At 67.7% G+C, this 57671-nt stretch carries 56 protein-coding genes, 1 other RNA gene and 1 pseudogene (1 of these 58 running past the window's edge); 25 read left to right on the top strand and 33 right to left on the bottom strand.

Annotation, left to right across the window (positions count from 1 at the left end; all coding sequences use genetic code 11):
• Positions 1–999 carry the 5' portion of a phosphoglucomutase (alpha-D-glucose-1,6-bisphosphate-dependent) gene (gene pgm / locus E4P42_RS04790; protein WP_135123562.1) on the bottom strand. 636 nt of this gene lie to the left of the window's left edge, so the window shows 999 of its 1635 coding nt (coding positions 1–999); it begins with the start codon at positions 997–999; its stop codon lies beyond the left edge, outside the window.
• 72 nt (positions 1000–1071) lie between these two features.
• On the opposite strand from pgm, the gene crcB (E4P42_RS04785) reads away from it, so the two are divergent.
• Genes crcB (E4P42_RS04785) through mbtN form a run of 6 tightly spaced genes read left to right on the top strand, consistent with a single transcriptional unit; the run spans position 1072 to position 5910 of the window.
• Entirely contained in the window at positions 1072–1470 is a 399-nt protein-coding gene (gene crcB / locus E4P42_RS04785) for a fluoride efflux transporter CrcB (RefSeq protein WP_135123561.1), read from the top strand.
• Positions 1467–1832, top strand: coding sequence for a fluoride efflux transporter CrcB (gene crcB, locus E4P42_RS04780; RefSeq protein ID WP_135123558.1), 366 nt, complete (start codon positions 1467–1469; stop codon positions 1830–1832). The genes crcB (E4P42_RS04785) and crcB (E4P42_RS04780) overlap by 4 nt, the downstream gene beginning before the upstream one ends.
• Entirely contained in the window at positions 1829–2854 is a 1026-nt protein-coding gene (locus tag E4P42_RS04775) for a DUF190 domain-containing protein (protein ID WP_135123556.1), read from the top strand. Before crcB (E4P42_RS04780) ends, E4P42_RS04775 begins: the two co-directional genes overlap by 4 nt.
• Before the next feature lie 52 nt (positions 2855–2906).
• Positions 2907–3176 carry an acyl carrier protein gene (locus tag E4P42_RS04770; protein WP_135123554.1) on the top strand — a complete coding sequence of 90 codons (270 nt, stop codon included), beginning with the start codon at positions 2907–2909 and terminating at the stop codon, positions 3174–3176.
• 5 nt (positions 3177–3181) lie between these two features.
• On the top strand, positions 3182–4744 hold the full coding sequence (gene mbtM, locus E4P42_RS04765) for a long-chain-fatty acid--ACP ligase MbtM (RefSeq protein ID WP_209305701.1): 1563 nt from the start codon (positions 3182–3184) through the stop codon (positions 4742–4744).
• Positions 4741–5910, top strand: a complete 1170-nt coding sequence (mbtN, locus tag E4P42_RS04760) for a mycobactin biosynthesis acyl-ACP dehydrogenase MbtN (protein WP_135123550.1) — start codon at positions 4741–4743, stop codon at positions 5908–5910. Before mbtM ends, mbtN begins: the two co-directional genes overlap by 4 nt.
• Here the strand turns inward: mbtN and E4P42_RS04755 are convergent.
• Positions 5907–6542, bottom strand: a complete 636-nt coding sequence (locus E4P42_RS04755) for a GNAT family N-acetyltransferase (protein ID WP_167759364.1) — start codon at positions 6540–6542, stop codon at positions 5907–5909. The genes mbtN and E4P42_RS04755 overlap by 4 nt on opposite strands.
• A gap of 107 nt (positions 6543–6649) precedes the next feature.
• On the opposite strand from E4P42_RS04755, the gene E4P42_RS04750 reads away from it, so the two are divergent.
• Positions 6650–8011, top strand: a complete 1362-nt coding sequence (locus E4P42_RS04750) for a CHAD domain-containing protein (protein WP_135123546.1) — start codon at positions 6650–6652, stop codon at positions 8009–8011.
• Here E4P42_RS04750 and E4P42_RS04745 read toward each other — a convergent pair.
• Positions 8001–8873 (bottom strand): LLM class F420-dependent oxidoreductase, encoded by an 873-nt coding sequence (locus E4P42_RS04745; protein WP_135123544.1) that lies wholly within the window; start codon positions 8871–8873, stop codon positions 8001–8003. The genes E4P42_RS04750 and E4P42_RS04745 overlap by 11 nt on opposite strands.
• Positions 8874–8885: 12 nt before the next feature.
• A complete protein-coding gene (locus E4P42_RS04740; RefSeq protein ID WP_135123542.1) occupies positions 8886–9311 on the bottom strand; it encodes a hypothetical protein in 426 nt (141 codons plus the stop codon).
• Between the two features lie 42 nt (positions 9312–9353).
• Here E4P42_RS04740 and E4P42_RS26915 point away from each other — a divergent pair, with 42 nt between their 5' ends.
• Positions 9354–9551, top strand: a complete 198-nt coding sequence (locus E4P42_RS26915; RefSeq protein WP_167759363.1) for a hypothetical protein — start codon at positions 9354–9356, stop codon at positions 9549–9551.
• Between the two features lie 3 nt (positions 9552–9554).
• On the opposite strand, the gene E4P42_RS04730 is transcribed toward E4P42_RS26915, so the two are convergent.
• From E4P42_RS04730 to E4P42_RS04710, 5 genes are read right to left on the bottom strand one after another with little or no spacing between them, the layout of a single operon-like run.
• Positions 9555–10253, bottom strand: coding sequence for a proteasome protein (locus E4P42_RS04730; RefSeq protein WP_135123538.1), 699 nt, complete (start codon positions 10251–10253; stop codon positions 9555–9557).
• Entirely contained in the window at positions 10250–11671 is a 1422-nt protein-coding gene (locus E4P42_RS04725; protein ID WP_209305694.1) for a cytochrome P450, read from the bottom strand. Before E4P42_RS04725 ends, E4P42_RS04730 begins: the two co-directional genes overlap by 4 nt.
• 39 nt (positions 11672–11710) lie before the next feature.
• Positions 11711–12847 carry an N-acetylglucosamine-6-phosphate deacetylase gene (nagA, locus tag E4P42_RS04720; RefSeq protein WP_135123536.1) on the bottom strand — a complete coding sequence of 379 codons (1137 nt, stop codon included), beginning with the start codon at positions 12845–12847 and terminating at the stop codon, positions 11711–11713.
• Positions 12848–13633, bottom strand: coding sequence for a glucosamine-6-phosphate deaminase (nagB, locus tag E4P42_RS04715; RefSeq protein WP_135123534.1), 786 nt, complete (start codon positions 13631–13633; stop codon positions 12848–12850).
• On the bottom strand, positions 13633–14103 hold the full coding sequence (locus E4P42_RS04710) for a glucose PTS transporter subunit IIA (RefSeq protein WP_135123532.1): 471 nt from the start codon (positions 14101–14103) through the stop codon (positions 13633–13635). Before E4P42_RS04710 ends, nagB begins: the two co-directional genes overlap by 1 nt.
• A gap of 124 nt (positions 14104–14227) precedes the next feature.
• Between E4P42_RS04710 and E4P42_RS04705 the strand changes: the two genes are divergently transcribed.
• On the top strand, positions 14228–15814 hold the full coding sequence (locus E4P42_RS04705) for a PTS transporter subunit EIIC (protein WP_135123530.1): 1587 nt from the start codon (positions 14228–14230) through the stop codon (positions 15812–15814).
• On the opposite strand, the gene E4P42_RS04700 is transcribed toward E4P42_RS04705, so the two are convergent.
• Positions 15811–16194, bottom strand: a complete 384-nt coding sequence (locus E4P42_RS04700; RefSeq protein WP_135123528.1) for a DUF4267 domain-containing protein — start codon at positions 16192–16194, stop codon at positions 15811–15813. The genes E4P42_RS04705 and E4P42_RS04700 overlap by 4 nt on opposite strands.
• Positions 16195–16434: 240 nt before the next feature.
• Between E4P42_RS04700 and E4P42_RS04695 the strand changes: the two genes are divergently transcribed.
• From E4P42_RS04695 to E4P42_RS04680, 4 genes are all read left to right on the top strand, one after another.
• Positions 16435–17076, top strand: a complete 642-nt coding sequence (locus E4P42_RS04695) for a VWA domain-containing protein (protein ID WP_135123526.1) — start codon at positions 16435–16437, stop codon at positions 17074–17076.
• Positions 17077–17201: 125 nt separating this feature from the next.
• On the top strand, positions 17202–17897 hold the full coding sequence (locus E4P42_RS04690) for a TetR/AcrR family transcriptional regulator (protein WP_135123524.1): 696 nt from the start codon (positions 17202–17204) through the stop codon (positions 17895–17897).
• Positions 17890–18828, top strand: a complete 939-nt coding sequence (locus E4P42_RS04685; protein WP_135123522.1) for a R2-like ligand-binding oxidase — start codon at positions 17890–17892, stop codon at positions 18826–18828. Before E4P42_RS04690 ends, E4P42_RS04685 begins: the two co-directional genes overlap by 8 nt.
• Positions 18829–18832: 4 nt before the next feature.
• Positions 18833–19711, top strand: a complete 879-nt coding sequence (locus tag E4P42_RS04680) for an NmrA family NAD(P)-binding protein (RefSeq protein ID WP_135123520.1) — start codon at positions 18833–18835, stop codon at positions 19709–19711.
• 81 nt (positions 19712–19792) lie between these two features.
• Here the strand turns inward: E4P42_RS04680 and E4P42_RS27355 are convergent, their stop codons facing one another.
• From E4P42_RS27355 to E4P42_RS04660, 4 genes are all read right to left on the bottom strand, one after another.
• On the bottom strand, positions 19793–20089 hold the full coding sequence (locus E4P42_RS27355; RefSeq protein WP_135123518.1) for a hypothetical protein: 297 nt from the start codon (positions 20087–20089) through the stop codon (positions 19793–19795).
• A gap of 45 nt (positions 20090–20134) precedes the next feature.
• On the bottom strand, positions 20135–20476 hold the full coding sequence (locus E4P42_RS27565; RefSeq protein WP_256371143.1) for a heme-binding protein: 342 nt from the start codon (positions 20474–20476) through the stop codon (positions 20135–20137).
• Between the two features lie 149 nt (positions 20477–20625).
• Positions 20626–22029, bottom strand: coding sequence for a selenium-binding protein SBP56-related protein (locus E4P42_RS04665; RefSeq protein WP_135123514.1), 1404 nt, complete (start codon positions 22027–22029; stop codon positions 20626–20628).
• A gap of 196 nt (positions 22030–22225) precedes the next feature.
• Positions 22226–22726: a LuxR C-terminal-related transcriptional regulator gene (locus E4P42_RS04660; RefSeq protein WP_245233888.1), complete on the bottom strand. Its 501-nt coding sequence runs from the start codon at positions 22724–22726 to the stop codon at positions 22226–22228.
• 279 nt (positions 22727–23005) lie between these two features.
• Here E4P42_RS04660 and E4P42_RS04655 point away from each other — a divergent pair, with 279 nt between their 5' ends.
• From E4P42_RS04655 to E4P42_RS04630, 7 genes are all read left to right on the top strand, one after another.
• Positions 23006–23917, top strand: coding sequence for a hypothetical protein (locus E4P42_RS04655; protein WP_135123512.1), 912 nt, complete (start codon positions 23006–23008; stop codon positions 23915–23917).
• A gap of 138 nt (positions 23918–24055) precedes the next feature.
• A complete protein-coding gene (locus E4P42_RS04650; protein WP_209305693.1) occupies positions 24056–25288 on the top strand; it encodes a hypothetical protein in 1233 nt (410 codons plus the stop codon).
• Positions 25289–25429: 141 nt separating this feature from the next.
• Positions 25430–26269 (top strand): hypothetical protein, encoded by an 840-nt coding sequence (locus E4P42_RS04645; protein WP_135123508.1) that lies wholly within the window; start codon positions 25430–25432, stop codon positions 26267–26269.
• Positions 26266–27864, top strand: coding sequence for a hypothetical protein (locus E4P42_RS04640; RefSeq protein ID WP_135123506.1), 1599 nt, complete (start codon positions 26266–26268; stop codon positions 27862–27864). Before E4P42_RS04645 ends, E4P42_RS04640 begins: the two co-directional genes overlap by 4 nt.
• Positions 27865–27903: 39 nt before the next feature.
• Entirely contained in the window at positions 27904–29034 is a 1131-nt protein-coding gene (locus tag E4P42_RS26910; protein WP_167759362.1) for a hypothetical protein, read from the top strand.
• Positions 29031–29879 (top strand): trypsin-like serine protease, encoded by an 849-nt coding sequence (locus E4P42_RS27670; RefSeq protein WP_167759361.1) that lies wholly within the window; start codon positions 29031–29033, stop codon positions 29877–29879. Before E4P42_RS26910 ends, E4P42_RS27670 begins: the two co-directional genes overlap by 4 nt.
• Positions 29855–31291 (top strand): M20/M25/M40 family metallo-hydrolase, encoded by a 1437-nt coding sequence (locus tag E4P42_RS04630; RefSeq protein ID WP_135123502.1) that lies wholly within the window; start codon positions 29855–29857, stop codon positions 31289–31291. Before E4P42_RS27670 ends, E4P42_RS04630 begins: the two co-directional genes overlap by 25 nt.
• On the opposite strand, the gene E4P42_RS04625 is transcribed toward E4P42_RS04630, so the two are convergent.
• Complete coding sequence (locus tag E4P42_RS04625; protein WP_167759360.1) at positions 31254–31643, bottom strand: Tox-REase-5 domain-containing protein; 390 nt, start codon at positions 31641–31643, stop codon at positions 31254–31256. The two genes, E4P42_RS04630 and E4P42_RS04625, sit on opposite strands and share 38 nt — an antisense overlap.
• 500 nt (positions 31644–32143) lie before the next feature.
• Between E4P42_RS04625 and E4P42_RS04620 the strand changes: the two genes are divergently transcribed.
• Positions 32144–32956, top strand: a complete 813-nt coding sequence (locus E4P42_RS04620; RefSeq protein ID WP_135123498.1) for a DUF1906 domain-containing protein — start codon at positions 32144–32146, stop codon at positions 32954–32956.
• Between the two features lie 9 nt (positions 32957–32965).
• Here the strand turns inward: E4P42_RS04620 and E4P42_RS04615 are convergent, their stop codons facing one another.
• The 3 genes and pseudogenes from E4P42_RS04615 to E4P42_RS27345 form a co-directional block, all read right to left on the bottom strand.
• Positions 32966–34528 (bottom strand): serine hydrolase, encoded by a 1563-nt coding sequence (locus E4P42_RS04615; protein ID WP_135123914.1) that lies wholly within the window; start codon positions 34526–34528, stop codon positions 32966–32968.
• A gap of 130 nt (positions 34529–34658) precedes the next feature.
• Positions 34659–35753 carry a resuscitation-promoting factor gene (locus tag E4P42_RS04610; protein WP_245233898.1) on the bottom strand — a complete coding sequence of 365 codons (1095 nt, stop codon included), beginning with the start codon at positions 35751–35753 and terminating at the stop codon, positions 34659–34661.
• A 165-nt stretch (positions 35754–35918) separates the two neighbouring features.
• Positions 35919–36257, bottom strand: a pseudogene (locus E4P42_RS27345) (transposase); the annotation flags it as partial.
• A 176-nt stretch (positions 36258–36433) separates the two neighbouring features.
• Here E4P42_RS27345 and E4P42_RS04605 point away from each other — a divergent pair.
• Together E4P42_RS04605 and E4P42_RS04600 are read left to right on the top strand one after the other, a co-directional pair.
• The gene (locus E4P42_RS04605; protein ID WP_135123493.1) at positions 36434–37477 is read left to right on the top strand and encodes a zinc-dependent alcohol dehydrogenase family protein; all 1044 of its coding nucleotides are present in this window, start codon (positions 36434–36436) and stop codon (positions 37475–37477) included.
• Positions 37478–37482: 5 nt separating this feature from the next.
• A complete protein-coding gene (locus E4P42_RS04600; RefSeq protein ID WP_135123912.1) occupies positions 37483–38235 on the top strand; it encodes an acyl-[acyl-carrier-protein] thioesterase in 753 nt (250 codons plus the stop codon).
• Positions 38236–38598: 363 nt separating this feature from the next.
• Here E4P42_RS04600 and E4P42_RS04595 read toward each other — a convergent pair whose 3' ends face one another.
• From E4P42_RS04595 to E4P42_RS04580, 4 genes are all read right to left on the bottom strand, one after another.
• Entirely contained in the window at positions 38599–40290 is a 1692-nt protein-coding gene (locus E4P42_RS04595) for a DUF262 domain-containing protein (RefSeq protein ID WP_135123491.1), read from the bottom strand.
• Positions 40290–41354: a DNA cytosine methyltransferase gene (locus E4P42_RS04590; RefSeq protein ID WP_135123489.1), complete on the bottom strand. Its 1065-nt coding sequence runs from the start codon at positions 41352–41354 to the stop codon at positions 40290–40292. The genes E4P42_RS04595 and E4P42_RS04590 overlap by 1 nt, the downstream gene beginning before the upstream one ends.
• 46 nt (positions 41355–41400) lie before the next feature.
• Positions 41401–42174 carry a type II restriction endonuclease gene (locus E4P42_RS04585; protein WP_135123487.1) on the bottom strand — a complete coding sequence of 258 codons (774 nt, stop codon included), beginning with the start codon at positions 42172–42174 and terminating at the stop codon, positions 41401–41403.
• 138 nt (positions 42175–42312) lie between these two features.
• Positions 42313–42879 carry a recombinase family protein gene (locus E4P42_RS04580; protein ID WP_135123485.1) on the bottom strand — a complete coding sequence of 189 codons (567 nt, stop codon included), beginning with the start codon at positions 42877–42879 and terminating at the stop codon, positions 42313–42315.
• 198 nt (positions 42880–43077) lie between these two features.
• Here E4P42_RS04580 and E4P42_RS04575 point away from each other — a divergent pair, with 198 nt between their 5' ends.
• Positions 43078–43509 (top strand): hypothetical protein, encoded by a 432-nt coding sequence (locus tag E4P42_RS04575; protein ID WP_135123483.1) that lies wholly within the window; start codon positions 43078–43080, stop codon positions 43507–43509.
• A gap of 824 nt (positions 43510–44333) precedes the next feature.
• On the opposite strand, the gene E4P42_RS27340 is transcribed toward E4P42_RS04575, so the two are convergent.
• From E4P42_RS27340 to prfB, 11 genes are all read right to left on the bottom strand, one after another.
• Complete coding sequence (locus E4P42_RS27340; RefSeq protein WP_245233887.1) at positions 44334–46661, bottom strand: bifunctional DNA primase/polymerase; 2328 nt, start codon at positions 46659–46661, stop codon at positions 44334–44336.
• A 145-nt stretch (positions 46662–46806) separates the two neighbouring features.
• A complete protein-coding gene (locus E4P42_RS04565; protein WP_209305692.1) occupies positions 46807–47067 on the bottom strand; it encodes a helix-turn-helix domain-containing protein in 261 nt (86 codons plus the stop codon).
• A gap of 173 nt (positions 47068–47240) precedes the next feature.
• Entirely contained in the window at positions 47241–48368 is a 1128-nt protein-coding gene (locus tag E4P42_RS04560; protein WP_135123481.1) for a site-specific integrase, read from the bottom strand.
• An 86-nt stretch (positions 48369–48454) separates the two neighbouring features.
• Positions 48455–48822, bottom strand: a transfer-messenger RNA (tmRNA) gene (ssrA, locus tag E4P42_RS04555).
• An 84-nt stretch (positions 48823–48906) separates the two neighbouring features.
• Positions 48907–51210: a bifunctional diguanylate cyclase/phosphodiesterase gene (locus E4P42_RS04550; RefSeq protein WP_135123479.1), complete on the bottom strand. Its 2304-nt coding sequence runs from the start codon at positions 51208–51210 to the stop codon at positions 48907–48909.
• A 63-nt stretch (positions 51211–51273) separates the two neighbouring features.
• Entirely contained in the window at positions 51274–51765 is a 492-nt protein-coding gene (smpB, locus tag E4P42_RS04545) for an SsrA-binding protein SmpB (RefSeq protein WP_135123477.1), read from the bottom strand.
• A 3-nt stretch (positions 51766–51768) separates the two neighbouring features.
• The gene (ftsX, locus tag E4P42_RS04540; protein ID WP_135123475.1) at positions 51769–52662 is read right to left on the bottom strand and encodes a permease-like cell division protein FtsX; all 894 of its coding nucleotides are present in this window, start codon (positions 52660–52662) and stop codon (positions 51769–51771) included.
• Positions 52663–53352, bottom strand: a complete 690-nt coding sequence (gene ftsE, locus E4P42_RS04535; RefSeq protein WP_135123906.1) for a cell division ATP-binding protein FtsE — start codon at positions 53350–53352, stop codon at positions 52663–52665. It abuts the gene before it with no gap.
• Between the two features lie 40 nt (positions 53353–53392).
• On the bottom strand, positions 53393–53884 hold the full coding sequence (locus tag E4P42_RS04530) for a hypothetical protein (protein WP_135123473.1): 492 nt from the start codon (positions 53882–53884) through the stop codon (positions 53393–53395).
• Entirely contained in the window at positions 53881–54840 is a 960-nt protein-coding gene (locus E4P42_RS04525; protein ID WP_135123471.1) for a mechanosensitive ion channel family protein, read from the bottom strand. Before E4P42_RS04525 ends, E4P42_RS04530 begins: the two co-directional genes overlap by 4 nt.
• Positions 54830–55945 carry a peptide chain release factor 2 gene (gene prfB, locus E4P42_RS04520; protein WP_135123469.1) on the bottom strand — a complete coding sequence of 372 codons (1116 nt, stop codon included), beginning with the start codon at positions 55943–55945 and terminating at the stop codon, positions 54830–54832. The genes E4P42_RS04525 and prfB overlap by 11 nt, the downstream gene beginning before the upstream one ends.
• Before the next feature lie 144 nt (positions 55946–56089).
• Here prfB and E4P42_RS04515 point away from each other — a divergent pair, with 144 nt between their 5' ends.
• Positions 56090–57466, top strand: a complete 1377-nt coding sequence (locus tag E4P42_RS04515) for an FAD-dependent oxidoreductase (RefSeq protein WP_135123467.1) — start codon at positions 56090–56092, stop codon at positions 57464–57466.
• The last annotated feature ends 205 nt before the right edge of the window (positions 57467–57671 follow it).

Genomic DNA, 57671 nt, shown 5'->3' with positions numbered 1-57671 from the left:
GTAGAGGTAGTCGATCGCGACGGCGAGGTAGTGGTTGGGGTTGAGCAGGCCACCGTCAGGGGTGACGATGCCGTGGCGGTCGGAGTCGGCATCGTTGCCGGTGGCGATCTGATACTCGTCCCGGTTCGCGATCAGCGAGGCCATCGCGTTGGGCGAGCTGCAGTCCATCCGGATCTTGCCGTCGGTGTCGAGCGTCATGAACCGCCAGGTGGCGTCGACCAGCGGATTCACCACGGTCAGGTTCAACCCGTGGCGTTCGGCGATGGCACCCCAGTAGTCGACACTCGCCCCGCCGAGCGGGTCGGCGCCGATGCGCACGCCTTCGGCGCGGATGGCGTGCAGGTCCACCACGTTCGGCAGATCGCCGACGTAGGCGTTGAGGTAGTCGTGACGCTGCGCGGTCCCGACCGCCTTGGCCAGCGGGACGCGCTTCACGTCGCGCAGGCCGCCGCGCAGGATTTCGTTGGCTCGCTTGGCGATGACGCCGGTGGCGTCGGTGTCGGCGGGGCCGCCGTTGGGCGGGTTGTACTTGAACCCACCGTCGCGGGGCGGGTTGTGCGACGGGGTGACGACGATTCCGTCGGCGAGACCGCTGTCCTTGCCGCGGTTGAAGCGCAGGATCGCGTGGCTGACCGCCGGCGTCGGGGTGTAGCGATCAGTCGAATCGATCATCGCGACAACGTCATTGGCGGCCAGCACCTCCAGCGCCGATGCCCACGCCGGCTCCGACAGCGCGTGGGTGTCCCGGCCGATGAACAGCGGGCCGGTGGTGCCCTGCGCGGCGCGGTACTCGACGATCGCCTGGGTGGTGGCCAGGATGTGCGCCTCGTTGAACGCCGCGTCCAGGCTCGAGCCGCGGTGCCCGGAGGTGCCGAACACCACCTGTTGCGCCACGTCGTCGGGGTCGGGCGCGACGGTGTAGTAAGCCGTCACCACTTTCGCCACGTCGATCAGGTCTTCGGGTTGCGCCGGCTGCCCGGCGCGGGGATTGGCCGCCATGGTCATCGATTCTGCTCCCTTGCGACGTGGCGTTGTCCGACGGTTCGGTGTATTCCCGCCATACTCTCGGTCATGCCTCGATTCGACGGTCGCGAACTGGCCGCGGTCTTCATCGGCGGCGCACTGGGCACACTGGCCCGCGCGGGTTTCGAGGAACTGGCCGCACCGGATCCCGGTCGCTGGCCGTGGCCGACGTTCACGGTCAACATCGTCGGCGCGTTCCTGCTCGGGTACTTCACCACCCGGCTGCTCGAACGGCTGCCGGTGTCGGCGTACCGCCGCCCGCTACTGGGCACCGGCCTGTGCGGCGGGCTCACCACGTTCTCGACGATGCAGGTCGAGACCGTCCGGATGCTCGAACACGGCCACGTGGCGCTCGCCGTTGGCTATACCGCCGCCAGCCTCGCGGCCGGGTTGTGCGCGGTGCTGCTCGCCACGGCGCTGGTGCGCCGGGTCCGGTTGCGGCGGTGACCGCGGCGCTGTGGGTGGGCGTGCTGCTCGCCGGTGGCGCGGGCGCGGTCTGCCGGTTCCTGGTCGACCGGGCGGTCACCGCCCGGCTGTCGCGGCCGTTCCCACTGGGCACCCTGGTGGTCAACGTCAGTGGGGCGCTACTGCTCGGCGTCCTCGGCGGCCTGGCGCTCAGCCCGGCCGTCGCGCTGCTGGCCGGCACCGCGTTCGTCGGGTCCTACACCACGTTCTCGACGTGGATGCTCGAGACGCAGCGCCTCGCCGAGGAACGTCGCATCGCACCGGCGGTCGCGAACCTCGTCGTCAGTGTGGTGGCCGGGTTGGCGGCGGCGTGGCTCGGCCTGTTCCTGGGCGGGCGACTGTGAACCACGATCTGCTCAAACTGACCGCCTACTTCGGTGAGCGTCAACGCAGCGGGGCGCAGTTCACCGCCGATGCGCTGCTCGGCCTGCTCGCCGACTCGGCGGTGGCCACCAGCATCGTGGTGCGCGGGATCGCCGGCTTCGGGCCGAAACACGAGCTGCGCACCGACGTCACGCTGAGCGCGTCGGAGGACCCACCGATCGCGGTGGCCGCCGTCGACCGGCCCGAGGTGCTGGCCCCGCTGGCGTCCGCGGTGGCCGATCTGGTGTCCCGCGGTCTGGTGACCCTGGAACGGGCCCGTTCGGCGGACCCGCTGAGGCCGGCGGGGCGGTCGGTCAAGGTCACCGCCTACGTCGACCGTGGTGCGCGGGTCACGGGCGCACCGGCCCATGTCGCGGTCTGCGCGCTGCTGCGCCGGCACGGCTTCTTCGGGGCCAGTGCGCTGCTGGGCGTCGACGGCACGGCCCACGGGCGGCGGGTGCGGGCGGCGTTCTTCAGCCGCAACGTCGCCGTACCGGCAATGGTCATCGGGGTGGGTCCCGACGCCGGCGCCGCCGCGGCGCTCGACGAACTCGCGGGCCTGCCGGCCGTCCGGATGCTCACCGTGGAGGCGGTGCACCTGTGCAAACTCGACGGCGCGCTGGTGTCGGTCCCACCCGCCACGGCGACACCGTGGCAGAAGCTGATGGTGCACACGTCGGCGTCCGCGCTGCACGACGGCATGCCGGTCCACCGGGCGCTCGTCGCGCAGCTGCGGGGCGTGCACTCCTCGGCGGGCGTCACGGCGCTGCGCGCGGTGTGGGGTTTTCAGGGCGAGTCGGAAGCGTTAGGGGACAGTGTGTTTCGCCTCGGCCGGCAGGTCCCGGTGACGACGATCGTCGTGGACAGCCCGGAACGGATCCGCGCCGGCTTTGCGGTGATCGATGCGCTCACCACTCGGCACGGCCTGGTCACCAGCGAACCGGTCCCGGCGGCGTTGTGGATGGACAGCGGGGTGCGGACGGGAGTTCTGCGAACCCCATGACCCCCGGTGGTAAGCCTAGCCTAACCTGAATATCGGGTGTACCGTCCGGCGCGTGCAATCGACTACTCCGGAGTCGGTCAGCGCGACGCTGACCGAGATCCTGCGTGACGACATGAACGTCGACATCCGCCGGGTGACCCGCGAGTCCCGCCTGATCGACGACGTCGGGCTGGACTCCGTCGCCTTCGCCGTCGGCATGGTGGCCATCGAAGACCGCCTCGGCGTCGCGCTCACCGAGGCAGACCTGCTCAGCTGCGACACGGTCGGCGACCTGGAAGCCGCCATCCTGGCCAAGGTCCCGTCCACGCGAACCACGCCGTGAATCCGCTGGCGTCAGCGCTCGCCGATGCGATGACGTCCAGCAGCCGTGACCTCGTTGTCCTCGATCCGGACGCCGGCGGCTGGACCCGTCATGCGTGGGTGCAGGTGCATGAACGCGCCGAGCGGATCGCGGTCCGCATCGGCGAGGACGGCGCAGGCGCCGTCGGACTGGTCGGCGACCCGACCGTCGCGCTGATCGCGGGCATCCCGGGCACCCTGTACGCGGGTGCGGCGCTGTCGATCCTGCCCGGACCGGTGCGGGGCGCGGACCTGGCGCAGTGGGCCCGGGCCACCGCCGACCGGTTCGCCGCCATCGGGGTGGGCACGGTGTTCACCCATGGCGCCCACCTACAGGCGCTGCGCGCGACGGGTGCACGCCTGCACATCCACGACGTCACGCAGGTCGCCGGCGGCCCGCAACCGGCGTTCGCCGCGCCCGCCGCGGTCGGGGACGTCGCGGTGCTGCAGGGCACCGCCGGGTCGACCGGCACACCGCGCACCGCCCAACTCTCCCCCGAGGCGGTCCTCAACAACCTGCGGGGCCTGCTCACCCGGGTGGACATCGGCGGCGACGACGTCGGGTGCTCCTGGCTGCCGCTCTACCACGACATGGGGCTGACCTTTCTCCTCACCGGCGCACTGGCCGGCGCCGAGGTGTGGCAGGCCCCGACCACGGCGTTCGCGACCTCCCCGTTCAGTTGGCTGCAATGGCTGACCGACAGCCGCGCAACCCTCACCGCGGCGCCCAACATGGCCTACGGGCTGCTCGGCAAGTACGCGAGCCGGCTCGGCGACGTGGACCTGGGCACGCTGCGGTTCGCGCTCAACGGCGGTGAGCCGGTCGACTGCGACGGCACCGCCCGCTTCGCCGCCGAGATGGGCAGGTTCGGATTCGACGCCGCGGCGCTCTCCCCCTCCTATGGGCTGGCCGAATCCTGCTGTGCGGTCACGGTTCCCCTCCTCGGGTCGGGACTCCAGGTCGACGAGGTGCACACCGGCGGGCACGGGGTGCGCAGGCACGCCGTGGTCGGCGAGGCGATCCCGGGTATGCAGGTGCGCATCTGCGCGACCGACGGACACCCCGGGGACATGGGCGGCCGCGAGGTCGGTGAGATCGAGATCCGCGGGTCGTCGATGATGACCGGCTATCTCGGCGAGGATCCACTGGTCGCCGAGAGCTGGTTTCCCACCGGTGATCTCGGCTACTTCGCCGACGGCGGACTGGTGGTGTGCGGTCGCGCCAAAGAGGTGATCACCGTCGCCGGGCGCAATATCTTCCCCGCCGAGGTGGAACGGGTCGCGGGTCAGGTGACCGGTGTGCGTGCGGGGGCCGTCGTCGCAGTGGGATCCGACGGCAGCGCCGTGCGCCCGGGCCTCGTGATCGCCGCGGAGTTCCGCGGCACCGACGAATCGGGCGCCCGCAGTGAGCTGGTGCAGAGGGTGGCCTCCGAATGCGGTGTGGTGCCGTCGGACGTCATATTCCTCCAACCCGGCGCGCTGCCCCGGACATCGTCCGGGAAGCTGCGCCGGCTGGACGTCAAACGGAGATTGGCGGAGGTGAACCGGTGACCCTGGCGACGGAGACCACCGACGACTACCTGAACCTGCTCGACCGGGTCTTCGACGAGCAGGTGACCGCCTGGACGGCTGAAGCCGAAGCGACCGAACGGTTTCCGCGTCACCTCATCGAACATCTCGGCAGGACGGGGGTGTTCGCGGAGAAATGGGGGGACAGTCAGCAGCCCGACGTGGCCAGGCTGATCGCGCTCGCCCTGGCGCTCGGCCGGCTGGGCTCGGCCGGGATCGGGGTCGGGGTCAGCCTGCACGACTCGGCGATCGCGCTGCTGCGTCGCTTCGCCAAGAACGACTACCTGCGCACCATCTGCGAACAGGCCATCCGCGGTGAGGCCGTGCTGTGCATCGGCGCCTCGGAGGAGTCGGGCGGATCGGACCTGCAGATCGTCGGTACCGAGATGCGGTCCGAGCGCGACGGATACACCGTGCGCGGGATCAAGAAGTTCGTGTCCCTGTCGCCGATCGCCGACCACATCATGGTGGTGGCGCGCAGCGTGGACCACGACCCGACCAGCCGGCACGGGAACGTCGCGGTGATCGCGGTGCCCACCAGCCAGGTGTGGGTCCAGCCGCCCTACCGCAAGGTGGGCGCCGGGCCGCTGGACACCGCGGCCGTGCACATCGACACCTGGGTCCCCGCTGACGCGCTGGTCGCTCGGCCCGGTACCGGCCTGGCGGCGATCTCGTGGGGGTTGGCCCACGAGCGGCTCTCGATCGCCGGCCAGGTCGCCGGCGCCTGTCAACGCGTCATCGGAATCACGTTGGCACGCATGATGAAACGCCGGCAGTTCGGCCACACCCTCTACGAGCATCAGGCGCTGCGGATGCGGATGGCCGACCTGCAGGCGCGGGTCGACATGCTGCGCTACGCGCTGGCGGGCATCGCCGCCGGGGGGCGCCTCGACCTGCGGGCGGCCGCGGCGATCAAGGTGAGCGCGGCGCGGCTCGGCGAAGAGGTGCTCTCGGAGTGCATGCACATCTTCGGCGGCTCGGGATATCTCACCGACGAGACACCGCTGGGGCACTGGTGGCGCGACATGAAGCTGGCGCGGGTGGGCGGCGGCACGGACGAGGTGCTGTGGGAGCTCGTCGCGGCGGCCATGCGGCCCGACTACGACGGCTACGCCGAGCTGATCAACTCACCCACCGGCGACGATTAGTCAGCCGGAGCGGGGGCGTCCTGCGGGGTGCGCGGCAGGGCGTAGAGCGCCATCCGTCGGTTGGCCATGTCGTGCTCGCCGAGGAATGTGCAGCCGGCGAACTCGCACACCCGGCGCGCGCCGCGGTTGCGATGATCCGGGTCGAACATGATGCGACGGCAGCGCTCCTCCTGTGCGAACACACTCGCCACCACCCGGGGAAGCAGCATCGGCGCGAAGCCGCGGTTGACGAAGTTCAAGTCCGCGATCGCCGCGTGGATGCCGATGTCGTAGGGGTCGGCGTCGTACCGCGGCGCGATCGAGTCCTTGGCCGCCCGGTACAGCTCGATGTAGGCCGCGTCGGTGCCCTCGTAGCTGCCGATGATCGGCAGGGAGTACTGCCCGTCGAGTTGGGCCTGCAGATAGCGCCGCCACCGCTGCGGCGGCCACGGGTACTCCCAGGCCTCGACGAGGTGCGGCCGGTTCATCCATTCGGAGACCATCTCAGCGTCGGTATCCGCGTCGGCGACCCGGAGCGCGAACGGCTCGGTCAGCAGTGGCAGGGGCGGCGCAGGCACCGCGCGCACCTCGTCGGAGATCGCTGTCAGCTCGCGCGCGAGTACCGGCTCGAGCGCCTCGTCGATGTCGGTCATCAGACGGGCCAGCCTACCCGAAGAGCCAGGTCATCTTAGGGTTACCTATATCCGCGCGGCACCGGAGCGGATGTTTCGCCGCCCCGGCGACCGGAAAGTCCTCCCCCATGCCTGAGCCGCACAACCACTGGGAGGTCGAACCCGGCTTTGCGCTCGAGAAACTGTGCACATCCACCGGAGCCGTGGAAGCGGACGACGTGCGGGACACCTACTACGACACCGCCGACGGCGACCTGCGTTGCTTCGGCGCCGCGTTGCGCCGACGGGAGCGCGACGGGTCGGTCAGCTGGCGCCTGGAGGCGCCTGGCACCGAACCCGTCGACGTCACCGTCCAACACGCCGACGGCCCCCCTGAGCAACTGGTCGCGATGCTCACCGGGATCCGCCACGGCAAGGCGGTGGCCGACGTGGCGACCGTGCACCGGACGCGGCGGACATACCGTCCGGCGGACGGGCTGACGCTCATCGACGAGCAGTACCGCGGCTCGGCCGGGCCGCAACTGCTGGCGTGGCGCCGGGTCAGCCTGGCGGGGAACGCCACCGACGCGAAGACGGCCCGGCAGCTGACCCGCCGACTCGAGAAGGCCGGCGCCCGGCAGGCGCCCGATGTCTCGCCGCTGCAACGCATCCTGCCGGCCAGGGGGGCTCCGGACGGCCGCCGCGACCCCATCACCGCGTACGTGGGCGACCAGATCGACGTGATCTTCGCCGGAGACGTCGGGCTGCGGCGCGGCGCCGACCCCATCCACGACACCCGGGTCGCGATCCGGCGGCTGCGCAGCACCCTGCGGGTGTTCGGCACGCTGTTCGACCCGTCGGCGGTCGGCAACCTGGACGACGAACTGAAGTGGTTCGCCGGCCTGCTCGGGGAGGTCCGCGACCGGCAGGTGCAACGCAGACGCTTCGCCGAGGTCCTCGACAGTTGGCCGCCCGAACTGGTTCTCGGCCCGGTCGCCGCGCGGATCGACGGCGACCTGCTCGGCGAGCAGACCATCGCCCGCCGCGCCGTCACCGAGGCGATGGACTCCCCGCGCTACCTCGAGCTGCTCGCGGTCCTGGCGCGCTGGCGGACCGACCCGCCGGTGCGGCGCACGGATGCCGCGACGCTGTCCAAGCGGGCCCGCCGTGCCGAACGCAAGGCCGACGAGCGGCTGGTGGCCGCCATCGAAACCCAGGACGGCGCCCAGCTGCACCGGGCCCGCAAGGCCGCCAAACGCGCGCGCTACGCCGCCGAACTACGAGCCCCCGCCGACCGGCGCGCGCAGCGAACCGCGAAGCGGTACAAGAAAGTACAACGCATTCTCGGTGACCATCAGGACAGCACGGTGGCCGCGGACATCCTGCGGCGGTTGGCACTCTCGGCGGGCACCACTCCCGGAGAGAACGGCTTCACCTTCGGGCTGCTCTACGCCCGCGAACAACAGATCGCCCACGACGCCCGCCGAAAGGCGCGGGCGCTCACCGGCTGACCGCGCGCCAGCGCTCGGCGAGTCCGGCGACCCAATCGGTGGCCGCGGCGGCGTCGCCGGGCGGGCTCTCCACCAGGACGAGTTCGTCGACGCCGGCGTCGGCCAGCCGGTCCGGGTCGCCGGGGCGCGGGTCGCGCAGCGCGACGGCGATCCGCAGGTCGCCGCGGTCGCGGCCGGCGTTGTCACACAGGTGGTTCAGGGTGTGCAGGCGCTGCGCGACGTCCTCGACGCCGTCGAGGTTGAAGCCGTACCAGCCGTCACCCCACGCGGCCACCCGGGCCAGCGCCGCGTCGCTGTTGCCGCCGACCACGATCGGCACCGCGGGACGTTCGAAGGGCTTGGGGTTGACGCGGACGGCGTCGAACGCCACGAACTCACCGCGAAACGACGCCACCTCGTCACGCCAGAGGGTGCGCATGGCGGCGACGTACTCGGCGGTGCGGGCGCCGCGGCGCGCGAACGGCACGCCGAGCGCGTCGAACTCCTCGCGGGACCAGCCGGTCCCGACGCCCAGGGTGAGCCGGCCGCTGCTGAGCGTGTCCAGCGACGCCGCCTGCTTGGCGGTCAGCACCGGATTGTGTTCGGGCAGCAGGAGAACGCCGGTCGCCAGACCGATCGTGGTGGTGACCGACGCGGCGAAGCTGAGCGCAACGACGGGGTCGAGCCAGTCGGCGACCGCGGGGACGGCGATGCGCCCGTCGTCGGAGTACGGGTAGCGCGACGCGCCGTCGTCGACCATCACCACGTGCTCTCCGCACCACAGGGTGGCGAAGCCGCAGTCCTCGGCGGCGACGGCCACCGCATCAATGACGTCGCGCCGTGCGCCGGTGCCGATTCCGAGCGCGTGTAATCCCAGGTGCATGCGCGCATGGTCTCACGCAGTCAGCAGGGCCGCCCCTCCGCCGACCAGCGCGATCACTTTGACCGCTTCGAACCCGACGTAGACCCAGTGTGCATGCGAGCGCGGCCCGTCGCCGCCGGCGAGCACCGCGTCCGAGCGCCGACTGAGCCGGGGCCGCACCAGCGCGACCTGGACGAGCAACATCGCGACCGCCACACCGGCGCCGATGACGGCACCCGTCGACCGCGACCCGACCACCAGGGCCACCACCACGACCGCCGCGAGCACGGCCTCACAACCGTTGAGCGCGCGGAACACCAACCGGCCGATCCCGAGGCCGATCTGCAGGCTCACGCCCGGCGCCCGGAACTTCAGCGGCGCCTCGAGGAACGAGATGGCCAGCACCATGCCCAACCACACGAAGATCGCGGCGACCGCCGCGGCCGAGGCTGCGTTCACATCCGGCAGACTATGCCAACGCGGACGTGCCAGGCTGGAGTCATGACCGACCGGGACCGGGTGGCCGAACTCCAGCGTTGGCAGGACAGCGGTGCGGTGTGGAGCGTGGTGACCCGCTCCGCGGACCGGGTGACGATCGCGCTGCTGCGCTGCGACGGCGGCGAGGAGGTCGACCGGTTCACCTCCGGCGATTCCGCACTGCTGCGGTTCGTCGGCGACCGCCGCGACAGCACGGAATGACGCTCAGCCGAACAGACCGTCGAGCGCCTTGCGCTCGAGTTCCTGCCACCGCCGCACATGGTCGCGAACCTCGTCGATCTCGGCGGGTTCGAGGTGGTGCGCGCCGTCGGGCGTGATCCGGCACAGGTCCATCGGGCCGCCGACCGTCGGCGAGGTCTCGTCGAGTGCGTCGAGCACCCGCAGCGCGGCCACGACGCCGTAGTCGACCGGGCGCTGGTCCATCCGGAAGTTCGCGAGCAGGGCCCGGGCCTGTTGCGCCAGCGGCGCGCCGCTGCCGACGGCGTGGAAACCGATGTCCTCGTAGTGGCCGATCAGCCCGTGCGGGTCGATGTCGACGATGAACGGCGCGCCGTTGGAGTAGCCAGCCGCCAGCACGTACGTCGCCGGGGTGGATCCGCTGCTCTGCTCGCCGGGGACGTCCTCGATGAAGTTCTCGTAGTGGTGCTTCAACACCGGGACCACGCGTTGCTGCATCGCACGTCCGACGTCGCGGGCCTCGACGATGGTCTCGGGTTGAGCGTCGAAGAGCTGCTCGAGGTCGAACAGCACCGCCCGCGAGCCGCTGCCGCCCCAGGCCGCGTGCCCGCCGAGGCCGTGCAGCTTCTGCGCCGGATACGTCAGACCCCGTGCGGGTTCGGTGATCTGCGAGTCGGCGGCGAGCACGATCCCGTCGGCGCAGCGCAGCGCGATGACGACCGTCACGGCGCCGCCACGCGATCACGCGGGGACACCTGCGCCCACACCGGCCCCGCGGCGACCGTGGTGTAGGGCGTCACGAGTGGGAAATCGTCACCCATCGAACAGATTTCGCTCGACCGGATCAGGGTGGCGAGCGCCAGCGTGGCCTCGAGCATCGCGAAATGCTGCCCGATGCAGGACCGCGGCCCGCCGGCGAACGGCACGAACTGCCAGCGGTCGCGGTCCTTGGCGTTCTCCGGGCTGAACCGGTCCGGGTCGAACTCCAGGGGCCGCTCCCACAGCGCCGGATCCCGGTGCACCGCATAGATTCCGATGCCGACGAGGCTGCCCTTTTCGACCCGGTAGCCGTCGATCGCCAGGTCGCGCAGCGCCAAGCGGCCGACGCCCGCGGCGGGCGGGCACAACCGCAGCGATTCGTTGAGCACCTGAACGGTGTAGCCCAGCCGCGACACGTCGTCGGGGGTCAGCAGGCGATCCCCGATCTCCGCCACCTCGGCCGCCACCCGCTCCTGCATCTCGGGATGGTGGCCCAATGCCCACAGCGCGTAGGTGAGCAGCGTGGCCGTGGTGTCGTGGCCGGCCAACATGAACACCAGAAGTTCGTTGCAGATGTCGTCGTCGCTCAGTGCCTCACCGGTCTCGGGGTCCCGCGCGGCGATCAGCGCCTGCACCAGCGGGGCGTCGCGGGTCGGGTCGGCGCGGCACGCCTGCAGGATCTCGGCCGTGACCGCCTTCATCGTCGCCACCGCGGCGGTGGCGCGGCGGCGCTGCGGGGTCTGCAGCCAGCGCGGCGCGCGGATCGGTTTGAGCGCGCGGTCGGCCGCATAGCCGGCCGCGACGGGCAGCGGGTCGGCGATCACGTCGGCGCGCGCATCGAGGTCCAGGCCCAGGATGGACCGCCCCAGCGAGCGCATTGTGAGCCGGCGGCACTCCACGTCCAGGTCGACGGTCGCAGCAGGGCCGGAATTCTCGTCGGCCCAGCCTTCGGCCACCATCTCCGCCGCCCGCGACATGTGCCCGCCGAACGTGCGCACGCTGGGTTTGGTGAACACCGGTTGCAGCGCGCGGCGGCGCGGGATCCACGGCACGTTGGGCAGCACGAACAGGCTCTTCCCGCCGAGGTCGCGTACCTCGTCGTGGACGCGGCACCGTTCGGCGACGGTGTGGTTTCGGGCGAGGACGTCGCGAATCCCCGCCGGGGACATCACCACGACGATCTGCGGGATCAGCCAGCGCGGTCCGAGCTTGAGCCGGATCACCGGGCCGGCGGCCTGCCGCAACACCTCCTGACCCGTGTGGAAGCCACGGACCAGGCCGAGCAGCTGCCGGTACGGCAGCGGGTTCTTCGGGGGCAGGGGCAGCGATCGGACGTCGACCGTCTCGTCCGCCACTGTCGTGTCGAGTGTGTCGCGGGAAGTCATCGCCTCCATCATCGCGGTCCGCGCCGCGGTGCGCACGCACTACCCGGGCGTCGCCTCCCAGCCACCCCGGCGCAGAACCCCGCTGACCCGCAGGTTCCCGTCGAGCACCACGAGGTCTGCCCGCGCGCCCACGACGGCTCCGTGCGGCGGCAGTCCGAGCGCCCGCGCCGGATTGACCGACGCCTGCCGCACCGCGAGCAGCAACGCCTCGTCCCCCGGCAGACCGCAGTGGGCGACCGCGAATCGGACCACGTGGTCCATCGTCGCCGTGCTGCCGGCAATGGTGTCGGTCCCGGCCACCCGGGCGACGCCGCCGACGACGTCGACGTCGATCGGGCCGAGCCGGTACACCCCATCGGCCACCCCCGCCGCCGACATCGCGTCGGTGATCAGCGACACCCGGTCGGCACCGACGCTGCGGGTCACGTGCCGGTAGATCGCCGGGTCGACGTGCACGCCGTCGGTGATCAACTCGACGGTCACCCGCGGATCTTCGAGCAGCGCGATGACGGGCCCGGGTTCGCGGCGGTCGATCGGCCGCATCGCGTTGAACAAATGGGTGCCCACCGTGGCGCCGGCGGCGATCGCCGCCCGGGTCTGCTCGTAGGTCGCCTCGGTGTGCCCGACCGCGACCACGACACCGGCTTCGGTCAACTGGCGGAGCGCCGCCGGCGCACCGTCACGTTCGGGCGCCAGCGTCACCATGCGGATGGCGCCGTCGGCGGCGTGCAGCAGCCGGCCGATCTCGGCCGGGTCGGGATCCCGCATCAGCGTGGGTTGGTGGGCACCGCAGCGGGTGGTCGCCAGCCACGGCCCTTCGAGGTGGATACCGTCGATCCGCCCGGCGCGCACGTCGCCCGCCAGCGCGGTGACCTGTGCGAGCAGATCGTCCGGTGCCGCGGTGACCAGTGACGCGATCATCGAGGTGCTGCCGTGGCGGCGGTGCAGGGCGACGGCGCCGGCGGCCTCACCGGGAATGGTGAAGCTGGCCCCTCCCCCGCCGTGCACGTGGGTGTCGACGAACCCGGCCGCCAGCGTGACCGCACCCAACGCATGGTCCGCGCGCCGGGGTGGCGCGCCGGGGCCCACGGCGGTGACGGTGGGCCCGGACGTCTCGATCCACCCGGGCCGCAAGACGTTGCGGTCGGTGACGACGGCATCGGCGGTCAGCAGCACTCAGATGCCCTGCCACTGCGGTTTGGCGCGGTAGGTCTCGCGGTAGTAGTCGATCAGCTGCAGCCGGCCGGCCGCGGCCTCGTCGAGCAGCACCGTCACGTGCGGATGGTGCTGCAGGATGGTCGCCGGCCACAGCGCGCTGACCGACCCCTCGACCAGGTGGTGCACCGCTTCGGCCTTGCCCCGGCCGGTGGCCACCAGGATCACGTGCCGCGCCTCCATGATGGTGCCGAGCCCCTGTGTGAGGCAGTGGGTGGGCACCGCGTCGATGTCGCCACCGAAGAACCGGGCGTTGTCGATACGGGTCTGGCGGGTGAGCGTCTTGATCCGGGTGCGCGACGCCAACGAGGAGCCGGGCTCGTTGAACGCGATGTGCCCGTCGGTGCCGATGCCGAGGATCTGCACGTCGACGCCGCCGGCGTCGCGAATGGCGGCCTCGTAGGCCGCGCAGGCGGCGGGGATGTCGGCGGCGACGCCATCGGGACTCTGCACGGCCCCCTCGGCGAAGTCGACCCGGGACACGAACACCTTGTCGATGACGTTGCGGTAGCGCTCGGGGTGCTCGGTCGCCAGCCCCACGTACTCGTCGAGCGTGAATCCACGGGCCCGCGCGAACGACAGGGTTCCGGCGGCGTGGCGGGCGGCGAGTTCGTCGTAGATCGTCAGCGGGGAGGAGCCGGTCGCCAGGCCGATGACGGCGTCGGAGGTGCGGTGCAGCAGCGATTCGATCGCGTCGGCCGCGACGGCGCCGATCTGGGCGGTGTCGCCCAGGATGATGACCTCCATTACTTGGTGGCGGTGAACAGCGTTGCGCCGGTGTCGATCTGGGCGCCGGCATCGACGGCCTCGGCGGGGGTGACGTTGCCGGGCTCGCGCTCGTCCATCACCACCACGGGCACGATGGGGTTGAGCCCCTTGGCCTCGACCGCGGCCACGTCGTAGGTGATGATCAACTGGCCGGCGGTGACGTCGTCACCCTGGTTGGCGTGGGCGGTGAAGCCCTCGCCGCCCAGCTGCACGGTGTCGATGCCCAGGTGCACCAGCACGCCCACGTTGTCCGCGGTGAGGACGACGAATGCGTGCGGCAGCAGTTTGAGCAGTTTCCCGCTGACCGGAGCGACGGCGTCGACCACCGTGCGGGCCGGGTCCACGGCGGCGCCGTAGCCCACCATCCCCTGCGAGAACACAGGATCGGGCACGTTGTGCAGGGCCACTGCACGCCCCCCGACCGGGGCGAGGACGGGCGTCATGCTCACTGATCACTCCTTTGTCTCCGGTCACCAACAATACGAGCGTGACGGCCTTCCGTTCACCGGTTCTGGTCTAAGCTTCCGCACAGCTTCGGCGGCGGCAAGGGTGCCGCGGGGAAGGCGGCTGGCGATGAGCGATACGGCGAATTCCGAACGCACAAGCGCGAAATCGGGTCTGCGGATCCCGGGGTTCGCGCAGCTGCAGCGGCTCGGCAAGAGCCTCATGCTGCCGATCGCGGTGCTGCCCGCGGCGGGCATCCTGCTCCGGCTGGGCCAGCCCGACCTGCTCGGCCGCATCGAGGCGCCCGTCATCGGGGCGTTCTTCAAGGCGATGAGCGCCGCCGGGGACGCGCTGTTCGCGAATCTGCCCCTGCTGTTCGCCGTCGGTGTGGCGATCGGGTTCGCGAAGAAGGCCGACGGGTCGACCGCGCTGGCCGCCGTCGTCGGCTACCTGGTGGTGGACGCGGTGTTCACCACGATGTCGCCGATCGTGCTGGCCGGCGAGCTCGACAAGGCCGGGGAACAGGCACAGATCAACTACAGCGTGTTCGCCGGCATCGTGGTGGGCCTGCTGACCGGGTGGCTCTACGACCGGTACCACACCATCCAGTTGCCGTCGTATCTCGGCTTCTTCGGCGGGCGGCGATTCGTGCCCATCGTGGTGTCGCTGGCCAGCCTGTTCCTCGCCTTCGCGATGAGCTACTTCTACCCGATCTTCGACATCGCGCTGACCGGCCTGGGCGAGTTCATCGGCGGCGCGGGTGCGCTGGGCGCCTTCGTCTACGGCTTCGCCAACCGCATGCTGATCCCGCTTGGCCTGCACCACATCCCGAACTCCTACATCTGGTTCATCTACGGCGACTACCAGACCCCCGGCGGCGAGGTCGTCACCGGTGAGCTCACCCGGTTCGCGGCGGGCGATCCGACCGGCGGCCACCTGACGTCGGGCTTCTACCCGATCCTCATGTTCGGCCTGCCCGCCGCCGCCCTGGCGATGATCCACGTCGCGAACAAGAGGCAGCGCAAGCTGGCCGTGGGCATCCTCTCGGCGGCGGCGCTCACGGCGTTCCTCACCGGTGTCACCGAACCGCTGGAGTTCGCATTCATGTTCGTCGCGTTCCCGCTCTACGTCATCCACGCGGTGCTGACGGGCCTGTCGCTGGCGATCGCCTACGCGCTCGACATCCACCTCGGGTTCTCGTTCTCCGCGGGGTTGATCGACCTACTGCTGTACGGCACCGCGCCGGCGGCCAAGAACATCCCGCTGCTGATCGCGATGGGCCTGGTGTTCTTCGTCGTGTACTACCTGCTGTTCCGGTTCGCGATCACGCGCTGGAACATGCGTACGCCGGGCCGCGAGCCGGAGGCGGAGTTCGAGGCCGAGCAGCGCGCCAATCTCGGCGAGGGTGCGGAGTCGGCGACCGCCGTGACGGCCGGACCTGGCACCGCCCCCACAACCGCAACGGCCACCGCGCCCGCTCCCGCACAGAGCCGCACCGAGCAGATCATCGAGGCGTTCGGCGGACGGGAGAACCTCGTCAACGTCGACGCGTGCATCACCCGACTGCGCATGGAGGTCGCCGACAAGGGCAAGGTCGATCAGGCCAGGCTCAAGAGCCTGGGCGCCGCCGGGGTGCTGGAGGTCGGCAACAACGTTCAGGCGGTGTTCGGCACCGACTCCGAGGCGCTCAAGAACGACATCCGCGACGCCCTCTAGTCGCGCTCGGCGGCGCGCCTCCTGGTCGCGCCCCACAAGCCCACCGCGATGCCTACGACTGCCCCGCCGAGGCCGATGACGCGCTGCCCGCGCGTCATGTCGTGATGGGCGTCCAGGCCTCCGAGCAGGTCCGCCGCGTCGGCGCCACCCGAGGCCAGGAACCACCCTCGGGTGTCACGGCCGCGCAGCGCCGCCACGGTGAGCAGGCCGCCGATCAGCGCGTCCCGGTAACCCATGCTCCGCAGCAGGAGCCGGGCGGCGCCGACGGGCTCGTCGCGGCCGCCCCACAGCCGGTCGGCGCGGACGGGGTCGACGAGAAACCAGACGCCTGAGGCGAGTCGGATGCTGCCTGCGGCGAGCCCGGCGTGATCGATCGGCATGGTCGATCACCCTAGGTTCCGGCGGTCGATCTGGCCCGAGAACAGCGAAAACGCCTCTCAGCAGCTATAATTGGGGTTGCGTTCGCGTCTCGACAGCGGCGCACCTCATCGTCGCGGGGCCGCACAGCACCGCGATGCCGGTGGCGGTATCGAGCAACGGCGGCCCCATGATGGCCGACCCTGGCCCCCTCGCCCACGAAGCCGGACCCCTCAGCAACGTCGTCCACCGCGGGAGGTCCCATGACGAATCCGGATGTCACTCTGCTTGCTGCCCTGCTCGACCGCTCGGGGTCGATGCAGACGTCGAAACAGGCCACCGAGGACGGGTGGCGCGAACTGATCAACGAGCAGCGGGGGCTGCCGGGTGAGTGCTATCTGACCCTGGCCCAGTTCGACACCGTCTACGAACGCCTGTATGAGTGCGTCCCGATCGCCGACGTGCCCGAGTTCGTCGTCGAGCCGCGCGGACGGACCGCGCTGCTCGACGCCGCCGGCAAGTTCATCACCGAAGTGGGCGCGCACCTGGCGGGGCTGCCCGAGGAGCGGCGGCCCGGCCAGGTGATCTGCCTGATCATGACCGACGGGATGGAGAACGCCAGCCACGAGTGGACGTGGTCGGCGGTGCGCACACTGATCACCCAACAGCGCGACCAGTGGCAGTGGCAGTTCGTCTTCATCGGCGCGAACATGGACGCCGTCCACGTCGGCGGGCGGATGGGGATCGCCGAGGCCACCTCGATCACCTACGACGACGCCGACTACGACGCCACCCGGGCGGTCACCGACATAGCCCGCGACATGGTCGGGCGGATGCGGCGCCGCGAGCCCGCGGCGTTCTCCGAGGCGGATCGCCGGGCGGCGATGGGGGAAGCGACCACCTGACCCGACATCGACGACGGCAGGCCAGGACTCCGGTCCTGGCCTGTCTCGTTTCAGCTCGACACTTGACTGTGAGGTGGCTCACAGTAATATGACCAGTGGTCATAACCGCCCCGGAGGAGGCATCCATGCCGACGGTGACGTGGTCTCGTCTCGACGGGGAACGCCGCGCCGCGGTGCTGGCGGCCGCGGAGTCGGAGTTCGCCGCGCACGGTTTCTCGCGGGGCAGCCTCAACGTCATCGCCCGCCGCGCCGGCGTGGCCAAGGGCAGCCTGTTCCAGTACTTCGCCGACAAGCGCGATCTCTACGCCTTCGTCACCGACGTGGCGAGTCAACGCGTTCGCGCCTATATGGAGGAGCGGATCCGCGACCTCGGCCCCGACCGGGAGTTCTTCGGGTTCCTCACCGATCTGCTCGACGCCTGGGTCGCCTACTTCGCCGACCATCCCCGCGAGCGGGCCTTGCACGCCGCCGCCAGCTTCGAGGTCGACACCGAACCCCGGGTCAGCGTGCGGGCCGTCGTTTACCGCCACTACCTCGAGGTGCTGCGGCCCCTCGTGCAGACCGCGCGCACCCGCGGCGACCTGCGCGCCGACGCGGACACCGACGCCCTGCTGTCGCTGCTGCTGATGATCCTGCCCCACCTCGCGCTGGCGCCATACGTGCGGGGGATGGACCCCGTGCTCGGGCTCGACGAACTGTCGCCCGACCAGCCGGCGCTGGTGATCCGCCGCTACATCGCCGTACTCGCGGCGGCATTCTCGCCGCCCGCCCCACCACCCGTCAGCCCCACGACGACAGAAGGAGTGCTCACCCATGACTAGGACACGATCGGACTCGCTGGCCGCCGGCGGACTCAACTGGGACAGCCTGCCGCTCAAGCTGTTCGCCGGGGGGAACGCGAAGTTCTGGAACCCCGCGGACATCGACTTCTCCCGCGACCGGGCCGACTGGGAGTCGCTGTCGGAGCTGGAGCGGGACTGGGCCACCCGGCTGTGCGCCGAGTTCATCGCCGGTGAGGAGGCGGTGACTCAGGACATTCAGCCGTTCATGGCGGCGATGCGGGCCGAGGGGCGGCTCGGCGACGAGATGTACCTGACGCAGTTCGCCTTCGAGGAGGCCAAGCACACGCAGGTGTTCCGGATGTGGCTCGACGCGGTGGGGATCACCGGCGATCTGCAGGGATACCTCGACGACCTGCCGGCCTACCGGCAGATGTTCTACGAAGAGCTGCCCGCATCACTCGACGCGCTGGCCGGCGATCCGTCGCCGGCCGCGCAGGTGCGTGCGTCGGTGACCTACAACCACGTCATCGAGGGCATGATGGCGTTGACGGGATACTATGCGTGGCACCGCATCTGCGTGGATCGCGGGATCCTGCCCGGTATGCAGGAGCTGGTGCGGCGCATCGGGGACGACGAGCGGCGCCACATGGCGTGGGGCACGTTCACCTGCCGCAGGCACGTCGCCGCGGACGACGCCAACTGGTCGGTGTTCGAGACCCGGATGAACGAGCTGATCCCGTTGGCGCTGAAGAACACCGAGGACGCGTTCGCGCTGTACGAGGAGATTCCGTTCGGGCTGTCGATGGATGAGTTCCAGCAGTACGCCGCCGACAAGGGCATGCGGCGGTTCGGCACGATCAGCAGCGCACGGGGCCGCCCGCTGGGCGAGATCGACGTCGACTACACGCCGCTGCAGCTGGAGGACACCTTCGCCGACGAGGACCGGCAGGCGCTGGCCGCCTCGGCGTGACCCGTTGCTGCTGATCACCGGCCCCACGGGCAACGTGGGCACGGAGCTGGTCGACCTTCTCAACGCCGTCCCCGACCTCGCGTGGCGCATCGGGAGTAGGCATCCGGATACGTTGCGGGCGCGGGGCACCTCGGCCGAGGTGGTGTCGCTCGACTTCTTCGAGCGGTCGAGCTGGGGACCGGCGTTGGCCGGGGTGACGACGTTGTTCCTGTTGTTCCCGCTGCCCGGCAACAAGGCCGCCCGCGACGCGATCGTGCCGTTCGCACACGCCGCGCAACGGGCGGGATGCTCGCGCGTCGTCTATGTTTCGGTGTTCGGCGCCGACCGGGTGCGCTTCATCCCGCACTCCACGGTGGAGGCCACGCTGCGGGACAGCGGCATGGCCACGACCATTCTGCGGTGCAGCTTCTTCATGCAGAATCTGCACCGCTCTGTCTCCACCCACGGCGTCGACATCGCCGACCGCGGTGAACTGTTCATTCCGGCCGGTCGCGGTCGGACCACGTTCATCGACGCGCGGGATGCCGCCGAGGTGGCCGCGTCGGTACTTCAGCAGCCGGAAGGCCATCAGAATGCCGTCTACCACCTGACCGGTTCGGAGGCGCTGAGCATGGTTGAGGTGGCCGCGGCGCTCACCGATGCGCTGGGGCGACCGGTGCGGTACACCGACCCATCTCTGCTCAACTTCGCGCGCCGACTGCGGAAGCGGGGTGTCGGCTGGGACAGCATCGGATTCATGTCGGGTGTCTACACGCTGACGCGCATGGGTCGGAATCAGCCGATCACCGACGACGTGCACCGACTGCTCGGCCGCCCGCCACGCCGCCTGGAGGAGTTCTTGCGCGACAGCGCCTGGCGCTGGCGTGACCGCGCCTGGACATGACGGCCGCCACGGGCGTACGACGTGTCGGCAAGGGATTCGCCGAGGTCATGCCAAGGCCGCGGGCAACTGGGTCAGCCGCACCTAGTTGCACCCGCCCGCATTCACCCATCTGCCGTTGTAGCTGACGCATCCGCTGACATTCGGCGGGGGCGGTGGGTCATACGGCATGGGAGCGTAATACGCCGGCGGTGGAACATACGGCGCCACCGCATCGGCGATATTGGCGCACCCACTCACCGACACGCGGCGGCCGACGCTGGCACACACGTCGGCGTCGGCGACACCGGGCGGCTGAATGATGAGAACTGCACCCGGGATCGCCACGAACGCAAAGACACTGGCCGCCGCGGCGGCAAGTGTCCGTGTCCGGATATTCATCGTGTCACTTCCTCACCGCGGGCGCTGACCCGCGAAACGCGGACGTCACGGCGGGCCGAGCGGTCCCGCCGGCGCGGGCGCATCGCACCGACTCCGCAGCTCGGTCAGCGGCTGGCGGATCCCGTTGATCTCCGCCTCGACCTGGCGGTTGGCGGTCATGTAGTCCTGCACTCTGCCGCGGACCTCTTCGTTGGGCAGCCCGCGCAGGCTGGTGAAGAAGTTGTTGACCTCCGGATGGGTGAACAGGTAACCCGCCATCGCCGTCCCGACCGTGCCCGACGCCTGGGCCAGGTCACCCGCCGTACACCCGGGCGGCGGCGGAGGAGGCGGAGCGGGTTGAGCGGACGCCGGAGAGGCGCCTCCCAGGAGCAAGCCGGCGGCGCCCATGGCCGCAATCAGTGTGGTTCGTATGGCGTGAGATGACCGCGACATGCATCGACTCCTTCACCGTGCCGCCGAGCACTGACGCCACCGTAAGCACATCGGGCCGCGACTCGTGGGAATTGTGCAGATCTCACTGCGAACCGAACAACGGGTCAGTTGGTGTAGCAGTACGAGTCGCTGGACGCGTCGCCGCCCTGCAGCCGGGTCTGATGCACCCGCATCCCGCGGAAGTCGTCGCCGTGCGGAAAGAACCGGTTGTCTGTCACCAGTCCGCCGGAGACGGTGTCGGCGTCGAGCCTGGCCATCCACGCCCCCACCCCCTCGGGGTAGACCGCGTCGTCCCACGCGGCGTACAGCGAATTGGTCAGGTACACGCGTCGGCCGTCGCGGCTGATCTCCACCATCTGCGGGCCCCCGCCGAGCGGCAGCTCCGGAGCGGCCGGGTGTGGCTCACGACGGACCATTCCGCCGAGGCGCAGCGACGCCGTCTCGCGCGGATGGAATGGGTCTGCCACGTCGTACTGCTTGAGTTCACCGGTGCCCCAACAACTCACATAGAGCCATCGGTCGTCGACGGACAGGTCGATGTCGGAGACCAGCGGGGGCGCCGCGCCGAACGGCCGGAACAACGGAGGCAGGTCCTCGGGGTCCGCCGGCTCGGCCGGAATGGTGATCACCTTGGTGGCGACCCACTCGTCATCCGTCCGGCGCCACAACCACACCGAAGCCGACAGGTCCTCGACGCTGACCACGACGCCGACGAATCCCCACGCCTTCGACGGGTCGTGCGCCGGACGCAGTTCGAGCACCATCTGATGGGCGTCGCCCAGGTCGATGCGCTGGGTCAGTGTGCGCCCAGACATGCTCCAGAAGTTCAGGTGATGGCCGAATCTGCGTCCGAGGAGGTCCTCGGGGTTGATTCCCTTCTCGAACATCGACGGGCTCGCCCACTCCGAGGTGATCACGGTGTCGTAGTTCAGGTGCCACCACACGTCATAGGCCAGCGTCTGCGGGCCGCGGTCGTGCTCCCACGCTCCGATTACCTCGAACGTGTCGTGGTCGATCAGGGCCACGCCGCCGGGACCGTCGGCGCCGTCCGCCCCGCCCAGCGCCGACAGGTAGATGCCGTCCGGCCCGCAGTGCACGGTGTGCGGCCGGGAGTACCCGGCCTTGGCGGCGAGTTCACCGGCGTCGATCGTGTGCGTCACCACCGGGTGGCGGTGATCCGGCTTGGTGTCGAGGACATAGATCGTCGACGAGCGCAGGCCCGGCACGAGCAGGTACCGGCGCTCCAGGTGGCCGGCGTGGCCGTCGTGACACAGCGCGCTCGAGCAGGCGTTCCAGCCGAAGTGGTGCAGCTCATTGCCCGCCGTCGGCAACTCCGACCAGCCGACCACGTTGCCGTAGGTCACCGAGCTCTCGTCGCAGTCCAGCACGGCCAGCGCATCATTGCGCCGGCCGGCCGGGTCGAACGCCGCGACATAGGCGACCTGCTCGGGGGCTGCCGCGACGGCCGCGCTCGGGCTGCGGTAGAAGGTTGAATCCGTCGTGGGCATGACTCCTCCTCGACTCACGCCCGTCCGCCCGGCCGCCGTGACGGGCAGTCGACGTGACGGGCCAGGTGGATTCGATACTGCGCCGTGGACGAGGAGCTGTCCATCCCCGGTTGAGCCCCGAAGGAGGTCTCAACGGACTAGAACTGACTTACTGCCGCGAAGCGTCAAGCGCCTCCGTGAGCACGACCGCGTCCTGTTATTCGACGGACCGCCCTCGAGTCGTCCATATCGCGCGTTCCGAGTGGTGCAACGCGTCACCCACGATGCTGTCCTCTTCCAAGAGGCGGGCCACCATTGCCGCCCTGGTTCCGACTCCCAGCTTGGTGAAGACTCGCCGAAGGTGCGTCGAAACGGTCCACAGGCTTATGTCGAGTACTCGGGCGATGCTCTTATTGGTGAGGCCTTTAGCGACCATCCTGGCGATTTCGAGCTCGCGCGGGCTGAGGTTGAGGCCATTGAGGCGATCACCCCCGTCCAGTGGTAAGCGCAGCAGTACGTACCTCGCATTACCGATAGCCGTGTCGAGCAACAGTTGTTGATCCATTTGCTGAGGATTGACAGCCGTCTCGCCAATTGCAGCCACCGCCGTGGAGATTTGATCCATGAGTTTCCGAAGGGAAATTTCTTCTGCGGATACGGCCGTAAGGGTGATGCGATTTGCACGGGGTTCTGAATAGTCCACGATGGGCTCGCTCACACGAACCTCCCCCCAATCGACTGCGTCCCGCAACGCAATAAGAACATGTCGATCTGCACGTCATTATGGTCGGTGTGAACCTGCCATGTGCGCCTGTCCCGGTTGCAACAGCCTCGCCCATGGTAGCGAGCACTACTCGCCGGGGACTAGTCCCCCCAATGGGGGACACATGATCGAGGGAGTTCGGATTGACTCCTCGACAAGCGTGACTGTCGCTGCCGTGCACCCCCACTTTGAATGGGCTCCACAGTGCCATGCCGCTGTTCAAAGGAGACCCCAATGCAGACACGCGACCGCGAGCTGGAAACCGAACTCGAGGGCGAATTCGAAGAAGAGTTCGAAGATGAATTCGAGGGCGAGCTCGAAGGTGAATACGAGCAAGAGTTCGAGCTCGAGGGAGAGTTCGAAGAAGAATTCGAACTCGAAGGCGAGTTCGAAGGCGAGTACGAACAAGAGTTCGAGCTCGAGGGAGAGTTCGAAGAAGAATACGAACTCGAAGGCGAAGAGTTCGTCCGTCGGATACGTCGCATCGTCCGGAATCCTGTCTTTCGACAGATTGCCCGGGCCGCGGTGCCGGCGATCGCCGGCGCGATCGGTGGCCCGGCCGCGGGAATGGTCGCGCGCACCATCACATCACGGGTGCTGCGGGAGGCCGAGCTCGAGTATGAGGGCGAGTACGAGTTAGAGGGCGAGTGGGAGGCGCGCCCAACGCCGGCACAGGCGTCGGCCGAAGCGCTCGCAGCCGCCGCCAGTAGGGTTCAAAGCGAGGCTGAGGCCGAGGCCTACATCGGTGCTGCCACCATCCACGCATTGTCCCCTCGCGATCGGCGCGCGTTGGCGCGGCTGCTTCCGCATATGGTCCGCGGAACGGCCGTGTTGACTCGCATTCTTCGACGCCGGCGAGCAACCCGGCCCGCTGTTCGGGCGATTCCGACCATCGTGCGTAGGTCCGGGACGGTTCTTGCGCGTCGCTCGGCCACCGGCCTTCCGGTCACCCCGAGGGTGGCTGGGCGGGTGATGGCAGTCCAGACGCGGCGAGTGCTCACCAACCCGCGCACCGCCGCTCAAAGCTTGCAGCGGAACGTGGTGATGACGCGGCGCGTCGCACGACCGGCCGGACTGGCGGGTACCTCACCGCGACCCCGCCCGGGGGCCCCCCGGCAACTCGTCCGCGCGCCGGTCATGCGATAGCGCACATAACGGTCCGCTTCGCCACCGAAGGCACGCGAAATGTCGAGTACTGCGGCGACCTACTCGCCCAATGGTTCGAGGGCTGCATCCCGAGCCAGACGCGGCGACACTCCCGTTCCCCGGGAGTTGTTGACGTGGGTGAGGGTTCAGTCTGACAACGCGGACCGCTACAGCGAGGCGTTACGCCCCTTCAGCCGCGACGAATTCGGCAGTGGAGTCGAGGCGCCCAGCGAGGGGCACATCGAGGCGGCCAACGAGCTTCTCTCGGTTCTGCGCGACGACCTCGCCCGGCGCGTCCGCGACCTCCGTGTGCTGACCCGGGCTACGGTGAACGAGCCGAGTTCCCGCAACATGCGCAGAATGGCGGCCCATAAGGAGCGCACTCATCTGGCCGCTCGGCGCGTCGAGCAGATCTGGGACTTCTATTTTGAGTTGTTCGGCCAACGTCAGTCCCGATTCGGGTCGTGGCTCGTCGGATGCGATCGCATTGCACTCGACTGCTATCAGTACGCGTATCTGGGCATCGGCACCAATCGGTCCGTGCCGGCGCCACAGGCGTTCTGCTACATGCGTACAGGGTTCTCGCCCGCGACGTTTCGGCGCGGAATTCCGATGCGGCGGTTGGGTCGTCGGCTCAACCCGTTCCCATTAATCCAGCTGCCCTATCACCGGCTCACAAATCCGTGGACCCTCGGGGCGATCCTGCACGAGGTTGCGCACAACCTGCAGAACGATCTCGGGCTGGCGGCCGCAATTCCCGATGCGGTGCGGGCGCGGTTACTGGAAGCCGGCATACCACCGACGGTAGCGGCGGTATGGGTGCGTTGGAACCGTGAGTCGTTCGCCGACATGTGCGGCGTCCTGCTGGGCGGTCCCGCGGTGGTGGCATCGCTCTACGACGTCATCGCCCGCAGCCCAGCCACAGTCGTCGCGTACTCGCGGCGCGGTCCGCACCCCACACCCTATCTGCGCGCGTACCTATCATTGGAATTACTGCATCGGTTGGGTTTTCACCAGGACGAGCGGCAGCTTCGAGCGATCTGGACCCGCATGTATCCCACGGTGCGAGGGGGCACTATTCCCGTGCCGATTCTCGCGACGTTCGACCGGGCGCACCGCATCGTCGTCGATGCGATGTGTTTCACACCGTTTCCTTCGCTCGGCGGCAGAGCCGTCGCGCAGGTGCTGCGGTTCGAGACCAAGGAGCAACAAATGATTGAGGAGGCCGCACGCCGGCTGGCTACCGCGACCGATCCCGGTGTCGTTCCAGAGCGATTCCTGATAGGCGCTGCTCGATTCGCGCTAGACCGTCGCCTCGCGTCACCCGACGTCGTGACGACCAACTTCTATCGGCACTTGGCCAGGAGGTGAGCTATGGCGCCACAAAGCCCCTTTCATCCACTTCAACAGGCGATCTCGGACTTTCAATCATCCATCTCGGCAGCACGCGCAGTGCTAGGCGACAATCCGAGTCCGCCGCAACCGGTTGAACCTTGCGTGGGGGCCCTCGAGATGATCGAGGCGCAGGCCGCCGATCGAATGAGCCCGAACGCCGATGCGGCGGTTGAGGCCGCAGAGAACAACCAGCACAACGAGTGGCGCGCGCGTCTCGCCGAAGCGCATGACGCATGGCTCGACATCGTTGAGAGCTACCAGGAACGGGTCAAGACTTTCGATGTCGGTCATGCGTTGGCACGAATCAGCCGCTCTTCGGAAACTAAGAGGTGGGCGGAATCCTCGCGTGTCGCTATCGAAGACATCGATGCGCCCTACCACCGAGTTCACCGCGCCCTCTACGACACCTGGGTCGAGTTCAGCGGATTAGTCGAACATCTCTTGGCTAGAACAGAAGGGCCTGTAACCGTTGCCGAACAACGGATTACCGAAGTCGATGCCGAAGTCAGCGGCAGCCAACCGGAGCCCGCTAAAGGTGACATCTTCGCTATCGTAGCGGGCCCGCTGGCGAACACGGTGAAGGAAGTGGACGCTGCGGTGGCGGCCGCGCTCGCCAAGGAACTGGCCCGGCTTCCCCTGTCCGACGTGGTAGAGAGTCTGCAGGACACCAGGGCGGAGGTGGAAGCTCAGCAGGCCTACTCGAAATCTGCCCGAACGCATCTGTGCTCGGACACCGAGTCTTTCGAAGAGGCGTTCGCCTACCAGTTGCGGTCGTTCTTCGCTGCCGTCGGCAGCCGGCTGAACGGTACGTTTAACTTGGTGACGCAACGCGATAACGCTGCCCCGGGTACATCACCGCATGCCCTGCTCTGCGCTCTCCTGCGGGCGGCCGCCGAGGCCTGGAATGGTGTGGAAGCAATCGACGATTACATCTGTGACGGAGGCGGCTCACAATGATCTACGACTTCGCACAGACGAGTTTGAGTTCGCTATCGGCCAAATTCGGCGAGCTAGCCGAGCAGTTCAGCATCCTCGCCGAGGCACTAAGGGTCGGCTCCCCAGTGCTGGCAGCCCAGGTGTCGGAATTGCAAACTGACGCGGTCGCCTTGGCCACGTCGATCGGCGGTGCCGCCAGCGGAATACCGGCGAGCGGCACTGCCAAAGGCGCCCTGGAGACTGCCCGCCTGACCTTCGGGAATGCGGGTGCGGCCTTGAGTAGCGGGACGACGGACCCGAACATGCCGCCGATGCTCGGCTTAATACCGCGATTCAACGGACTTTTCGGTGACGCCGCGAAACCCACCGACGGCGCCGAGGTGACGAACTGCCGGTTACTGCTCGAGGAAATCCGGGACATGATCACCGAGGTGCTCGGCGACATTGAATCCGTCACCGACATCGAGGTCGGCCCGTCGTTCAGCCTTCGGGGAATCCGCGGCGGTGTAGACAACCTGACCGCGTATCCGATGTTGGTGTCGGACACAGACGGCGCGCCGGCCACGTCAGGTGGGGCGCCCGGCACGGTGGCTGCACAACGGCTCGTCGACACCGCGATGCGCCAGACGCTGGGCCGGCTGCCGAAATACACCGACAGTAAGGCATTTCTCGCGGCATTAAACCAGTCATTCGAAATCAAGGCGGTTGACGGCCAGACCATGGTCAGCTGGCGGGCCCGCTCTTACGTCGGTCAAACGGAACTTGGCGGTGGAGTCACCGGTTTCCAGGCAAGCCTGTACGCACGCGCCCGCGAGGCTCTCGCCGCGTCGCTGCCGTTGTTGCAGAGCCTCAAGCCGTTGCGTCCGGACGCCGACGTGGAGGAGATGGCGGCGGCCAGGTCGATCGTCCAGACACAATTCAACGCGCTGGTAGACGAGCTTGGCATCGAGGGCGGGCCACGGATAATTCGTGTTGACGAATTCTTCAACCTGCTCCTGCGTCAGGAAGTCTTCGGCCTCGACAACCGGCGGGTTCCCGGCGGGATGCTCGGATACCTGGGCGACGTTTACGGACTACGCCGGGAGCTGGTCAACACCATTGATGAGGAAAGGGCATTCTCAGACTTCCTTCTGGTGCGTGATTACATCAACACCGTCGAACAGAGCTGGACGACATTCCGCGACAGCCAGTTCGGCCGCGACCTTGGCACACGGCTGGTGCTGCTGTCGAACGCCTTACAGGTCGTCGCCGAATCGGTCGACGAGGTAGAGGCCGCTATGGATTCGGTGTTCGTCGGACCTGCCGAGCGTTCGGTCACCGCGTTCCGTATCGGCAAGGGCCGCCGCATGCTGGTGTCCGAACTGCTTTCCTGGATAAGGTCATTCACGACAGGGGAAGCACCACAGTTGGCTCAAGACGGCGGCCGCCGAGGAGTAGGGGCCATCATAGGCACCGCCCGGCAGTTGGCGGATCTGACCGACGCGCTGATCGACGCCCTGGCCGACCAGAGCATGCCCGCCGGATTGCGGCATCCGCGTGTCAGGCAACCGTTGACCGAAACTCGCGGCTACCTAAGCAGGGTGGCAGAACTCGCGGGTCAAGTACACCGAGCCTAACCGCCGGCGACAACAGTGAGAGCTTAGGAGAAGTCACCGATGGCTACCGAGCAGGAGTACCAGGCACTCCAGGACCGCGTTGCCGCCCTGCGTCGCGAGTTGACCTCACGATTGGGTACAGAGCTGATCGCGAATCCTCAACTGTCCGAGGCTTTGATCAAACAGGTCGACAACCTGTTCCAGGCGACGGTCGAGGCCGACCGCAGCGCGCCGCCACCACCGGACAAGGGCCTGGCGGCGCTGATCGGCCTCGGCCCTGAAGCAGCACCCGATCTCGGGTCTACGCGCATCCCGCAGGGCGTTACGCCCTACGACGAATCGGTCACTTCTGAGCGGGTGATCGCGGTCGGCGATCTTTACTACATCTTTCAGCACGAACGCATCGGAGTATTCCGGGTCATCCGCAAGTTGCAGGAACTATTCAGAGCGGGCACGGTGCGGCTATCCGGTGGCGCCGGCGCCTATGGCCTGTACCAGTTCGATCGTCGCGAGGTGCTCCGTTACACGCAACGCGACCGCCACGCGGCGTACCGCCGGGTGCTCGGCTATGGCACCGCAATTGTGCCTACCGGCGCCCGCGTCAACGCCGACTTCCATCCTCAATTCGGTCATTTCGTCAACCAAGTGGCGCTCTTCTGGCGCGATAAGCGCGTTAGCGATGTCATCCGCGAACGGTCGCACGATCCCAGTTTCGGCAGCGTCGCTATCGTCCGTCGCGCCGGGCTCGACCTACGCAACAACCTCAAGTTCAGTTCATTCGGTCATCTCAACGTGCTGCGGGTGGAGGTCATGCAGCTGCTCGATGAGGCATTCCGGATACTCGAGGCCGACGATGTGAAGCGTCTGTTCGGCGCCGACAACGCATGGGACGTCGTCGAAGAAGTACTGATCCGGTACTTCCGGGAGCGGGTCATCACCTCCCCTCGGCAACGCATGGCGGTATCGGGGCGAGAAATTCTCCGGTGGCTCGCCCAGCCACACATACTGAACCGCGGCCGCGCCGAATTCGAAACCCTGCTGCTCGAGATTGCCGAGTACGCCGAGGAGTGGCTGACCAGCGCGCAGGCGATCGGTGTCGCCGGCCGCCGCCCAACCGGTCGCGTGTTGCCGTTCGAGGGCCGTCGCCACACGCTGCAGGTCGCGGCCGCCAACGGACAGGCGCGGCTGTGACCGCCCCGGTGGCCCGCTCGACCCGGTCCGGCGCCTGCGGCTGCTCCGGGAGCTGTCGCGCCGGAGAACAGTACGGCGGCGAACGCCTCATCGTGGGCGCCGACAGCCGGCGCCTCACTACGGCCACCACTCGGGCCCCGTTCCGCTACATCTGCAACCTGGAATTATCCGGGTGGGCGATGTGTAGCGGGACTCTGATCGGCCCGCGCACGGTTCTCACCGCAGGCCACTGCCTCGCCGGTAACGTGGCGGCACGGATCCGTGTTATTCCCGGCAGGAACGGGTCACTGGAACCGCTGCCGGCTACCAGGGGGTCGGGGATCTTGCTGTATCCGGGGTACGCGCCGGCTGGCCCGACCGACATCGGCATCCTTCGACTAGTTGATCCGATCGGGTCGACAGTCGGATTCTGGACCAGCCGGCACACGGTCAGGCCGTTCGATTCGACGGGCACCTCCATGTCGGCTCGGCTTCCATTGGCGGCAGGAGTCCTGCGAGTGAATCTCTCCGGATATCCAGCCGACATGCCGGCCGCCCGGCGATTTCGTTGCCGCGCGGGGGGCACCTGCCGGAACTCCGACTTGGGCCCACCCCGAAATCGGCTGATTTGCGGAACCTCTCAGTACCGGTCGTTCGATAGGACGGTCTCTCTCGGGCAAGGCATGCTCACGTACCGCAACGACACCTGCCCGGGCCACAGCGGTAGCCCCGTGTGGATCAAACGCCATCCGTCCATGGGCGGCCGTGTCCTCGTGGGTGTGCACGTCGGCGGCCATACAACTGGCAACTCGGCAGTGCTGCTCAGCACTCGCCATCTCAGGTGGATCGCCGCGAACATCCGATGATTCACTATGTCGGCTTACAGCGCCGGGTTCCCGCCGGACGAGCGGCGTACCTCCTACGCGACGCCATCGCGTGCTGCCGGTTCCCCTCCGTCAGTTCGGATCCGAGGCATCGGCGGGATGTGCGGGCGTGCGCCAGCTGGCTGGCACAAAGATACTCGGTACCACCGTTTCGCGACGTCACGATCGATCGAGCCGGTGGGCAGCCGCTGGTTGTCGCCCGGTCGCAACGCCGCGCCGGGTATCCTCATGCGCTCCTCTATGGCCACTTCGATGTGCAGCCCGCCACTCCTCTGTCGGCATGGCGCTCGCCTCCATTCGAACCGCAGGTCCGCGGCGACCGGTTGTTCGCCCGCGGCGCATCCGACGACAAAGGGCAGCTGCTGACCCACCTACACGCGGTCGAGGCGCTCAGCCTAGTCGGTCCTCTACCGGTCGACGTGACCGTGGTGCTCGACGGCGCCGAAGAGATCGGCAGCCCCGGCCTTCGGGAATGGCTTTCTATTCACCGACGCGAGCTCGATTGTGAGATAGCGGTCATTTCCGACACCCGTATGCCGGGACCCGATCAGCCTGCGCTGACGGTCGGTCTTCGCGGGTCCCTTTCCGCCCGCATTGTGGTGCGCGGCCCGGCGACCGATCTACATGCGGGAGCATTTGGCGGCGCAGTCCTCAACCCGGTCCACGCGCTATCGAACATTGTTGCGGCGCTACACGATCGTAGTGGCCGGATTACCATTGACGGCTTCTACGACGACGTCGCCCCCCCGGCACGGCGCGGCCGCGACGGCGCATGCGCTTCCGATTCCACGGCCATTCGGCGAGCCTCTGGCGTACCCCGGCTTTGGGGCGAGACCGGCTTCTCGGCGTGCGAACGGATCACCATCCGCCCCGCTCTCAACGTCACCGGTATCACCGGTGGACATGTCGGTCCGGGCAATCGCAGCGCAATTCCAGCCCAGGCCCGCGCCGTGACCAACGTGCGATTGGTTCCCGATCAGCAGCCCATGCGGATAGCTGAGCTGTTGCGGGCGTTTGTTGCCCACCACATACCGTCCGCGGTCACGGCCGAGGTGACGACGCTGACCGCGACTTCCCCGGCGACGATACCGGTCGATCGTCCCGTATTGGCAGCCGCCGCGAACTCGCTCGCAAGGGCGTTCGGTGAACGTCCCCGCTTAGTGCGTTCGGGAGGAACGATTCCCGCGGTGTCGATGATTGAGGAGCAACTCGGCGCCGTACCCGTGCTCATGGGATTTGGACTTCCCGACGACAACATGCATGCCGCCGACGAGAGCACTCACCTTCCGACCCTGTTGCGTGGAGTCGACGCGCTCGTCGATTTCTTCGCGTCGCTGCACCCGGTTGGTGAGGGTGTCACCGGGGAGCGGTATAGCGCACCCGGATACCGTTGATTCCGTTGCACGCGAGCAGCCGCGCGAGTTCGGCGGTGGCTTCGCGGCTCGCCACGTGCCATTCCAATGGGAGCCCGGCGCGGCGCGCCACCTCCTGTTCCCGCCTTGCCTGTGCAAGCATCCTATGCACCCATCGAAGCGCGAAACGCACGTTCATTCGGTTGGCCCGACCGGCCAGGGTAGACGCCGCCCGCATGAAAAGCCCATTAGGGGCGAAGTACTTGGCATCTAAGAGGATGCCGGCGCGTAGGCCGTCGAAATCCGCTTGCAGACGCCCGCAGGTGACGCGGTAGTCCCAGGCCGGCGAGCAGCCGGTGATCTGGCGTTGATAGGCCGCCGCCGCACCCGCCATGTTGCGTCCAGCATGCATCTGTGGAACCCACTCCCCAGTGCATCCTCGGTGCATCCGGCGGCCCCGGCAACGGCCCGGTCGCACGGATGCCCCTCCGCGTCCAAGGCCTGCGGGCGCCATCCCAGTCATCCGACGCTCCTTCCCACTGCGAAGCGTCCCGCATTCCGCCGGTACCGGGAAGTCACACATCTGGGAACGCGGCGGTTCAGAGGTTTCGTCAGGTGACCGGCCAGCGTCTGCTTCAATCCCGCCGCGAAGGATCTCGTCACACCCACGGTTACAACGCTTCGGGTTCGGCGCAGGCCAGACGTTGTCAGCCCGCCCACGAGCACGCCACTCGCCCGCCTAGCCGATGATCTTCAAATGCCAACGTTTAGACCGCGCAGCGCTACGACGCGAGAGGCGACTGATTTCGCGTTTCACGATCATTCGCCGCGGACGGCGCGCTGTCCATCCCTGAACGGCCCCGAGCACGGCGTCACCGTTGTTAGCATCGCGCCGTGCACGATCCGGCCAAGCCGCCCGATCACAGCGGCATCCGATCCGTCTCCCGACGCCGGGCACTCACCTATGCGCTCCGCGCGCCCGTCGTGCTCGCGTTCGGTCCGGCCGTCACGACCTTCGCCGCCCACAAGGCATCGGCCGCCGAGCTGAAGCTGATCGATTTCACCCACCGGCAGGTCGCGCCGGACCTGATCAAAGCGGCGGGTTTCGCCGGCGCGCTGGTCTACGTCTCCGAGCTACGGCCGGGCGCCGACTTCGACTTCAAGCCGGTCACCAAGAGCTACACGGATGCGCTGCGCGCGGCGGGTCTGCATGTCGTCAGCTGCTATCAGTACGGCAAACCCGGCTGGCCCACACCGTCGGACTACACCCGCGGGCACGCCGGAGGCGTCGCGGACGGCCGGACGGCCCTGCGCCTGCACTCCGCGGCCGGCGGGCCGGCCACGGCGCCGATCTTCTTCAGCATCGACGAGGACATCGACGCCGACACCTGGAACGGCGTTGCCGTCGAATGGCTGCGCGGAGTCAATTCGGTTCTCGGGGTGGAGCGCACCGGTGTCTACGGGCACGCGCGGGTCTGTGCGTGGGCGATCGCCGACGGCGTGATCGGTCGCTCGACGACCCCGGGGCACTGGTGGGCCTGGCAGACCAGGGCGTGGTCCGGGGGCGAGCGCGAACCGCGGGCGGTGCTCTACCAGTCCGTGGTCGTCACCGCCTCGGATCCGGGTGTGCGACTGGGTAATACGAGCGTGGATGTGGACGAAGTGCTGGCCGCCGACTTCGGGCAGTGGGATCTCGACCGAGGGTGAGGATCGCCTTCAGCGCGGCGCGCCGCGGTAGAGACCGAGCGCCCGGGCCGCCGCGGTCGCCACTTCTCCGCGCAGTATCGAGATCGGTGCGTTGCCGCGTGGATGGATCGCATTCGCCAGGAGGACGACGAAAGTGTCTGAACCCGGATCGATCCACATCGAGGTGCCCGTGAAGCCGGTATGGCCGAAACTGCCGACGGGAAAGATCACGCCGCGGGGCGCGGACTGGGCGGTGTCGATGTCCCACCCGAACCCGCGCAGGTTCTGTCCCCCGATCGCCGGGTAGTTCGGCGCCAGCAGCGGGTGGCGGGTGTTGGGTGTGGTCCGCAGGGCGTCCGCCGAGGCCTGGTGCGCCGCTGCGGCCTGGTGCGCGGTGTGTCCGGGTTGCGCAGGAGTCGTCATCAGTTCGAGCGTCTCCCTCCGCAGCGGGAACGCGCTGGGGCGGTTCGCGAGCCGGTCCAGGAGCGCCTGCGCGAAGATGCCGACGTCGTGCGCCGTGGAGAACACTCCGGCGTGCCCGGCCACGCCGCCCATGCGGCGCGTCGTCGTGTCGTGGACGGCACCCCTGAGCAGGTGGTCCCAATCGGGATTGGTCCTCGGGTCGCGACGGCCTTCGTCGTCGTGGGCCGTCGGCGCGATGCGCGCGAGAGCATCGGTCCGCCAGGTTCCCGCGGCACAGGTGACCGGCAGCGCGCCGCGGCCCGCCGAGGCCCACCGCAGGACGGCTCCGCTCATCGTGTGCGGACCGCACGCCTTGTCCGGCGGAAGGTAGCGCGTATCGGACATTCCGAGCGGGGCGAAGATGTTCCGCTCGGCGTAGACGTCCTCCGGTTCGCCGGTGACCTTCTCGATCAGCGCGCCGAGGAGGATGAAATTGATGTCCGAGTAGCGGAAGACGTCGCCGGGCCGCGATTGCAGTGGCGAGGTCAGCGCACGACGGATGCCCTCGTCCTTGTCGGCGCGGATCAGGCCCCACGGATCGTCGAGGTTCACGTCCGGCGCCTCACCCGAGAAATGGGTGAGCAGCATGCGCACGGTCACCGCCGCCCGGTGGGCATCGGCCGCGGGGTTGAACGCGGGCAGGTACTTCTGCACGGGATCGTCGAGGCCGACCTTGCCCTGTTCATGAAGTTGCATGACGGCAACAGCGGTGGCGAGGCACTTGGTCAATGACGCCAGGTCGAAGATCGTGTCCTTGGTCATCGGCTCGGCCGGCGCCGCGGCCCCGTCGAGTCCGGGTTCGCCGGCGAGTTTGCGTACCCCGTAGGCGTGCTGGAAGACGGTGTGACCACCGTGCCCGACCAGCACCACCGCGCCGGGCAGCCGGTGCGCCGCGATCGCGTCGTTCACCAGGTCCGACACCGTGGAGAAATCGGCGCTGATCACGGGTCGAGGCGGCGGAGCAGGAGCGGGAAGCGCGGCCTGCGCCGGCCGAGGCGCGGCAACCGCGGTCGTGGTCGGGGCGGTCACGCTTCGGCTCAGCGCCGACTTCGCGGAGTGGTGGCCGGAGGGAGCGACAGCGAGGGTAGCGACAACGAGGAAAACAGTTGCCACAGCAAGGACAAAGCGCATGCCGCGGCCGGCAGGAAGGATGCGGGCTAGCACGTCACGGGCCATCGATACGCCGTCATGGTCAGGATTGCGGTCGGACAACAGCATAGGCGGCAACTCCCGGTGCCGGTGCCCGGATTGCGCCGCACGGTCAGCGCCGCACTTTCCTGCTGCAGACGGGCCAGGCGCCCCAGCCCTGAGTCGCGCGGGTGGCCTCGGCGACGGCGATCTGCTCTTCGCGGGTGGCCAGGTCGGCGCGCGGCGCGTACCGCAGGCCGCCGAACGCCTCCCAGGTGCTCTGCTTGAACTGCACGCCGCCGTAGAACCCGTTGCCGGTGTTGATCGCCCAGTTGCCGCTCGACTCACAGGACGCGACCTGGTCCCACGCGGTGGTGGTCACCCGTGGCACCTGAGTGCCCGGCTTGGCGCCGACCCGCTGCACCTGCGGTCGGGCGGGCGAGACGACCTCGCGCGCCACCACCTGCCGCGCGACCGGACGGCCGTTGACGGTCGATACTGCGAAGGTGACGTTCTGGGTGCCGGGTGCGCCCGGATCGTCGACGATGCTGCGGCTGAGGTTGAGCGCCGGGTCGTGGATGCGCCGCAACGGGGCCGGCAGGGGCAGGCGCTCAGAAACCCTGAGCTCCCTGATGCGGGTCACCACGACCCGCATGCCCGCGCTGACGGGCGTGGCCGCGGGAGGCGAGACCTTGTCGCTCTGCTCGAGCGGCGCGCCGGCGGCCGTGAGCAACTGGCCGACCGTCGCAGCCGCCAGGCGTTCGTCGCTGCGCACGCCACCGTCATCGATGTGCACCTGTTTGGGGGTGACCACCGGCAGCGCCATACCGGCCACCGGCACGTGATCGGCACGAGAGGCCGTGACGGGTGCCGCCTCGCTCAGTGACAGGTCCCTCATGGCGTCGCCGACGGTCACTGCGGTCGTCCACACCCGCCGGCTCGGTTGTCCATCAACCGAGAGCTCCAGCGGTCGACCGCGGCGCAGCACGATGGTGTCGGACTCGTGCACCGGCTGACCGGCGGCCGGACTCAGTTCATCGTGATCGCCGACGGCATAGCCGTTCTCCCGCAACACGTCGACCACTCGTGACTTCATGGTCGACACGGTCATCGACGCCCCGTCGACGGACAGCGTGACGCGCTTGGTCGCCGCCACGGTGTACCCGCCCGCGACCATCAGCACCACCAGAACCGCGCCGACCAGCGCGCGCCGGGCATTCGACCTCACGGGCTTCCGCGTCTCGGCCTCGGCCGTGTCGGTGCGCTCGGCCTCGGACAGCAGGTCCAGCACATGCTCGGCCAGCTCATCCCGCGTCACGCCGTCCAGCACGACCCGTCCCAGCCGGGGTACCCCTGCCGCCTGACACAGCGTCAACGCGTCGGTGAACAGTGCCGTCAGCGCGGCCAGGTGCCGCCTCCGGAACTCCGCGAGCGCGCGGTGATCCGGGAGCTGTCCCGCGGCCAGCCACCGAAACTCGTTATCCTCGACGCACTTTCGTTCGATCGTCCGTGAGGAGAACACCCCGTTGGTGTATCCGTACAACAGCAGGCTCACGAGCAAACGCAGGTCGGAGGCGGGCGCATCGTGCTGGTCGATCTTCGCGGGCCTGATCGGCGTGAGATCGATGTGCTCGTCGACCAATACGGCGATCAGCCGGGCCGGCCGCAGATCCGACGTCTCATCGCTGGGCACCCGGGATGCCCTGTGCGGCAGGTAGGCTCGGCCTCGCATCGCGCTACCTCGGGCGATTCACCGTCGTGGGGTCCATCAGCGGTCAATGATGCCTCCGATCCGGCGCGCAGCCGGTCATCCCGCTCGGCGTGTTCGCCGGGTGTTGCTCGTTTCGTACTGGGCACGCGGGGGCACCGCTGGTTCTCGCCGCCGAGGTGGTGTGGGACCGTGTCGTGATGCGCGCTGTCGTCTTCGAGGAGTTCGGCGGCACGGTCGATGTGCGTACCGTCGCGGATCCGGTCCCGCCGCCGGGTGGAGTGGTGGTCGAGGTGCACGCAACGGGCCTGTGCCGCAGCGACTGGCATGGGTGGATGGGTCACGACGACGGAATTGCGCTCCCCCACGTTCCGGGTCACGAATTGGTGGGCCGCATCGTGGCGGTGGGTGAAGGCGTTCACAAGTGGCAGGTCGGTGATCGCGTCACCACACCGTTCGTGTGCGGATGCGGCCGGTGCCCATGGTGCCGCGACGGTCAGGCCCAGGTGTGTCCGGACCAGACGCAACCGGGCTTCACCCACTGGGGGTCTTTCGCCGGCATGGTGGCGCTGTACGCCGCGGACACCAATCTGGTGGCCGTCCCGGATTGGGTCGACGACGCTGCAGCCGCGGGGCTGGGCTGTCGGTTCGCCACCGCGTATCGCGCGCTGAGCGCCCGGGCACGGGTGCGCGCCGGCGAGTGGGTGACGGTCATCGGGGCCGGCGGTGTCGGCCTCAGTGCGGTGCACATCACCGTTGCGTTAGGCGCCCGGGTAATCGTGGTGGACCGTGCGCCGGGCGCGCTCGAGCTGGCGCGCAGCCTGGGTGCGGAACACACACTGCTCGCCGACGGATCCGATACGGCGGCGCACGTGCACGAACTCACCGGCGGGGGCAGCCACGTCTCCGTCGATGCCGTGGGGTCCCCGGCGGCGTTGACCGACGCGATCCACAGCCTTCGGCGGCAGGGACGCCACGTGCAGATCGGTCTGCTGCCGAATGTGGCCGGGCACCCTGCGGTTCCGATGGACCGGGTGATCGCGTGGGAACTGGACGTACTGGGCAGCCACGGGATGTCCGCGCCGGACTACCCCGCCATGCTGGCGATGATCGAGGCGGGCACATTGCGCCCGCAGGAGATGGTCGAACGGATCGTCGGTTTGGCCGAGGGTGCGCGTCTGCTGCCCTTGGTGGGTACCGCGGCGCCCGTCGGCGTCACGCTCATCGACCCGAGGCAGGAATGAACCAGATGCCGAACGACGACGTGCACCGTCGCCTGAGCCCTGAGCCCGCGGCGGGCTACGTCTACCGCACGGCGTGGCCCGTCCCGACCGGCGACATCGGTGAGCAGCTGCTGCTGCGCCTCGACGGGGTGGCCCGCTACATCCAGGAGGTCGGCGCCGAGAACCTGCTCGATGCCGGCGAAGCCGAAGCGCACCCCCACTGGCTGGTCCAGCGCACGGTGATCGACGTGATCGAACCGATCGAGTGGCCCAACGAGGTGTCGTTCAGCCGCTGGTGCTCAGCGCTGTCGACCCGATGGTGCACCATGCGCGTCAACCTCGTCGGCAGCGAGGGCGGCCGCATCGAGACCGAGGGTTTCTGGATCGCGATCAACGAGAAGACCCTGACACCACAGCGGGTCTCCGACAGCCTGATCGAGAAGTTCGCCAGCACCACCGAGGAGCACCGTCTCAAGTGGCGACCGTGGTTGACGAACCCGGCGGACACCGACGCCGCCGCGCCGTTCGCGTTGCGCCGGACCGACATCGACGTCTTCGAACACGTCACCAACACCGCCTACTGGCATGCCGTCCACGAGGTCATGGCCGTGGCACCCGAGGTGTGCCGGCCGCCGTATCGCGCCGTCGTCGAGTACCGCCGACCGATCAAGTACGGCGAGGACGTCACACTGCGGTGGGTGCGCGACGACGAGGTCGACATCGCCATCACGGTGGGCGACGAGGTCCGCGCCGCGGCGCTGCTGCGCAGACTCGATTGACTTCTTTCGCCCGCAGTGGCCGAAAAAGAGAACCAGGCCAGAGACCGTGTCTCTGACCTGGTTCTCACCGGTGGAGCTGCCGGGAATCGAAACCGGTACCGATGTTGGCCTGAGCTGCGAAAACGCACCCAATTACGACGCCAAACCCCGGCGAACAACGTGAGTTGACCTGCGGAGACATCGAACGATGTTGATCGGATCAACAAGCTCGATCGGTGACCGCACCTTGGGCGACGGGCGGATTCCCAATCGGGCAAGCTGGAGTTGAACTGATCAGACGTCCACACCCGCGCGTCCTCCAGCTACCGGGAATCGAGTCACCGACCTCGGCACGCCGCGTTCCACTACTACTGTGGTAGTCCTCTACGGTCGTACTTCGGCGAGTGACCAAACCTCCGTGTACGCGACGTCGGCGAGCAGCCGAGTGCGCTCGTCGATCTCCTCCTCAGTCCACTTGGTGGCGTTGAGGACGAACGGGTCCACGTAGAGACCCTCCGCTGCAGCCGTCCGCAACAGCTCCAACTTCGCGTCGAACGGCTTCGTACCCAGCCTCTCGTTCAATTCCTTCGGCACCAGGATCATGTTCCCGAGCCGCGATATCGCGAGATAGGAAACCGGCCCGCCGGTCTGCGCTTGCGGAGCCAGGTGCTCGATGGTCATCTCAGAGAAGTCGATGGGCGCATTGTTCTGGTGCTGCTGCAGCCTACGGAGGGTGTATTGGACCAGCCGTGCCTGCTGTGTGAACACCCGCGAGTACCTGACCTGCGCGAAGGCGGCTGCAAACTGGTCGAGGGTCGGCAGTCGTTGGCCTGCGGAGATCTTGGCGTGAAGGTCTCGCAGCACCGCCACCTTTTCCTGACCGGCTGCTGCTGCGAATAGTTGGCGCGCGTGCGTCGCGTACATCTTCGATATGCCGCCGGATGATGGTTGGCTGGCGACTGCGGTAGAGAGAAAGTGGAACCGCTCGATCGCGCAGATCGCTGCGAGTGCGTGCTTGAGTTTCAACTTCCCGGAGTCGTAGTCACGCCAGATCGCGAGGAGCCAGGGAAGCGGCTGGCGGACTCGGAAGGTCTGCAACGCGGTGAAGGCCTCCCTGATGGGACGCTCCTCCCGCTGCCAGTCGCTGCGGAACTCCGGCTCGTTGATTTCCCGGTACAGACGTGCGTCGAGAACCAACCCCTCCAGAAACGACATCGCTTCGCGCTTGCGCACCGTTTTGCGGACCGTCTTGCCTAGATCGGCCTGGGCCAGGTAGTCGCGGCGGGACAGCCAACTGTGCAGCAGGAACCTGTCGATCGGGATGTCGACCCGAGATGCCGTCAGGCTCTGACGTATGAGCGACCACTTCTCGCGAGCCGAGTCGTTGGCCGGGTTGTCCGTACGGAGATGGGAAAAGAGGTGGCTCTTCACCAGGTCAGCCGTCGCGAGGTCCCGACCGCGAGAGTTGAGAGTCTGGAAGATCACGGTGGCGTCGTCCTCGTTATCCACCTCGACGGTGATCAGACGCAGTCCGAGGATTGTGTCTCGGAGCTTGAGCAGTTTGCCTTTCACCTTGTTCGCTTCTCCGGCGATCGCGTTGCGGAGCCGAATCTTGAGCGCGTCGGCGGCCTGTCGGAGTAGCTTCTCGGCGTCCGAGATGGGCGGGTCGCCGTGCTTGGCGTAGGTCTGCATGTAACGCAGGTAGGGGCTGTCCTCGTCAGTCTGCAGGACGAAGTGGCTCTTGTTGTCGAGCACGCTGCGCCGCTCGATGAGGTTGTGCAACCCCGCTGCCTCGTCGGACATGCCGACGCGCTGCAACTCATCGCGCAAGATGCAGAGCAGCAGGGTGATTGTCGTCAGGCGCTGCTGGCCGTCGACTATCCCCTGCAGCCCGTGGGTGGACTGGAAGAGCACCATCGAGCCGATGAAGTAATCGCTGCTGGCCCCGTGGATGTCGTCCCAGAAGTCGTCAACCTCTTCCTTGGTCCACTCGTATGGTCGCTGAAACCGGGGAACCTTCAGGAAGTGGCCCTGGAGGACCTCCCCGATCGTCCTGTCGTCGCTCTTGACCTTCATCAGGCGAGAGACGTTCTGACCGCAGAGACGACCGCCTGAGCCAGTAGGGGCGGCACCGAGTTGCCAAGCTGCGCTTGCACACTAGATCGCGTGCCGACCAACTCGAACTCGTCGGGGAAGGTGAAGAGCCGCTTCACCTCGGCCACGCGCAGACGTCGGTTCTCCCAGTGGAACGGGCCGACGTTCGGACCGGGCTGAGCCTGGATGGTGGGCGACGGCTTCTCGGGGTCGAGCTTGAGCAGGAAGGACCAGTACCGGCTCCTCCAGGTGAACAGGGGGTCCGGGTGCCCACGCTCCTTGGTGTAGTAGAGGTAGTTCTCTCCGGGCGGGATGCCGGGGAGGAGGTGCCCATACTGCCCGCGATGCTTCTCCTCGCGCTCGGGGTCGGTGACCAGACCGTCCAACGCCTCCCCGGCGGTAACGTGAGGCCGTTCGGCGTTGCCCGTTCTGCGGCGTTCCCACCGACCGCCGTGGGTCGGCTCCGGGTGCACGGGTGTGGGCTTACCCTTGGGCGCTCCGATGATGAACAGGCGCGGACGGGCCTGCGGCACACCGTAATCAGCGGCGTTGAGGACCTTGACGTTGCAGTGGTAGCCGGCCTCGTCGATTTCGCGTAGCAACCGGGTAAGGGCAGGCCTGCTGGCCTTGTTGTTGTACGTCAGGGCGTAGACATTCTCAAGGACGAAGGCACGGGGCTGAGCTTCACGGAGGACCCGTGTGTAGGCCTGCAGCAGCGAGGCGTCCGGGTCAAGTCCCGACCGCTTCCACTCCAGCCAGAACCCGCTCTTGGAGAAGGGAGTGCACGGGGGACCCCCGAGGAGCAAGTCCGGGCGCTGACCTTTGCGCAGGCCTGCGGCCTTCAGGATGTCGCTCGTCGGGGTGTCGAGAATGTCCCTCTGGATGACCGGCGAGGCGAGGGAGTCGAAGTTCTTCTCCATCGTGAGCGCCGCGTCCTTGTCGCGTTCGACGGCTGCCCGGACCTTGAATCCGGCACCCTCCGCGCCAAGGTCGAGTCCGCCAGCGCCGGAGAACAGAGAGATCGCCACGCCGTTGCTGCTCGCCATTCGATTAGCTTCCCACGGTGCGCTGACACGGGCGGGTATTGCCAGGTCACGTGTCTTCTTCGGACATCTTCTGGAACATCTGCTCGACGACGCGGGCGGTCTTGAACTTATAGGCGCGCCAGTAGGCGTAGAACTCCTGGGGCGTTTCAAACGCGCCCTTGCCCTCACGGAGCGCGGTGATGTTCTTGACCGCCCCGATGTACTCGCGGGTCGTCGACGACCGCTGCTTGCTGGCGATCCTCCACGGCTGCTGCACGATGAGCTCAAGATCCTTTACTCGCTCCGACGAGTCGACGTCGAGCGTGTAGATCGCAATCACGTCGAGGTGGGAGGTGTACTCGGCGAAGGGCCGGAAGGTGCCCGCGAATCTGTGCTTAGGGTGACGGAAGTAAGTGTTGCCGGTGTAGAGGGTGATGGCGCTCTGCGTCGAGTCGAGCGGCTGCCCGTTCGTTCTTACGGCACGTCTCGCGGCCTTGATGTCGATCGCATGAAAGCCGCCGCCGAAGGCCGCACCGCTGATCTCCAGGTCGGGGTAGCCACGTTCGGTCCCGTGCACAACCTCGCCGCCGGGGACGGCGGCTATGCGCTGCGTCAGGAAAGCCACGATGCTGACCTCCAACACGTTGGCCAACGCTGCAGACTCCTTGGGCAGAGGTAGGAGGTGCCCACCGGCACCGAGTTGATCTCGAAGGTCCGCTGCGTTCTTTGCTATAAGGGGGTACGGGTGGTCACCGTCCACCTGATAGACGCCGCCCACCTCAAACGTGTACTCCGCGCACTGCAGGCGAAGCCACTCTTCCAGGTCAAGGTCGTCCGCCACGGCAGCACCGTATCGACATCCGCGACGACCGTGCTGGAACCCCCGGCGCACGGCGTGCCGCTGCACGACCGAGGCGGGATCGAAACGCACGAGGACGCTACTGGGGATCAGGGGTGATCCACTCAGGAGGCCGTCAGATCACGCGGCTGGATCGTCTGTCGTGAGATACCGATACACCGTGGCGCGAGAGACTCCGAGCAACTTGGCGATGTCGGTGGCATTGATGCCCTTCGCCCGCATGCTGCGTGCCTTGGCGGCGGCATCGTCGTCGACCTTGCGGGGACGACCACCCTTCCGCCCGTTGGCTGCTGCCGCTGCGAGACCGGCGCGGGTGCGCTCGATCATGGTGTCGCGTTCGAGCTGAGCGAAGGCCGCCATGATGGTGAGCATGGCCTTGCCCATCGCACCCTCGGTGTGGAGGCCTTCGGTGATGCTGCGGAAGCCGATGCCTCGTGACATCAGGTCATCGACGACGGAGAGGACGTGCTGGGTGTTGCGCCCGAGGCGGTCGAGCTTCCAGACAACCAGTACGTCGCCTTCGCGAAGGTGATCGAGGCAGGCGTCGAGTCCGGGTCGGGCCGAAGTCGACCCGGAGACGCCTTGGTCGCGGAAGACTCGATCGACACCCGCCTCGCGCAGAGCGTCGAGCTGCAGGGCCATGTTCTGGTCGGCGGTCGAAACCCTCGCGTAGCCGATGTTGCCCACTAAATCCCCTGTCTCATAAACCTGTCGCAAACCGAGTTAAGAGAATAGCAGTTTTGAGACGGGTTTTCGAGACTGTCGGGCAGTCGTGTTGGCGCAGGTGGTCAGGTCCCGGAGATTCGTCGCGTCTCAGTCGCAAGAACCCATCGTTTTCGAGACGTACTGACGTGATGTGTCAGGCGCAGTGAGCATGATGGGGCCATGGCCAACCCAAGAGTCTGGATTTCCACGACCGCCCGTGACGTCGCCGTCGGTCCTGATGGACCCGGATCGCACTGGCAAGAGGTGGGCAGCATCAACACCACCTACGAGAAGACCCTCTGGGACAACGTGAAGGTTCTCATTGGTCTTCGGCCCTCAGCGCCACGCCTGACTGACTTCTATCTCGACGGTGACGCGAACAACCCGTGGGTTGTAGGCGTTCAGCATCACGACCGCAAAGATCCATTCTGGCTCGCAATCGACCCATACGGCGACGGCACCCGTTACCTCGTCACCGTCAAGCGAGCCACGGTGGGCCTGCTGGCGCGCCGATCTGCTGAACCGCACCCTGGTCTTCTTGACCGACCAGTCGCGATCGGTATCCGCCTCAAGATGGAAGACAACCGGGTGTTCGAGTCCTTCGGCGCGTAGGCGGCGACGCGGGTCTGCACCCCGGATGACCTTACGGGAGACCTAGCCACGGGGGCCCTGTCGAAATCGGCCCGACCCCCGTGACATGTGGAGGCACCGGTACCTCTAGGCATCGACTCCCCGGCCCTCGGCGACGACCTCCACACCATCGCCGGTGTACTCGACCACCGTCTCGCCGGTATCCCGATTGTCTACAGCCGCTAGGACTTCCACGGTGTCGTCGACTCCAACCAGGCACGCCTCCACGATGTACCCGTGGCAGCCCCACACGCCGTCGATCCCCTGCCAGGCGGAATGGCAGTCCCCTCGGCGTCAACCTCGTCGTACAGCTCCTCGTAGGTAAGCGCAGTCGGTCGACATGGGTCCGGTACAGCCGCACCACACAGCCCTCCTCCGATTGAGCTGTCCTCCGGCTGACGGTCGGTTCAAAGCTCCTACCGACGGCTTGGATTAGAAACGGGGCGTTTGCACTTACAAGCGCGCCCATTCGCAGTGCCTGCTGGCATTAATGCTGGTCCCGGAGTTCCACGATCGTGTCGCCTTCATGATCGACGCAATCCCGTAGGGGGAACTTCTTGCACATTGTTGGTTTGGACCATAGTTGCGCTACAGGGCGTACAGGCCTGGCGGTTGACATGCCCTACGGCACGAGACACGGGAGTCCTACCGCTCATCAGCAGTGCGGTGCACCTGCCGTTCATACGGCTTTCCTGAATAGTCGGTGGGGTCATGACCCCAGTCCATGACCCCAAGGGCGAAGCACCGCTTGAACAGCGATAACGACCTTGATCGAAGTGGGGTCACGGCTGGGGTCATGACCCCACTCACCGACGGGAACCGAGTTCGTATCCGCCACCGCTACACGCAGCGACCTCGCCGTTGTCCAGGAGGATGTCCAGCACCGGGTCCATATCGGGACGCAGCGTGCTTGTGACAGCCTTGCTGAGCTCACGCCGGCTGGCCCGCCCATGGCGGGCCAGCTTGCGCAGGATCGCGCCTCTGATGCGCTGCTGTCGCTCCCCGGTGAGCCTGTCTTCCAGGATCGCCTGGCGGTCGGCCTGGGCGTGTGCTCGCGCAGTGTTCTCCCGCTTACGGCGGTCGGCCAGCTCTGTGCGCATTCTGGCGCGTGTGCGGTTCGAAACCTCGATCAGGTGACTGGCGATGTCCCAGTCGTCCTCGGTTATCTGGCCACGACTATCGAGTAGCGCGAGACCGAACGCCGCCTTGAGCTGAACCAGCATCAGGTGTTTGTCGAGCGGATCGACCTCCTCGCTGCCGATTGAAACCAGGTAGTGGTGATCGCGAACCGCACGCCGAGCTTTTTCCGGCACCCCGATCAGATGCACACCGTCGGTGGCCAGGATTCCGCCGAGGGTAGGAATAACTACCCGTGCGGGCTCGACGTCCTCCCCGTCTACATCTGGTCGCAGCGCCAGTGGGTCGATGGTGGGCAGCCACATGAACCGCTGCGGCAGGCCGTCCTTTTCCCGACTAAGGAACACGTCGGTGTTCTCAGGCTGCGCACCCACGCCCAGGCACAGCCGATAGCTGTGCGGGGCCACTGACGTGGTCGTGGCGCGCTGGGCGTTCTGGAATCCGATGGGTTCACCCATGTAGGCCTTGAGCAGTTCACCAACCAGGGTGCCACCCTTGCGGTCGGCCAGAGCGGCCAGCGAACTGACCTCGCTCACTTCGACGTTGGCCGCGACCTGCGCCAGCTCGTCACCATTGCCGTATCCCCGAAAGATCCGGGCCAGGCCCTCACCGGAGCCGATGGCGGCGGGGGGTGGATCGGGAAGAACATCGCCGTTCGGCGTGACGAACTCCACCGCTCGCCTCGCCACCGCGCTGGCGATGCCCTTACCCTGCCCGGACCGTCCCACGCTGACGGTGAAGAAATTCACCGAGGCGTTGTCACCCACGACAGGCGGCAATTGGACGTTGGGTGGGACCAGAGCGATGGCCCGCCGTAGTACGCAGCCCAGGACCGCGTATGGCGCGGCGCGGCGCGCTCGGGAGTACCGCAGGATCTGGGCCAGGGTGTCCCTCCGCTGCCAGAAGGCAGCGTCTTGCTCGACTTCAACTTTGACGTCGCCTTCCCGCTCTGCGGCGGCACGTCGGGCCTTCACCCCGAACGGGTCTGCGGAACCTGGACCCTCCCGCTCCGGCACCGGACGCGGATTGTCCATGCCAGCGGTCATCCCACTGGTGATACAGGTGTCCGCTTCATCTCTGGAGAGCCCGCACCTCTCGGCGGCATCCTGCAGAGCTACCTCGGCGCGTGCGCAGTCCAGGCCCGCGCCCCCGACATACTGTCCGAACGTGAACGCCACTCGGTTGAGGGTGTCGTTACGGCAACCCTCCACCGCCTCGGCCACCTCCTTCGCGCCGTTGGCGAGAACTGCGTCGAGGTAGGCGCGCTGACGGGCATCAGGTGGTGTGCCATCCCACGGCTGGCCGAGTTCGGCGCTGGCAACCCGCCGGGGGGCGTACTCAGCCAGCCAGGCGACCAACGCCCGCGCTCCGTCGGGATCTCCGTGAGTACGCAGCGCAGCGAGGTCATTAGTGACAATCTCGTAGCCCTTGCCGTCGTACTTCGGGCGGCGCGTACCGGGCAGAAACACGTTGGCACCGCCTGCCTGTAGGTCCACGCCTGGCAGACCAGGAAGCTTTCCGTGCACGGTGTGGATGTCCTCACGCCACGCGCCATCGATGTAGAAGTGTCGTCCACACGATGGAGTGATGACCTCGGCGAAGACCCGCACGTTGAGGTCGGCGAGCCACTGTCGCACAGTCTCGATGTCACCGCCGTTGCGCGGATCGACGTCGACCACGATGAGACGTCGACCGGTGTTGGCGCAGACGCACATGTCCACCTCGAACCCCGCCAGCCGAAAGGCGTTGTGCTCGGCCAATACGTGCTGCCAACGCTTCGGACGGTGGAACTCCCCTTTGCCGTCGGCGCGGGCACGTCCTATCCATAGCGGCACCGAGACGTCGTCGAGGTCCAGTAGGAACTGCCGCTGGCCCTCGTCGACATACCTAAACCAATACGGACTCCCGGTATCCTTGCCCTCATCTCCGTTGATCGCGTGAGTGTCCTGGGCCGGTTCGATGTTTCCCGCATCGGGCCGGTTCTCTGTTTCGGTCACGATGCGAAGACCTCCTCGACGTGTTCGGCGTGGGGCCCTCCACCGGCGCGGTAGTTGTAGTCGCCGAGGTTGTCCTCAAACACATCCGGGCCTGCCTGCGAACGGCGAGGCCTGCAGTGCGACATCAACCAGGGCGTATCGACGGTCACAGGCCCATCACCCGCTTGCGTGAAGTGGACGTCAGTCCCGAACGCGCAGGAATTGCCGCTGCCGGAACCCGGCACACTTCATTCGAGCAGGCAGCGAGGGCATCGACGATGTCCTCTTCGGTCATCCGCCAGTGCCGCCCGACTTTTCGGCCTGGGAAGGCACCAGCACGGAGCTTTTCTATCAGCCACCGTTCGGACGGTGCGCCCATCCGGTCAGCCGCGTCGGCGCTGGAGTACGTGAGATTGGTTGTGGACACGAAGGACCCCTTCTGATCAAACTGATCAGACCCTTGGGGTCTCCTTCGGCACATCCTGCAGAGCAGGTCGAAACGACGATAGCAGACCCGAAAGAGCTTTAGGGAACACGCAAGCGGCGTTCAGCATATCGAAATGTCTTGCGGGAATACAGAACCCGTATAGCAACTAGAACTTATTCCCCGCCGAGAGCAGCACCGATCGCATCGGCGGCGACCACCATCGACCGCCGGTCGATGTGGCTGTAGAGCGAGATCGTGGTATTGATCGATTCGTGGCCGAGGTGCTGCTGGATGACGGGCAATGGAACACCGGCCAGGACAAGCCAGCTCGCGCAGCTATGCCTCAGATCATGAATCCGGGGTTTGAGGATGGGGGCTTCCACGGTGCTCGTGATGGGGTTGCCCTCGGCGTCCTTCGTCGGCCAGGTCCGCTCGACGGCGGCAGACCATACGCGATCGTGGAATCCGTTTCCCTTGACGAAACTTCCGGCTCTATTGACGAACACCCACTCGCGGGTCAGGTCGAGTTTGTTCAACGTCGCCCCCGGCACGTTGATCGTGCGCACCGACTTCTTCGTCTTGGGCGGACCGAGTTCGTAGCCGCCTCGGTCGTAGGTCCGCTTCCAGGCCCTAGTGATCCTCACCGTGTTGCTCGTCAGATCGATGTCGGAGGGCTTGAGCGCGGTGGCCTCGCCCCATCGAGCACCGCTAGCCACTAGAAACTCGACCAAGGGCTTCCAGTGCTCGGTGACGTTGTTAAGCAGACGGGCGAAGTCCTGGTGGGACAGGCAGACCATGTCCGGTCGTTCCGAGGTCGGCAGGCGCTGCCCCAGTGCCGGGTTGGTGGGGATGCGCCCGGCGCGGACGGCGGCGTTCAGAGCCGAGGACAGGAAGCCGTGCTTGTTGCTGATCGTCTTGCCCGATGCTCCGGCAGCGGCCATGTTCTGGGTCCACTTGGCCACGTGCTCGCGGGTGAGCGCGGTCAGCGGGAGTTCACCGAGCGCCGGTCCGATGTCCTTCTTCAGATACGACCGGTAGTCCCAGAGCGTCGACTTACGCAGACCGGTCAGATGCTCGATGTGGTGCTCGATCCACTCAGCCACCGTCGTGGTCGAGCCTCCCGAGTCGGCGGCGAGAGCCGCCAGCGCCTGCTCGGGTCCGAACTTCTCGACCAGGCCCTTGAACTTCTTCGCGGTCACGAGGTCCTCGAACGAAGTGGAAGTCTGTTTGCCGTCGAGCCGGTAGAGGACCTGGACGTAGGTGGTCCCGTCCTTGCGGGTGCCCGGCCTCAGCGATGCCATGGCGGCGACTATAGACCGCGATGTTGATGGGATGTTGATGGAAAAAGAAAACTGGTCAGGGCCTTTGGCCCTGACCAGTGCTTTCTCGGTGGAGCTGCCGGGAATCGAACCCGGGTCCTACGGCATTCCCTCAAGGCTTCTCCGTGCGCAGTCCGCTGTGCCTCTACTCGGATCTCCCGGTCTCGCGAACTCGCCGGGATGACGATCCCAGTCGCTGTTTGATGTCCCCATGGGTCCCGCGACCGAACCCATGGGTGGGTCCCTCTAGATGACGCCAGGGTCCGGGCCGAGGGCCCTCCCGGTCTGACGGATTAGCTTCGCTTAGGCAGCGAGAGCGTAATCGCGCTGATTGGTATCGGCGCTTAATTGGTTGCAACGACGCTTACGGTGGTCTCTTGCCTGCACCGGCACGCTTCCCTTGATTCGATGCGCGAAGTCGAAACCGTTCAGCCCCTCGCATCCCTGCCGACCTTCGACAGGACTGTCCATCCTACGCGAGACTCAACCGCGGACTCCACGGATTTCTTCCCGCGTGCAATCAGGGGCGGGCCGCCAGCGCGTCGACGAGCTCACCGATCGGCATCGCCCGTCCGAACAGGTGCCCCTGCACGAGGTGGCCACCCGCGGCGGCGATCATGTCGGCCTGCGCGCGCGATTCGATCCCCTCGGCGATCACCTCCAACCCCAGCGCATGGCACAGCCCGATCACCGAGCGGTACAACGTCACATCGGCCTCCGCGCCGACGGCCAGGCTGCGGTCGAGCTTGACGATCTGCACCGGCAGCGAGTGCAGGTAGACCAGCGAGTTGTAGCCCGCGCCGAAGTCGTCGAGCGCGACCTTCACACCGCTGGCCGTCAACCGGCGGATCGCGGCGGCGCCGTCCGCGAGGTCGACGATCGGCACCTTCTCGGTGATCTCCACGACCAGCCGGCTCGGCGGCAGACCGTGCCGGGCCAGCGTCGCCGCCAACCGCTGTTCGAACTCGCGGTTGCCCAGCCGCGCCGCGCCGACGTTGATGTGGATGTCGAGGTCCAACCCGGCGGCCACCACCTCGCGACACGCCAGATCGAGCACGAGATGGTCGAGGACCGCACCGAGCCCAGCGGACTCGGCCACCGCGACGAACGTCTCCGGCGGAATCTGAATGCCGCTCGGCGCGGTCCACCGGGCCAGCGCCTCGATCGCCGTCGGATGTCCGTCGGGCAACCGGACAACCGGCTGATAGGCGATGCCGAACCCGTCCGGTGCCCCGCCCCCGGCCAGGCGCAGCGCGGTCGGGAAGTCGATGGATTCACCGGCCGACGGTTGATAGACCACCGCGGTGTTCTTGCCGAGTCGCTTGCCCGCGTACATCGAGATGTCGGCCTGCCGGAGCAGGTCGTCGGGGGTGGGTGCGGACCCGTTGATGCTCGGCCGGACCAGGCCCATGCTGGCATGCACCCGGACCGAGGATCCGTGCACGGCGAACGGCTGACGCAGCGCGACCCGCAGGCGGTCGGCGACCACCTCCGGCGCATCGTGCTCACCGTCGACCAGGATCGCGAACTCGTCGCCGCCGATGCGGGCGAGCGTGTCGGCCGGGGTGACGCACCGCTGCAGCCGTTCCCCGACCGCGCGCAGCAGCTCGTCGCCCGCCGCGTGGCCGAACTGATCGTTGACCTCCTTGAAGTCGTCGAGGTCGACGAAGATCAGCACGAACCGGCCCGCGTCGATCGCTTCTTCGAGCCGCTCGGCGAACAGCACCCGGTTGGGCAGACCGGTCAGCGAATCGTGGTGCACCTGATGGGCGAGCCGGCGCTGCACCTCGTAGAGCCGCCCGGTCAGCTGCCGTTGGGCGCGCATCGCGATCACCTGCCGGACCGCGATCAACACCACCAGCAGCAGCGTCACGCAGATGACCAGAACGCCCAGTCGGCGACCGATGATCAGGTGGAACGCCAGCAGGTTGGCGACGCCGATGAACGCGATGTAGGGCATCACCAGTTGGGCCCAGTCCATGGCGTCCTCGCCGGTTCCGGCCCGCTCACGCGAGGGCCGATCGAGCACCGCGAACAAGATCAGAAGGGGTCCCAGCGTGAAACCGACCGCACCCCACATGACCGCACCCGCCATGTCGACGCTGTACAGATACGCGATCAGGCGTTCCGACGAGGCGATCAGCAGCACCCCGGTCGACAGCAGCAGGTAATTGCCGCGGTAACGGCGGTTGCGCGGGAAGGCCATCGCCATCAGCACCGCGACCACCACGACGGCGAGCTCGAGCAGCGAGTACGCCACGACCACCGCCACGCTGTCCGACCGCGGTACCGACGCCCCGGTCACCGCTCCCGCCCCGGCCAGGATCATCAGGATCGAGAACGACGCCGCGGCCACCAGTCCGTCGAGAACGGCGACGATGCGCGACGGCCGGCCGGATCCGTCCGCCCGCCCGGCGGCGCCATTACCGGCGCGGGCCAGCAGGACCATCGCGGCCAGCGACAGCACCGGCGGCAGGAAGTAGGCGACCACGCCGACTGCCGGTGCGGGTCCGTCATCGACGACGGGACCGCTCAGCCACCACAACGACTCGGCGATCAGCCAGCTCGACATCGCCGCCAGCACCAGCAACCGCCAGGTCTTCGCGACACCGCGCTCTCGTCGGGCGACCACCGCAGCGCAAACCATGACCGAGACGCCGACGCTCGCCTGGAGGACCACCTCGCCGATCCGGGCCACGTGGTCGCCCCACGGGGCGGAGGCGTTGACCAACACTGCGACGATGACCGTCACGAGGAGCCCGAGATGGAACGGGTAGCCCTTGATCGACAACGCCCCTCTTCCGACGGCTCCGCTCAGCAACATTAATCGGCGTCTGCAGGAGCCGTCAGCTGACCGGGCAAATCGTTGCGAACGCGCAGTGATGAGTCAGAACTTGCCCTTGGCGCGGCGGCCCAGTTCGCGGACGACCTCGCGTTGCGCGTCCCGGCGCGCGATGTCCTGACGCTTGTCGTGCGCCTGCTTGCCTCGGGCCAGCGCCAGTTCCACCTTGACCTTGCCCTCGGTGAAGTACAGCGACAGCGGCACCAGGGTCAGGTTGCCGTCCTTGATCTTGCCCAGCAGCTGGTCGATCTGCTTGCGGTGCAGGAGCAGCTTGCGGTTGCGGCGCGGCGCATGGTTGGTCCAGGTGCCGTGGTGATACTCCGGGATGTGCAGGTTGCGCAACCAGATCTCGCCGTCGTCGACGGTGGCGAATGCGTCGGCCAGCGAGGCCTGGCCGTCGCGCAGGCTCTTCACCTCGGTGCCGACCAAAGCGATCCCGGCCTCGTAGGTGTCGAGGATGGCGTAGTTGTGCCGGGCCTTGCGGTTGCTCGCGATGACCTGGTTGTTGCGGTCTTTGACCACCGGTTTTTTCGCCACGCTCTACCTTCGCACGTAGAGGCGCAACGTGACGTAGGCGGTGACGCCGGCCATCGCCACGCCGAGGAAGAACAGGATCGGCGAGATGTAGAGGATGTCGGCGTAGTCGATCCGCGCGATCAGGTTGGCCCGATAGAACTGGTCGAGCGCGTTCTCCAGGAACGCCGCGCGCACCACCACCAGGCCCAGCACCGCGATGACCACGCCGATCAGCGCGGCCAGCATCGCCTCCAGGAGGAACGGCAGCTGGGTGTACCAGCGACTCGCCCCGACCAGCCGCATGATGCCGACCTCGGTGCGCCGCGTGTAGGCCGCCACTTGGACCATGTTGGCGATCAGCAGCACCGCGCCGATGGCCTGCACCAACGCCACGGCGAATGCGGCGTTACTCAACCCGTCGAGCACGGCGAACAACCGGTCGACCAGGTCCTTCTGGTTCTGGACGCCCTGCACCCCGGGTTGGCCGACCATCGCCTGGTCGAACTCCTCGTGCTGTTCGGGGTTCTTCAGCTTCACCACGAACGACGCCGGGAACGCATCCTTGCCCGCGACGTCCCTGTACTGCGGGAACTTGCGGATCGCGTCCTCGTAGGCGTCGTCGCGGTTGAGGAAGACCACCGACTGCACGTCGTCGCGGCCCTCGAGCTGGGTGCGCAGACCCCGGCACGGTTCGGCGTCGCACGTCGGATCGCTCGCCGACACCTCAGGGGTGAGGAACACCTGGCTCTCCACCCGGTCCAGGTAGATGTCGCGCGAGTTGTCGGCCAGGCGGATCACCAGCATGCCGCCGCCGAACAGACCGATCGAGATCGCGGTCGTGAGGATCATCGCGACCGTCATCGTGACGTTGCGACGAAGTCCGGTCAGGACCTCATTGATCAGGAATCCAAAACGCACTTAGCGATCCATTCCGTAGACACCGCGCTGCTCGTCGCGGACCAGGCGGCCCAGCTCGAGTTCGAGCACGCGCTGGCGCATCGAGTCGACGATGTGGTGGTCGTGGGTGGCCATCAGCACCGTCGTGCCGGTGCGGTTGATGCGCTCCAGCAGGTCCATGATGTCTTTACTGGTCTCGGGGTCGAGGTTGCCGGTGGGCTCGTCGGCCAGCAGCACCAGCGGCCGGTTGACGAACGCGCGCGCGATGGCCACGCGCTGCTGTTCCCCGCCGGACAGTTCGCCCGGCAGCCGGTTCGCCTTGCCCGACAGCCCCACCATCTCCAAGACGTCCGGGACCACCCGGTTGATGGTGTCGGGTTTCTTGCCGATCACCTCGAGCGCGAACGCGACGTTCTCGAACACCGTCTTCTGCTGCAGCAGCCGGAAGTCCTGGAACACGCAGCCGATCACCTGACGCAGGCTCGGGACGTGCCGGCCGGGCAGCTTGTTGACATGGAACTTCGACACCCGGATGTCACCGGAGGTCGGTGAGTCCTCGGCCAGCAGCAGCCGCATGAACGTCGACTTACCCGAGCCCGACGGCCCGATGAGGAACACGAACTCACCCTTGTCGATCTTGAGTGACACGTTGTCCAGCGCGGGCCGCGCCGAGGACTTGTACTGCTTGGTCACATGGTCGAGGGTGATCATCACGGCACGCCAGTGTAGCGGTGCGCCGCCGCGGCGACGGCTACGGCGGCGGGACGGGAAGTCCCGGGAACAGCGGCGCCGGTGACTCGGTGGTGGGAGTGACCGTCACGGTCTGCGGGGGCAGCAAACCGGGTCCGTCGGGGTCGGTCACGGTGGTCGTCGGGGTCGACGTGGTCGGCGACGTGGGCGTCGTCGGAGTGGTCGGGGTGGTCGGCGACGTGGGTGTTGTGGTCGTCGGCGTCGGCGTCGTGGTGGTCGTCGTCGTCGGGGCGCGGCGCGTGGTGGGCTCCTGCACCTGGGTGCGCGGCACCCAGGTGTAGTCCGGGTCGGGTACGAATCCGGGTGGGACGATCTGCTGCGCCGGGGGTTCCGGCGCGGGGGCAGGCGGTGTGTAGATCTGCTGGAGCCAGGACAGCGCAATGAACGCGACCACGAGCCCCACGGTGGACGTGCGCACCCGTCCGCCCGGCATGTAGCGGGGCCATCCGTGGTGGTTGTTGCGCCAACCCTGGATCCGCTGCACGAGGCTCACTGCTTCGACTCCGTCCGGCTCGGCACCGGCGCCTCGCCGTGGCCGCCGATGGTGTCGACCTTCGGACTGTGGTCGGAGGTGGCGATGCCGGCCCGGTTGAGGGCGGCGATGATGCGGATGCGCAACCGCCGGCCGACCTCGAACTGCTTGCCGGGCAGCGTGCGGGCCACCATCCGCAGGTTCACAGTGTCGACCTCGATGCTCTCCACGCCCATCAGCTGCGGGGTGTCGAGCAGCAGCGCCCGTAGCGCCTTGTCCTCCATGGCGTCTTCACCGACCGCGTGCAGCAGCTCGTTGACGCGGTTGAGGTCGGCGGTGGTGGGCACGGGGATGTCGACGACGGCCCGGGCCCAGTCCTTCGACATGTTGAGCGAGCGGACGATGTTGCCGTTGGGGACCGTGAACACCTCGCCCTCGCTGGTACGCAGCTTGGTCACCCGCAGCGTGACCTCTTCGACCGTGCCCTCGGCGGCGTCCGTCGCGCCGATCATGTTGAGCTGGACCAGGTCGCCGAACCCGTACTGGCGTTCGGTGATGATGAAGAATCCGGCCAGCAGGTCCTGCACCAGCTTCTGGGCGCCGAAACCGAGCGCCGCACCGAGCACCGCCGCGGGCGCCACCAGCGAGCCGACCGGCACGTTGATCACCGACGTGATCTGCACGGCGACCACCACGAACAGCACCGCGATCGACACCCAGGAGATCACCGACGCCACGGCCTGACGGTGTTTGGCGCTCTCGGAGCGGACCAGCTGATCGCTCTCCTGGTATTCGGCGTCGATGCGCCGGGTCACGCGGCGCGCGGTCCAGTTGATGAACCGGGCGGCCAGCAGTGCGCCGATGACCAGCAGCGCGATCTGCACGCCCTTGGTCAGCAACCAGGCGCCGATCTCACCGTGCCAGAAGTTGTACCAGCCGTCGGCGATCGGATTCGCGAGGAGCGTCTCAGTCGTCATCGCGCCGGTTACGCCAGCGGATACCCGCCTCGAGGAATCCGTCGATGTCGCCGTCGAGCACCGAAGTCGGGTTGCCGACCTCGAACTCGGTGCGCAGATCTTTGACCATCTGATACGGGTGCAGCACGTACGAGCGCATCTGGTTGCCCCACGAACTGCCGCCGTCGCCCTTGAGGGCGTCCATCTCGGCCCGCTCCTCCTGCCGTTTGCGTTCCAGCAGCTTGGCCTGCAGTACCCGCATCGCCGCCACCTTGTTCTGCAGCTGCGACTTCTCGTTCTGGCAGGTGACGACGATGCCGGTCGGGATGTGCGTCAGGCGCACCGCCGAGTCGGTGGTGTTCACCGACTGTCCGCCCGGACCGCTCGAGCGGTACACGTCGACCCGCAGATCGGTTTCGGGGATGTCGATGTGATCGGTCGTCTCGACCACCGGCAGCACCTCGACGTCGGCGAACGACGTCTGACGGCGGCTCTGGTTGTCGAACGGGCTGATCCGCACCAGCCGGTGGGTGCCCTGCTCCACCGACAGCGTGCCGTAGGCGAACGGCGCATGCACGGCGAAGGTGGCGCTCTTGATGCCGGCCTCTTCGGCATAGGAGGTGTCGAAGACCTCGACCGGGTACTTGTGCTGTTCGGCCCAGCGGATGTACATCCGCATCAGCATCTCGGCCCAGTCCGCGGCGTCGACGCCGCCGGCGCCGGAGCGGATCGTGACGACGGCCTCGCGCTCGTCGTACTCCCCCGACAGCAGGGTGCGGACCTCCATGGCCTCGACGTCCTCGCGCAGTTTGGCGAGTTCGGCGTCGGCCTCGGCGAACGCTTCGGTACCGCCCGCTCCCCCTTCCTCGGCGGCCAGCTCGTACATCACGGGCAGGTCTTCGAGGCGCTGGCGGAGTTCCTCGACGCGGCGCAGCTCGCCCTGGGCGTGCGACAGCTCGCTGGTGACCTTCTGAGCGTGGCTCTGGTCGTCCCACAGCTTCGGGTCGGCGGCCTGGTGTTCGAGCTTCTCGATCCGGGCGCGCAAGCCGTCGACGTCGAGCACCCTCTCCACCGTCGTCAGGGTGGTGTCGAGGGCGGCGATGTCGGCTTGACGGTCGGGATCCACGGGAAATCAGCGTACCGGCGCGCCGGTTCGCCGTGACTTCCGGCGGCTGGACGGCCCCGCGTTTAGAGTCGGGTGGGTAACCAGCCCGACCGCGTCGCGACAGCCCATTGCGCGTGGCCGGGCAGCGACAGAAGGCACCCTCACATGCCCCAACAGCGCCCGTACCACGTCGCGATCGTCGGATCCGGCCCTTCCGGCTATTTCGCCGCGTCGTCTCTGCTGAAGTCCGCCGATTCCTCCGACACCGCCCGCGACGTGCGGGTCGACATGTTGGAGATGCTGCCTACGCCGTGGGGGCTGGTGCGGTCCGGCGTGGCGCCCGACCATCCGAAGATCAAGTCGATCAGCGCTCAGTTCGAGAAGACGTCGAGCGATCCGCGGTTCCGGTTCTTCGGCAACATCGCCGTCGGCGAACACGTGCAGGCCGAGGAGCTGGCCGAACGCTACGACGCGGTGGTCTACGCGGTCGGGGCGCAATCCGACCGGTCGCTGAACATCCCCGGCGAGGACCTTCCGGGCAGCGTCGCCGCCGTCGACTTCGTCGGCTGGTACAACGCCCACCCGCACTTCGAGCGGATCTCACCGGACCTGTCGGGGGCGCGCGCCGTCGTGGTCGGCAACGGCAACGTGGCGCTCGACGTGGCGCGCATCCTGATCACCGATCCGAAGGCGCTGGCCCGCACCGATATCGCCGACCACGCGCTGAAGTCGCTGCAGCCGTGCGGTGTCGAGGAGGTGGTGGTGATCGGCCGCCGCGGACCGCTGCAGGCCACGTTCACCACGCTCGAGCTGCGCGAACTCGGCGCCCTGGAGGGTCTCGGCGACGTCGACGTGGTGGTCGACCCCGCCGATTTCGCCGACATCACCGACGCGGACCTCGAGGCGGCGGGCAAGACGGTCAAGCAGAACGTGAAGGTGTTGCGCAGCTACGCCGACCAGCAGCCGACGGGGGCGAGCCGGCGCATCGTGTTCCGGTTCCGCACCTCCCCCATCGAGATCAAGGGCACCGACCGGGTCGAGTCGATCGTGCTGGGCCGCAACGAGCTGGTCGACGACAACGGCCGCGTCGTCGCCAAGGACACCGGCGAACGCGAGGAGCTGCCCGCGCAACTGGTGGTGCGCGCGGTCGGCTACCGCGGTGTGCCCACGCCGGGCCTGCCGTTCGACGAGCGCTCGGGCACCATCCCGCACGCCGACGGCCGCATCGAAGGGCGCCGCAACGAGTACGTCGTCGGCTGGATCAAACGCGGGCCGTCCGGGGTGATCGGCAGCAACAAGAAGGACTCGCAGGCCACCGTGGACACACTGCTCGCCGACCTGCGGGCGGCCGAGCTCGCCGACTTCCCGGCCCAGCACGCCGACGAGCTGACCGAGTGGCTGCTGTCGCGTCAGCCGAAGCTGGTCACCGACGACCACTGGCAGGTGATCGACGAGCACGAGCGGGCGGCGGGCGAGGGCGCCGGCCGGCCGCGGGTGAAGCTGACCAGCGTGTCGGAGCTACTGCGGATCGGCCACGGCTGACCGTTCTGACAGGTCCGGCGACTTGTCGTACCCCGTCGGTAATGTCGAACACATGTTCGAAGTGGTTGACACCGATCAGGCGGCGCTCATCGCTCAGATCGCCGCGCTGGAGAAACTGAAAGCCAAGGCGGCCGCGGCGCAGGCGCGGGCGACGGCGGCCCTCGATGAACGTCGGCGCGCGGCCGAGGCCGCCGCCGGGATGCCC

The organism is Mycobacterium sp. PS03-16, from assembly GCF_004570325.1.
Taxonomy (GTDB): Bacteria; Actinomycetota; Actinomycetes; order Mycobacteriales; family Mycobacteriaceae; genus Mycobacterium.
This window is presented reverse-complemented; position numbering and strand designations above follow the sequence as displayed.

Coding starts and splice junctions, on each gene's coding strand:
- crcB (WP_135123561.1), top strand. CDS start 1,072: ATGCCTCGATTCGACGGTCGCGAACTGGCCGCGGTCTTCATCGGCGGC.
- E4P42_RS04755 (WP_167759364.1), bottom strand. CDS start 6,542: ATGACCGACATCGACGAGGCGCTCGAGCCGGTACTCGCGCGCGAGCTG.
- E4P42_RS04750 (WP_135123546.1), top strand. CDS start 6,650: ATGCCTGAGCCGCACAACCACTGGGAGGTCGAACCCGGCTTTGCGCTC.
- E4P42_RS04745 (WP_135123544.1), bottom strand. CDS start 8,873: ATGCACCTGGGATTACACGCGCTCGGAATCGGCACCGGCGCACGGCGC.
- E4P42_RS26915 (WP_167759363.1), top strand. CDS start 9,354: ATGACCGACCGGGACCGGGTGGCCGAACTCCAGCGTTGGCAGGACAGC.
- E4P42_RS04725 (WP_209305694.1), bottom strand. CDS start 11,671: ATGACTTCCCGCGACACACTCGACACGACAGTGGCGGACGAGACGGTC.
- nagB (WP_135123534.1), bottom strand. CDS start 13,633: ATGGAGGTCATCATCCTGGGCGACACCGCCCAGATCGGCGCCGTCGCG.
- E4P42_RS04705 (WP_135123530.1), top strand. CDS start 14,228: ATGAGCGATACGGCGAATTCCGAACGCACAAGCGCGAAATCGGGTCTG.
- E4P42_RS04700 (WP_135123528.1), bottom strand. CDS start 16,194: ATGCCGATCGATCACGCCGGGCTCGCCGCAGGCAGCATCCGACTCGCC.
- E4P42_RS04695 (WP_135123526.1), top strand. CDS start 16,435: ATGACGAATCCGGATGTCACTCTGCTTGCTGCCCTGCTCGACCGCTCG.
- E4P42_RS04690 (WP_135123524.1), top strand. CDS start 17,202: ATGCCGACGGTGACGTGGTCTCGTCTCGACGGGGAACGCCGCGCCGCG.
- E4P42_RS04685 (WP_135123522.1), top strand. CDS start 17,890: ATGACTAGGACACGATCGGACTCGCTGGCCGCCGGCGGACTCAACTGG.
- E4P42_RS27355 (WP_135123518.1), bottom strand. CDS start 20,089: ATGAATATCCGGACACGGACACTTGCCGCCGCGGCGGCCAGTGTCTTT.
- E4P42_RS27565 (WP_256371143.1), bottom strand. CDS start 20,476: ATGGGCGCCGCCGGCTTGCTCCTGGGAGGCGCCTCTCCGGCGTCCGCT.
- E4P42_RS04665 (WP_135123514.1), bottom strand. CDS start 22,029: ATGCCCACGACGGATTCAACCTTCTACCGCAGCCCGAGCGCGGCCGTC.
- E4P42_RS04655 (WP_135123512.1), top strand. CDS start 23,006: ATGCAGACACGCGACCGCGAGCTGGAAACCGAACTCGAGGGCGAATTC.
- E4P42_RS04645 (WP_135123508.1), top strand. CDS start 25,430: ATGATCGAGGCGCAGGCCGCCGATCGAATGAGCCCGAACGCCGATGCG.
- E4P42_RS04640 (WP_135123506.1), top strand. CDS start 26,266: ATGATCTACGACTTCGCACAGACGAGTTTGAGTTCGCTATCGGCCAAA.
- E4P42_RS26910 (WP_167759362.1), top strand. CDS start 27,904: ATGGCTACCGAGCAGGAGTACCAGGCACTCCAGGACCGCGTTGCCGCC.
- E4P42_RS04625 (WP_167759360.1), bottom strand. CDS start 31,643: ATGGCGGGTGCGGCGGCGGCCTATCAACGCCAGATCACCGGCTGCTCG.
- E4P42_RS04615 (WP_135123914.1), bottom strand. CDS start 34,528: ATGCGCTTTGTCCTTGCTGTGGCAACTGTTTTCCTCGTTGTCGCTACC.
- E4P42_RS04605 (WP_135123493.1), top strand. CDS start 36,434: ATGCGCGCTGTCGTCTTCGAGGAGTTCGGCGGCACGGTCGATGTGCGT.
- E4P42_RS04600 (WP_135123912.1), top strand. CDS start 37,483: ATGCCGAACGACGACGTGCACCGTCGCCTGAGCCCTGAGCCCGCGGCG.
- E4P42_RS04595 (WP_135123491.1), bottom strand. CDS start 40,290: ATGAAGGTCAAGAGCGACGACAGGACGATCGGGGAGGTCCTCCAGGGC.
- E4P42_RS04590 (WP_135123489.1), bottom strand. CDS start 41,354: ATGGCGAGCAGCAACGGCGTGGCGATCTCTCTGTTCTCCGGCGCTGGC.
- E4P42_RS04575 (WP_135123483.1), top strand. CDS start 43,078: ATGGCCAACCCAAGAGTCTGGATTTCCACGACCGCCCGTGACGTCGCC.
- E4P42_RS04560 (WP_135123481.1), bottom strand. CDS start 48,368: ATGGCATCGCTGAGGCCGGGCACCCGCAAGGACGGGACCACCTACGTC.
- E4P42_RS04550 (WP_135123479.1), bottom strand. CDS start 51,210: ATGTTGCTGAGCGGAGCCGTCGGAAGAGGGGCGTTGTCGATCAAGGGC.
- ftsE (WP_135123906.1), bottom strand. CDS start 53,352: ATGATCACCCTCGACCATGTGACCAAGCAGTACAAGTCCTCGGCGCGG.
- E4P42_RS04525 (WP_135123471.1), bottom strand. CDS start 54,840: ATGACGACTGAGACGCTCCTCGCGAATCCGATCGCCGACGGCTGGTAC.
- E4P42_RS04515 (WP_135123467.1), top strand. CDS start 56,090: ATGCCCCAACAGCGCCCGTACCACGTCGCGATCGTCGGATCCGGCCCT.